The sequence below is a fragment of the Jannaschia seohaensis genome (assembly GCF_900116765.1).
Lineage (GTDB): Bacteria > Pseudomonadota > Alphaproteobacteria > Rhodobacterales > Rhodobacteraceae > Jannaschia > Jannaschia seohaensis.
Window position 1 is genome coordinate 57,015 of sequence record NZ_UETC01000013.1, and the last position, 54,922, is coordinate 111,936.

57 protein-coding genes and 3 pseudogenes (1 of these 60 running past the window's edge) are annotated in these 54,922 nt (G+C 61.6%); 28 read left to right on the forward strand and 32 right to left on the reverse strand.

Annotation, left to right across the window (positions count from 1 at the left end; genetic code table 11):
• Positions 1–26: 26 nt before the first annotated feature.
• The 6 genes from DTQ71_RS18925 to DTQ71_RS18950 are packed head-to-tail and all read right to left on the reverse strand — an operon-like array spanning position 27 to position 5,997.
• On the reverse strand, positions 27–1,517 hold the full coding sequence (locus tag DTQ71_RS18925; RefSeq protein ID WP_109565872.1) for a fumarate hydratase: 1,491 nt from the start codon (positions 1,515–1,517) through the stop codon (positions 27–29).
• A complete protein-coding gene (citF, locus tag DTQ71_RS18930) occupies positions 1,514–3,007 on the reverse strand; it encodes a citrate lyase subunit alpha (protein WP_109565873.1) in 1,494 nt (497 codons plus the stop codon). The genes DTQ71_RS18925 and citF overlap by 4 nt, the downstream gene beginning before the upstream one ends.
• A 9-nt stretch (positions 3,008–3,016) precedes the next feature.
• The gene (locus DTQ71_RS18935; protein ID WP_109565874.1) at positions 3,017–3,820 is read right to left on the reverse strand and encodes an HpcH/HpaI aldolase/citrate lyase family protein; all 804 of its coding nucleotides are present in this window, start codon (positions 3,818–3,820) and stop codon (positions 3,017–3,019) included.
• 10 nt (positions 3,821–3,830) lie between these two features.
• A complete protein-coding gene (locus DTQ71_RS18940; protein WP_109565875.1) occupies positions 3,831–4,580 on the reverse strand; it encodes an SDR family oxidoreductase in 750 nt (249 codons plus the stop codon).
• Positions 4,581–4,590: 10 nt separating this feature from the next.
• Entirely contained in the window at positions 4,591–5,031 is a 441-nt protein-coding gene (locus DTQ71_RS18945) for an ester cyclase (protein ID WP_211317161.1), read from the reverse strand.
• An 18-nt stretch (positions 5,032–5,049) separates the two neighbouring features.
• Positions 5,050–5,997 (reverse strand): glutathione S-transferase family protein, encoded by a 948-nt coding sequence (locus DTQ71_RS18950; protein WP_109565876.1) that lies wholly within the window; start codon positions 5,995–5,997, stop codon positions 5,050–5,052.
• 230 nt (positions 5,998–6,227) lie between these two features.
• On the opposite strand from DTQ71_RS18950, the gene DTQ71_RS18955 reads away from it, so the two are divergent.
• Entirely contained in the window at positions 6,228–7,178 is a 951-nt protein-coding gene (locus DTQ71_RS18955; RefSeq protein WP_109565877.1) for a LysR family transcriptional regulator, read from the forward strand.
• Between the two features lie 6 nt (positions 7,179–7,184).
• Here DTQ71_RS18955 and DTQ71_RS18960 read toward each other — a convergent pair whose 3' ends face one another.
• The 10 genes from DTQ71_RS18960 to DTQ71_RS19005 form a co-directional block, all read right to left on the reverse strand.
• Positions 7,185–7,550, reverse strand: a complete 366-nt coding sequence (locus DTQ71_RS18960; RefSeq protein WP_109565878.1) for a FixH family protein — start codon at positions 7,548–7,550, stop codon at positions 7,185–7,187.
• Positions 7,550–8,263, reverse strand: a complete 714-nt coding sequence (locus tag DTQ71_RS18965; RefSeq protein ID WP_109565879.1) for an ABC transporter ATP-binding protein — start codon at positions 8,261–8,263, stop codon at positions 7,550–7,552. The genes DTQ71_RS18960 and DTQ71_RS18965 overlap by 1 nt, the downstream gene beginning before the upstream one ends.
• Positions 8,257–9,009, reverse strand: coding sequence for an ABC transporter ATP-binding protein (locus tag DTQ71_RS18970; RefSeq protein WP_109565880.1), 753 nt, complete (start codon positions 9,007–9,009; stop codon positions 8,257–8,259). The genes DTQ71_RS18965 and DTQ71_RS18970 overlap by 7 nt, the downstream gene beginning before the upstream one ends.
• On the reverse strand, positions 8,994–9,884 hold the full coding sequence (locus DTQ71_RS18975) for a branched-chain amino acid ABC transporter permease (protein WP_109565881.1): 891 nt from the start codon (positions 9,882–9,884) through the stop codon (positions 8,994–8,996). Before DTQ71_RS18975 ends, DTQ71_RS18970 begins: the two co-directional genes overlap by 16 nt.
• A complete protein-coding gene (locus tag DTQ71_RS18980) occupies positions 9,884–10,783 on the reverse strand; it encodes a branched-chain amino acid ABC transporter permease (protein ID WP_109565882.1) in 900 nt (299 codons plus the stop codon). The genes DTQ71_RS18975 and DTQ71_RS18980 overlap by 1 nt, the downstream gene beginning before the upstream one ends.
• Positions 10,784–10,798: 15 nt before the next feature.
• The gene (locus DTQ71_RS18985; RefSeq protein ID WP_109565883.1) at positions 10,799–11,518 is read right to left on the reverse strand and encodes an ABC transporter ATP-binding protein; all 720 of its coding nucleotides are present in this window, start codon (positions 11,516–11,518) and stop codon (positions 10,799–10,801) included.
• The gene (locus DTQ71_RS18990) at positions 11,511–12,278 is read right to left on the reverse strand and encodes an ABC transporter ATP-binding protein (RefSeq protein ID WP_109565932.1); all 768 of its coding nucleotides are present in this window, start codon (positions 12,276–12,278) and stop codon (positions 11,511–11,513) included. The genes DTQ71_RS18985 and DTQ71_RS18990 overlap by 8 nt, the downstream gene beginning before the upstream one ends.
• Positions 12,278–13,207, reverse strand: coding sequence for a branched-chain amino acid ABC transporter permease (locus tag DTQ71_RS18995; RefSeq protein ID WP_109565884.1), 930 nt, complete (start codon positions 13,205–13,207; stop codon positions 12,278–12,280). The genes DTQ71_RS18990 and DTQ71_RS18995 overlap by 1 nt, the downstream gene beginning before the upstream one ends.
• Positions 13,208–13,219: 12 nt before the next feature.
• On the reverse strand, positions 13,220–14,110 hold the full coding sequence (locus DTQ71_RS19000; RefSeq protein WP_109565885.1) for a branched-chain amino acid ABC transporter permease: 891 nt from the start codon (positions 14,108–14,110) through the stop codon (positions 13,220–13,222).
• A 107-nt stretch (positions 14,111–14,217) separates the two neighbouring features.
• Positions 14,218–15,417 carry an ABC transporter substrate-binding protein gene (locus DTQ71_RS19005; protein ID WP_109565886.1) on the reverse strand — a complete coding sequence of 400 codons (1,200 nt, stop codon included), beginning with the start codon at positions 15,415–15,417 and terminating at the stop codon, positions 14,218–14,220.
• A 361-nt stretch (positions 15,418–15,778) separates the two neighbouring features.
• On the opposite strand from DTQ71_RS19005, the gene DTQ71_RS19010 reads away from it, so the two are divergent.
• Genes DTQ71_RS19010 through DTQ71_RS19025 form a run of 4 tightly spaced genes read left to right on the forward strand, consistent with a single transcriptional unit; the run spans position 15,779 to position 20,183 of the window.
• The gene (locus DTQ71_RS19010) at positions 15,779–16,576 is read left to right on the forward strand and encodes an SDR family NAD(P)-dependent oxidoreductase (RefSeq protein ID WP_109565887.1); all 798 of its coding nucleotides are present in this window, start codon (positions 15,779–15,781) and stop codon (positions 16,574–16,576) included.
• The gene (locus DTQ71_RS19015) at positions 16,573–17,175 is read left to right on the forward strand and encodes a glutathione S-transferase family protein (protein WP_109565888.1); all 603 of its coding nucleotides are present in this window, start codon (positions 16,573–16,575) and stop codon (positions 17,173–17,175) included. The genes DTQ71_RS19010 and DTQ71_RS19015 overlap by 4 nt, the downstream gene beginning before the upstream one ends.
• A 39-nt stretch (positions 17,176–17,214) precedes the next feature.
• Positions 17,215–18,666, forward strand: coding sequence for an aldehyde dehydrogenase family protein (locus DTQ71_RS19020; protein ID WP_109565889.1), 1,452 nt, complete (start codon positions 17,215–17,217; stop codon positions 18,664–18,666).
• 59 nt (positions 18,667–18,725) lie between these two features.
• Entirely contained in the window at positions 18,726–20,183 is a 1,458-nt protein-coding gene (locus DTQ71_RS19025; protein WP_109565933.1) for an aldehyde dehydrogenase family protein, read from the forward strand.
• Between the two features lie 878 nt (positions 20,184–21,061).
• Here DTQ71_RS19025 and DTQ71_RS19030 read toward each other — a convergent pair.
• Positions 21,062–21,946 (reverse strand): LysR family transcriptional regulator, encoded by an 885-nt coding sequence (locus tag DTQ71_RS19030; RefSeq protein ID WP_109565890.1) that lies wholly within the window; start codon positions 21,944–21,946, stop codon positions 21,062–21,064.
• Positions 21,947–22,041: 95 nt separating this feature from the next.
• Here DTQ71_RS19030 and DTQ71_RS19035 point away from each other — a divergent pair, with 95 nt between their 5' ends.
• From DTQ71_RS19035 to DTQ71_RS19050, 4 genes are all read left to right on the forward strand, one after another.
• Positions 22,042–22,800, forward strand: coding sequence for a class I SAM-dependent methyltransferase (locus DTQ71_RS19035; RefSeq protein WP_170125499.1), 759 nt, complete (start codon positions 22,042–22,044; stop codon positions 22,798–22,800).
• Between the two features lie 25 nt (positions 22,801–22,825).
• Complete coding sequence (locus DTQ71_RS19040) at positions 22,826–23,527, forward strand: DUF2306 domain-containing protein (protein WP_109565892.1); 702 nt, start codon at positions 22,826–22,828, stop codon at positions 23,525–23,527.
• 1 nt (position 23,528) lies between these two features.
• Positions 23,529–23,960: a DUF6326 family protein gene (locus DTQ71_RS19045; RefSeq protein WP_109565893.1), complete on the forward strand. Its 432-nt coding sequence runs from the start codon at positions 23,529–23,531 to the stop codon at positions 23,958–23,960.
• Positions 23,961–24,126: 166 nt separating this feature from the next.
• The gene (locus tag DTQ71_RS19050) at positions 24,127–24,864 is read left to right on the forward strand and encodes a dienelactone hydrolase family protein (protein ID WP_109565894.1); all 738 of its coding nucleotides are present in this window, start codon (positions 24,127–24,129) and stop codon (positions 24,862–24,864) included.
• Positions 24,865–24,960: 96 nt separating this feature from the next.
• Here DTQ71_RS19050 and DTQ71_RS19055 read toward each other — a convergent pair whose 3' ends face one another.
• The 6 genes and pseudogenes from DTQ71_RS19055 to DTQ71_RS23645 form a co-directional block, all read right to left on the reverse strand.
• Complete coding sequence (locus tag DTQ71_RS19055) at positions 24,961–25,353, reverse strand: hypothetical protein (RefSeq protein WP_109565895.1); 393 nt, start codon at positions 25,351–25,353, stop codon at positions 24,961–24,963.
• Positions 25,350–25,820: pseudogene (locus DTQ71_RS19060) on the reverse strand (recombinase zinc ribbon domain-containing protein); the annotation flags it as partial. The gene DTQ71_RS19055 and the pseudogene DTQ71_RS19060, both read right to left, overlap by 4 nt.
• Positions 25,821–26,024: 204 nt before the next feature.
• Positions 26,025–26,654, reverse strand: coding sequence for a LysE family translocator (locus tag DTQ71_RS19070; protein WP_109565897.1), 630 nt, complete (start codon positions 26,652–26,654; stop codon positions 26,025–26,027).
• Between the two features lie 127 nt (positions 26,655–26,781).
• Positions 26,782–27,144: a GNAT family N-acetyltransferase gene (locus DTQ71_RS19075; RefSeq protein ID WP_211317162.1), complete on the reverse strand. Its 363-nt coding sequence runs from the start codon at positions 27,142–27,144 to the stop codon at positions 26,782–26,784.
• 198 nt (positions 27,145–27,342) lie between these two features.
• The gene (locus DTQ71_RS19080) at positions 27,343–27,987 is read right to left on the reverse strand and encodes a GNAT family N-acetyltransferase (RefSeq protein WP_342768142.1); all 645 of its coding nucleotides are present in this window, start codon (positions 27,985–27,987) and stop codon (positions 27,343–27,345) included.
• Between the two features lie 142 nt (positions 27,988–28,129).
• Positions 28,130–28,288 carry a hypothetical protein gene (locus tag DTQ71_RS23645; RefSeq protein ID WP_170125501.1) on the reverse strand — a complete coding sequence of 53 codons (159 nt, stop codon included), beginning with the start codon at positions 28,286–28,288 and terminating at the stop codon, positions 28,130–28,132.
• Between the two features lie 350 nt (positions 28,289–28,638).
• Here DTQ71_RS23645 and DTQ71_RS23240 point away from each other — a divergent pair, with 350 nt between their 5' ends.
• Positions 28,639–29,280, forward strand: a complete 642-nt coding sequence (locus tag DTQ71_RS23240) for an MDR/zinc-dependent alcohol dehydrogenase-like family protein (RefSeq protein WP_146204901.1) — start codon at positions 28,639–28,641, stop codon at positions 29,278–29,280.
• A gap of 115 nt (positions 29,281–29,395) precedes the next feature.
• Here the strand turns inward: DTQ71_RS23240 and DTQ71_RS19085 are convergent, their stop codons facing one another.
• From DTQ71_RS19085 to DTQ71_RS19095, 3 genes are all read right to left on the reverse strand, one after another.
• Positions 29,396–29,686: an antibiotic biosynthesis monooxygenase family protein gene (locus DTQ71_RS19085; protein ID WP_170125502.1), complete on the reverse strand. Its 291-nt coding sequence runs from the start codon at positions 29,684–29,686 to the stop codon at positions 29,396–29,398.
• Between the two features lie 103 nt (positions 29,687–29,789).
• Positions 29,790–30,611 carry an AraC family transcriptional regulator gene (locus DTQ71_RS19090; RefSeq protein WP_245947655.1) on the reverse strand — a complete coding sequence of 274 codons (822 nt, stop codon included), beginning with the start codon at positions 30,609–30,611 and terminating at the stop codon, positions 29,790–29,792.
• A gap of 385 nt (positions 30,612–30,996) precedes the next feature.
• Positions 30,997–31,920, reverse strand: a complete 924-nt coding sequence (locus DTQ71_RS19095; protein WP_109565934.1) for a LysR family transcriptional regulator — start codon at positions 31,918–31,920, stop codon at positions 30,997–30,999.
• 92 nt (positions 31,921–32,012) lie between these two features.
• Here DTQ71_RS19095 and DTQ71_RS19100 point away from each other — a divergent pair, with 92 nt between their 5' ends.
• The 6 genes from DTQ71_RS19100 (at position 32,013) to DTQ71_RS19125 (ending at position 37,803) form a co-directional block, all read left to right on the forward strand.
• Positions 32,013–32,888 carry an NAD-dependent epimerase/dehydratase family protein gene (locus tag DTQ71_RS19100; protein ID WP_109565902.1) on the forward strand — a complete coding sequence of 292 codons (876 nt, stop codon included), beginning with the start codon at positions 32,013–32,015 and terminating at the stop codon, positions 32,886–32,888.
• A 248-nt stretch (positions 32,889–33,136) separates the two neighbouring features.
• Entirely contained in the window at positions 33,137–34,789 is a 1,653-nt protein-coding gene (locus tag DTQ71_RS19105; RefSeq protein ID WP_109565903.1) for an electron transfer flavoprotein-ubiquinone oxidoreductase, read from the forward strand.
• A gap of 460 nt (positions 34,790–35,249) precedes the next feature.
• Positions 35,250–35,579, forward strand: a complete 330-nt coding sequence (locus DTQ71_RS19110; RefSeq protein ID WP_109565904.1) for an ArsR/SmtB family transcription factor — start codon at positions 35,250–35,252, stop codon at positions 35,577–35,579.
• Positions 35,576–36,601, forward strand: a complete 1,026-nt coding sequence (locus tag DTQ71_RS19115; protein WP_109565905.1) for a permease — start codon at positions 35,576–35,578, stop codon at positions 36,599–36,601. The genes DTQ71_RS19110 and DTQ71_RS19115 overlap by 4 nt, the downstream gene beginning before the upstream one ends.
• Positions 36,602–36,630: 29 nt before the next feature.
• Positions 36,631–37,089: a universal stress protein gene (locus tag DTQ71_RS19120; RefSeq protein WP_109565906.1), complete on the forward strand. Its 459-nt coding sequence runs from the start codon at positions 36,631–36,633 to the stop codon at positions 37,087–37,089.
• Positions 37,090–37,200: 111 nt separating this feature from the next.
• Positions 37,201–37,803, forward strand: coding sequence for an alpha/beta fold hydrolase (locus DTQ71_RS19125; RefSeq protein WP_109565907.1), 603 nt, complete (start codon positions 37,201–37,203; stop codon positions 37,801–37,803).
• 241 nt (positions 37,804–38,044) lie between these two features.
• Here DTQ71_RS19125 and DTQ71_RS19130 read toward each other — a convergent pair whose 3' ends face one another.
• Together DTQ71_RS19130 and DTQ71_RS19135 are read right to left on the reverse strand one after the other, a co-directional pair.
• A complete protein-coding gene (locus tag DTQ71_RS19130; protein WP_109565908.1) occupies positions 38,045–38,839 on the reverse strand; it encodes a phosphodiesterase in 795 nt (264 codons plus the stop codon).
• A gap of 187 nt (positions 38,840–39,026) precedes the next feature.
• Positions 39,027–39,605, reverse strand: a complete 579-nt coding sequence (locus DTQ71_RS19135) for a TetR/AcrR family transcriptional regulator (protein WP_170125503.1) — start codon at positions 39,603–39,605, stop codon at positions 39,027–39,029.
• A 162-nt stretch (positions 39,606–39,767) separates the two neighbouring features.
• Here DTQ71_RS19135 and DTQ71_RS19140 point away from each other — a divergent pair, with 162 nt between their 5' ends.
• From DTQ71_RS19140 to DTQ71_RS19160, 5 genes are all read left to right on the forward strand, one after another.
• On the forward strand, positions 39,768–40,973 hold the full coding sequence (locus DTQ71_RS19140) for an MFS transporter (RefSeq protein ID WP_109565910.1): 1,206 nt from the start codon (positions 39,768–39,770) through the stop codon (positions 40,971–40,973).
• An 89-nt stretch (positions 40,974–41,062) separates the two neighbouring features.
• Positions 41,063–42,037 (forward strand): N-acetyl-gamma-glutamyl-phosphate reductase, encoded by a 975-nt coding sequence (argC, locus tag DTQ71_RS19145; RefSeq protein ID WP_109565911.1) that lies wholly within the window; start codon positions 41,063–41,065, stop codon positions 42,035–42,037.
• Between the two features lie 123 nt (positions 42,038–42,160).
• Entirely contained in the window at positions 42,161–42,652 is a 492-nt protein-coding gene (locus DTQ71_RS19150; protein WP_109565912.1) for an SRPBCC family protein, read from the forward strand.
• Positions 42,653–42,687: 35 nt separating this feature from the next.
• Positions 42,688–43,425, forward strand: a complete 738-nt coding sequence (locus DTQ71_RS19155) for a haloacid dehalogenase type II (RefSeq protein WP_109565913.1) — start codon at positions 42,688–42,690, stop codon at positions 43,423–43,425.
• A gap of 1,163 nt (positions 43,426–44,588) precedes the next feature.
• Positions 44,589–44,903, forward strand: a complete 315-nt coding sequence (locus DTQ71_RS19160) for an ADP-ribosylglycohydrolase family protein (RefSeq protein ID WP_109565914.1) — start codon at positions 44,589–44,591, stop codon at positions 44,901–44,903.
• Between the two features lie 67 nt (positions 44,904–44,970).
• On the opposite strand, the pseudogene DTQ71_RS24690 reads toward DTQ71_RS19160, so the two are convergent.
• Together DTQ71_RS24690 and DTQ71_RS19175 are read right to left on the reverse strand one after the other, a co-directional pair.
• Positions 44,971–45,318, reverse strand: a pseudogene (locus DTQ71_RS24690) (transposase); the annotation flags it as partial.
• Between the two features lie 71 nt (positions 45,319–45,389).
• Positions 45,390–46,184 (reverse strand): annotated as a pseudogene (locus tag DTQ71_RS19175) (IS3 family transposase); the annotation flags it as partial.
• Between the two features lie 44 nt (positions 46,185–46,228).
• Between DTQ71_RS19175 and DTQ71_RS19180 the strand changes: the two are divergent.
• Both DTQ71_RS19180 and DTQ71_RS19185 read left to right on the forward strand, forming a co-directional pair.
• Positions 46,229–47,890 (forward strand): hypothetical protein, encoded by a 1,662-nt coding sequence (locus DTQ71_RS19180; RefSeq protein WP_109565915.1) that lies wholly within the window; start codon positions 46,229–46,231, stop codon positions 47,888–47,890.
• Positions 47,891–48,097: 207 nt separating this feature from the next.
• A complete protein-coding gene (locus tag DTQ71_RS19185; RefSeq protein ID WP_109565916.1) occupies positions 48,098–48,694 on the forward strand; it encodes an alpha/beta fold hydrolase in 597 nt (198 codons plus the stop codon).
• 361 nt (positions 48,695–49,055) lie between these two features.
• On the opposite strand, the gene DTQ71_RS19190 is transcribed toward DTQ71_RS19185, so the two are convergent.
• Entirely contained in the window at positions 49,056–49,517 is a 462-nt protein-coding gene (locus DTQ71_RS19190; RefSeq protein ID WP_109565917.1) for a thiol-disulfide oxidoreductase DCC family protein, read from the reverse strand.
• Positions 49,518–49,566: 49 nt separating this feature from the next.
• On the opposite strand from DTQ71_RS19190, the gene DTQ71_RS24405 reads away from it, so the two are divergent.
• A complete protein-coding gene (locus tag DTQ71_RS24405) occupies positions 49,567–50,100 on the forward strand; it encodes a hypothetical protein (RefSeq protein ID WP_245947656.1) in 534 nt (177 codons plus the stop codon).
• On the opposite strand, the gene DTQ71_RS19200 is transcribed toward DTQ71_RS24405, so the two are convergent.
• The gene (locus tag DTQ71_RS19200; protein ID WP_109565918.1) at positions 50,042–50,935 is read right to left on the reverse strand and encodes a GntR family transcriptional regulator; all 894 of its coding nucleotides are present in this window, start codon (positions 50,933–50,935) and stop codon (positions 50,042–50,044) included. The genes DTQ71_RS24405 and DTQ71_RS19200 overlap by 59 nt on opposite strands.
• A 133-nt stretch (positions 50,936–51,068) precedes the next feature.
• On the opposite strand from DTQ71_RS19200, the gene DTQ71_RS19205 reads away from it, so the two are divergent.
• The 4 genes from DTQ71_RS19205 to uxuA form a co-directional block, all read left to right on the forward strand.
• The gene (locus tag DTQ71_RS19205) at positions 51,069–52,031 is read left to right on the forward strand and encodes a sialic acid TRAP transporter substrate-binding protein SiaP (protein WP_245947657.1); all 963 of its coding nucleotides are present in this window, start codon (positions 51,069–51,071) and stop codon (positions 52,029–52,031) included.
• Between the two features lie 69 nt (positions 52,032–52,100).
• Positions 52,101–52,631 (forward strand): TRAP transporter small permease, encoded by a 531-nt coding sequence (locus DTQ71_RS19210; RefSeq protein ID WP_109565920.1) that lies wholly within the window; start codon positions 52,101–52,103, stop codon positions 52,629–52,631.
• Positions 52,628–53,908, forward strand: a complete 1,281-nt coding sequence (locus DTQ71_RS19215) for a TRAP transporter large permease (RefSeq protein ID WP_109565921.1) — start codon at positions 52,628–52,630, stop codon at positions 53,906–53,908. Before DTQ71_RS19210 ends, DTQ71_RS19215 begins: the two co-directional genes overlap by 4 nt.
• Positions 53,909–53,938: 30 nt before the next feature.
• Positions 53,939–54,922, forward strand: the 5' portion of a protein-coding gene (gene uxuA, locus DTQ71_RS19220) for a mannonate dehydratase (RefSeq protein WP_109565922.1). Its footprint extends 207 nt past the window's final position; 984 of the gene's 1,191 nt are visible here — the first part of the coding sequence; its start codon is at positions 53,939–53,941; its stop codon lies beyond the right edge, outside the window.

Here is a 54,922-nt window from a genome sequence, read left to right on the forward strand (position 1 = left end):
GAGATGCCACGGCGAGGGGAAGCCCGTTATCGCCTCCACTTTCTCGGTCCGGTTTGATGGATCGAGTTGCCGTCGACATCGACCGCGACGGTGACGGGCATGTGCTCGACCCTGAGCTCGTATATGGCTTCCATGCCGAGATCCGTGAAGACGACCGGACGCGCGGCGCGGATCGCCTTGGACACGAGATAGGCCGCGCCGCCCACCGCGATCAGGTAGGCGGCCCTGTGGCGCCGGATCGCCTCGATGGCGGCGGGCCCGCGTTCGGCCTTGCCGATCATCAGCTTGAGGCCGGTCGCGTCTAGGATCCGGTCGGTAAACTTGTCCATCCGGGTCGACGTGGTCGGCCCCGCCGGGCCGATGACCTCGTCGCCGACGGCATCCACCGGCCCGACATAGTAGATCGCCCGGCCGCGCAGATCGACGGGCAGAGCCTCGCCCGCATCCAGCATCGAAACCATGCGCTTGTGCGCGGCGTCCCGCCCGGTGAAGAGCGTGCCCGACAACAAGAGCGTCTCGCCGGGAACCAGCGAAGCCACGACATCGTCCGTCAGGGTATCGAGATCGATCTGTCGCGCATTCGCGCTGGCCTTGTCGAGAAGGATCTCGGGCCAGTCGGAGAGATCCGGAGGATCGAGGCGAACAGGTCCGTTGCCGTCCAGCGTGAAATGCACATGGCGCGTCGCCGCGCAATTCGGGATCAGACCGACGGGCAGAGACGCGGCATGGGTCGGAAAGGAGCGGATCTTGACGTCGAGCACGGTGGTCACACCGCCGAGGCCCTGCGCCCCGATGCCGAGCGCGTTGACCCGGTCGTGGATCTCCAGCCTGAGGGCCTCGGTCCGGTTGGCGGGACCGCGCCGGCGCAGCTCCGCCATGTCGATGGGATCGTTGAGCGCCTGCTTGGCCAGCGCCATCGCGCGGTCGGAAGACCCGCCTACCCCGATCCCGAGAATGCCCGGCGGGCACCAGCCGGCGCCCAGCGTCTCGACGGTCTCGACCACCCAGTCGGCGATCGAGGCAGAAGGGTTCAACACCGCGAATTTCGCCTTGTTCTCGGAGCCGCCGCCCTTGGCGGAGACGTGCACCGAGACGGTGTCGCCCGCGACGATCTCGGTCGACAGCATCGCGGGCGTATTGTCGCCAGAGTTGCGCCGCTCGCCCAGCGGGTCGACCACGACCGAAGCGCGCAGCGGGTTTGTATCCAGCCGGTAGGCGCGCCGGGTGGCCTCGTCCACCGCCTCCTGCAGCGAACCCGAGAGCGCCAGCCGGGCGTCGTGACCGACCGACAGGAAGACATTCGCCGTCCCCGTGTCCTGACAGATCGGGCGATGCCCCATCGCGGCCATGCGCGAGTTCACGAGGATCTGCGCCATGGCGTCCTTCGCACCGGGGCTTTCCTCGTGCTCCCAGGCGCTCGCCATGGCGCGGATGAAATCGGGAGGATGGTAGTAGGAGACGTATTGCAGCGCGTCGGCGATGCTCTCGATCAGGTCTTCCTCGCGGATCACCGTCATCCGGTCTCCCCCTCTATGGCGCGGACCACGTCCGTCACCGTTCCATCGCGATATTCCGACACCGCAACGACGCGACCCTTGGAGCGCGGCGGCGTCGGCCGCGTGGCGGCGGCGGCGGCCTCGGCGGCGAGTTCCTCGATCCCCTTCACAGGCAGACCCGCTGCGCGCAGCCGCTCTCCCATATCGCCACGGCGCGGGTTCACGGCGATTCCAGCATCGGTCACGACAACGTCGATGGTTTCGCCCGGCGTCGTCAAGGTTCCGACCTCGGGCACGATCTTGGCAAAGCCGCCCGCAGTCAGCCGCGTGGTTATGATCGCAAGGCGCGATCCTGCCGCGGTGTCCGCGTGACCGCCCGAGCCGCCGATGATGAAACCACCGGCCTTGGTCGTGACGTTGACGTTGAAGCCGAGATCGACCTCGGTCGCCCCGAGAACAACGGCGTCGACGCGGTCGACGACGGCCCCGCCAAGATGTGGCGCTGCATAGGTCGCAGCCGACATGGACTGGTGGCGCGGATCGCTTTGATAGGAGCGCACCGCGTCGAGGTCGAAGCACTGCACGTCCATGAGCGTGCGGAACAGCCCGTCGTTCAGCATCTTGACGTGAAAACCGGTGATGCCGCCGGAACAGAAACTGCCCACGATCCCCCGCTCCGCCATGATGCGACCCACGACGGCTGCTGTAGCGAGCGAGATGCCGCCCGCACCGGTCTGGAACGAGAAGCCTTCGCTGAGATAGCCGCTGGCCGCGATGACCGCGGCGGCCCGTTCGCCGATGGCAAGGCTCGACGGGTCGGCGGCGGGTTTCGTCGTGCCCGATGCAATGCCGCCCGGATCGCCGATCCGGTCGACGACGACGACATGGTCGACCTTGCCCTGCGGGATGTCGGTCGGCTGAACCGGATAGGGCAGGAGGCAGTCGGTGACGGCGACCACGTGGCGCGCGACCTCGACATCGGTCAGCGGGTAGCCGAGCGTGCCGCAGGCGGTCTTGCCCGCGCGGCCGGAGACATTGCCCAGATCGTCCGCGGCAGGCGCGGCGACGAAGGCCGCATCGACCTTGAGCTGGCCGTGGTCGAGCGCGCGGGCCCGCCCGCCATGCGTGCGCAGGACGACCGCGTCCGACAGCGCGCCACGGCTGATCGCCTCGCCGACGGGACCGGAGATGAAGCTCGCCGAGATCCGACCGACGGTGCCCGAACGAATATGGTCCATGAGCGGGGCGTGCACCGGGAAGATCGAGGTCGCCGCCACGTGCAGGTCTTTCAACCCGCGCCGGGAAAGCGCGTCCATCACCATGTTCAGCACGCCGTCGCCGTTGCGCAGGTGATGATGGAAGGAGATCGTGGCACCGTCGGTCAACTCGCAGGCCGAGATGGCCGCATCGAGATCCGCGAGCAGCTTGGTGCGGCGGGCGCCCTTGTCACGAGGCGCCGCATGAGCGCGGATCGCGCCATATCCCTCGACTGTCACCGGAAGATCCAACATGCCGTTCTCCTATTCCGTGTTCGCCCGCGCGAGTATCCGCCGGGCGGCGTCCTCGACCGGTTTGTCGATCATGCGACCGTCGAGCGCGACAGCGCCGCGGCTGCCGCCATCGACCGCCGCAATGACGCGCCGCGCCCAGAGCACGTCGTCCTCGCCTGGCGAGAAGACGGCAGCCGTCGGCGCGACTTGCCGGGGGTGGATCAGCAGCTTGCCGCCAAACCCCAGCCGAGCGGCCCGTTTCGCGTCGCTGCGGACCGCGTCCTCGTCGAGCTCGGGCGTGACGCTGTCGACCGGCGCGTCGCGACCCGCGAGGCGGGACCGCCATACCAGCAGCTGCCGCGCGAGCAGAAGCGCTTCCCAATCCGTGGCCGCCCCGAGATCGAGCGCGAAGTCGAGATGCCCGAAAACGAGGCGGTTCACACCCGGCGCGGTGAGCAGCTCGTCCACCGCCTCGAGGCCGCGCGCCGTCTCGACCTGCGGCAGGAGCACGGCCCCGTCCCCTGCCCGCTCGCGCGCCTCGGCAAGGTCAGCGGCGCGTTCGGCCTTGGGCACCATGACGGCCGCCGCGCCGCAGGCCGCGACCGTGTCCAGATCCTCTTCCCAATGCGCGCTGCTGGCCGGGTTCACCCGGACCACCACCCGCGTCCAGTCGAGGTCCGCGGCGCGGATCGCGTCCCGCGCCGCGGCTTTCGCCTCGGGGCGCACCGCGTCCTCGAGATCGAGGATGACCCGGTCCGCACCGGAAGCGAGCGCCTTTGCAAAGCGCTCCGGCCGGTCGGCAGGCACGAAGAGATATGTAACCGGCACTCGCATTGGATTGGTCTCAGACCGTGCGCCCGCCGTCGACCTCGAGCACGACGCCGGTGATGAATCCGGCCTCGTCCGAGGCGAGATAGAGGCACGCGCTGGCGACGTCGCCGGGTTCGGACAGACGGCCCAGCGGCACCGTGGCGATGAATTTCGCCCGGTTTTCCGGCGTGTCCGGCACGCCCATGAACGACTCCAGCAGGCCGGTGGCCCCGATCACAGGCGCGACGCAGTTGACCCGGATACCGTCGGGCGCAAGCTCGACGGCCATCGACCGCGACAGCAGGTTCACCGCGCCCTTGGTCGAGTTGTACCAGGTCAGCCCCGGACGCGGCCGGATCCCGGCCGTGGACCCCACGTTGATGATCACGCCGCCGCCCTGCTCGCGCATCACGGGCACCGCGGCGCCCGACATGTGGAAGATCGACTTGACGTTGATCGCGTAGACTCGGTCGAACTCGTCCTCGGTGACCTCCAGCATGGGCTTGTTGCGATGGGTCCAGCCCGCGTTGTTGACCACGATGTCGAGCCGCCCACCGAAATCTTGTGCCGCCTCCAACGCGCGGGCGATGTCGGCGGCGCTGGTCACGTCGCCCACGACCGCCTGCGCGGCATCTCCGATATCCGACGCGGTCGCCTGCGCCGCGTCGCCGTTGAGGTCCAGGATGGTGACCCGGGCCCCCTCGCGCGCGAAGACCCGGGCGATTTCCGCCCCGAAGCCCGCGCCGCCGCCGGTGACCAGTGCGCTCTTGCCGTTCAGACGCATCGCTTCCGCCTCAGCCCAGCATGCCGATCTGGGTTTGCAGACCGACATTGTCGATGGCCGGCCACTGTTCTGCGATCTTGCCGTCTTCCATGCGGAAGAGGTCGAGCACCGGAACGTCGAAGCGCTTGCCGGTCGCCTGGTAATCGCCGAAGGCGCCGGAATGCACGCCCCGGAACTGCAGCCGGACGAGCACCTTGTCGCCCTCGGCCACGGTGTCCTGGATGTCCAGCTCGATCTCCGAGAAGGCGCCGAGCAGCAGGTCGCCCAGTTCCAGCACGCCTTCCGGTCCGACGACCTCGAAGGGCAGCGTCGTGTCGCGGCGCACGTATGTCGGCGCGACATTGGCGTTGAGCCAGTCGGCGTCCTTGGTGGCGAAGGCCTTGAAATAGTCCTTCGCGCGCTGGCGGTTGGCCTCGATGGTGGCTTGATCGGTCATGACGGCGTCTTTCATGTCTGGGGTCTTTCGGGATCAGGCTGCGGACTGGGCAGCGGTTTCGACGGGCAGGGTCTCGAAGCCGACCCTTGGGAAATGAACGTGGACGGTGCCCGTCTCAGGCGCATCGACCGCGACGACGACCTCCTGCGTATCGGCGGACACGAGCGTTCCGGAGACCGGCACGCGGGCGTTATCGTCCGGGGTGACGGTCACCGCCGTGCCGAGTTCGATCCCACTCGGGTCCGCGGCGGCCGCGAAGGCCGGGTCGGGCGTGGCGGCTTTCGCGGCAGCGACCGCGTCTTCCGGGCTCATGTCGGAGACGGTTCCATGGCCGATGGCCGCGATGCGATCCATCCACGCGATGACCGCCGGGCTCAGCCCGAGCTGCGCGTCGATCGCCTCGGCGCCGGCATTGGCGCGCAGGAGCCAGAGCGAATGGTAGCACGTCAGGTCGGCCGCGCTGAGCGCATCGCCGGTCAGGTAGGCACCGGTCCGGCAGAGCATGGAGTCGAGCCACTCGGCCAGCGCCGTCATCTGCTGGACGTATGCCGGCAGCATCGGGGCCATCGCGTCCTTCGAGATGTCGTAGCCGAGATAGTGATCCTTGCGGTCCTTCAGGAACGCCTCGGGCAGGTGCTCACCGATATGCGCCACGAGGACCCCGATGGCCGGCTTCCACGTCGCCCGGTCCCACCACAGCGACAGCGCCTTCGACACCCCCTCCCCTTCCGGGTAGAGCGACGGTTCGGGGCGGATGCGCTCGATCGCGCGGAAGATCACCTCGGTGTCGCAGTAGACATCTGCCCCGACCTGCAGCACCGGCACGCGGCGATAGCCGCCGGTCAGCGCGTCGAGCAGCGGACGCGGCGGCACGGCCTCGACCTTGACGGATTTCCAGGCCAGTCCCTTGTAGCCGAGCGCCAGCCGGATTTTCTCGGAAAACGGCGAAAGATCATAATGGTGCAAGATGATGTCGGACATCGATTTGGTCTCCTCCCGCGGTGCGCCGCAACGAACGGCTTCTTGGCCCACTGGATAACAGTCCGCCTGCGGCGGCGGTAAGACGGGTTTGATCGGGCCGTCATAGGATTTCGTTTTGACCTTGCTACAGACCGTGAGCCCGCCGAGCGTGAAGGACCCGCTTTCGACCCCAAAATTGAGCTTTTCCCGGAGAGCCATAAGAAAGTAGTATGGAACGGGGGAAGGCGCGAATGGACGTCAGGCAACTGAGATATTTCGTGGCTATTGCCGAGGAGGGCTCGCTGTCGGCCGCAGCCCAGCGGGTCAATGTCGCGCAGCCGTCGCTGTCGCAACACGTCATCGCACTGGAGCGGGAGCTCGACGTCAAGCTGCTCGAGCGCAGCCCGCGCGGCGTCTCGCTGACCCAATCCGGCGCGGTGCTGCTCAGCCATGCGCGCGAGGTCATCGAGGCGCTGGAGCGCACCGCCACCGCCGTCCGGCAGTCGGGCAGCGACCCGCAGGGCGATGTGAGCTTCGGCCTGCCCAGTTCCATCTCGATGGTCCTGTCGGTTCCGCTGGCCGAGACCGTGCGGCTCGAACTGCCGAAGGTGCGGTTGCGCGTGATCGACGCAATGAGCGGCTTCATCAAGACCTGGCTCGAAGACCAGTCGATCGATCTCGGCATGCTCTACGATCTCAGCTCGGTGCGGCATCTGAGCCACGAACAGCTGATGACCGAGGAGCTGCACTTCTTTTCGGCCCCCGATGCCTGGCCCTTCGAGAGCCGCGCAGGCTCGGCGGTGACGCTGGCCGAACTGGCCGAGGCCGAACTGGTGCTGCCCTCGCCGCATCACGGGCTGCGCATCATGATCGACCGGTTTCTCAAGTCGCATGGCGTGGCGCTGAACATCGCGACCGAGATGGACGGACTCGGACAGATCAAGACCCTCGTCGCTCGCGGCAGCAGCTATACGATCCTCGCGCCGGCCGCGGCGATCGATTTCGTCGAGCGCGGCGAATTGATCATGGCGCCCATCGTCGAGCCCCGGCTGATCCGGCCGGTCTATCTCATGCGCAACCCGTCGAAACCGGTCAGCCGCGCCAGCCAGGAGGTCGAGCGGCTTTGTCACGAGGTGATCCGGGATCTTGTCGCCCGGGGCATCTGGCAGGCGCTCGAACCGTCCGACAGCCTCGCCGGGTGAAGCGGCTCACTCCGGCTCGAACGCGTGATCGATCACCACCACGTCGCGCGCCGGCGCACTGATATCGAGCCGGAGCACCCATCTGCCATGCATGTCGAGCGTCAGCGGCACCGCGTATTCGCCGGGCGTCTCCGCCGCGGCAGCCGGGACCGGTGCGATGTTGTGCGCCAGGGGCATCGAGGGCATGTCCGGTTTCACCGTGAAGGCGGCATCCGCGACCGGCACACCGCCGCGGCTCAGCTGAACGATGCAGGTGTAATCGAGCGCCACCTCGGCGGGCACGCAGTCGAGGGCCGCCTCGTAGCGTTCCGCGGCGACGGCGGGCGCCGCCAGAGCGACGGCAAGCGCCGGGATCGCAAAGGCTTTTGTCATCACAGGGCTCCTTCTTCCTGGTCTGTGAACACGAGGTCTTCGAGCGCCTGGGCGTCGCCGGTCTCGCCGGCCGGTCCCCGGTGCAGCGCGCGGCCGCGGCGGAGCACCAGAACCCGGTCGGCCAGCGCGTGGGCGCGGCGCAGGTTCTGTTCGACGAGCACCATGCCCAGACCCTCCCGCCGCAGCCGGGCGAGGATCTCGAAGACGCGCTCGGTCGCGGCCGGCGAGAGGCCGAGCGTGGGTTCGTCGAGCAACAGAAGGCGCGGACCGGCCATGAGCGCGCGGCCCAGCGCCAGCATCGTCGCCTCGCCCCCGCTGAGCGTGCCGGCCCGCTGGCCGAGCCGTCCGGCAAGCTCCGGCAACCGCTCGAGCACCTCGTCCTTCCGCCCGCGAAGAACGGCCCGGCCAGCGGCGCCGCCGCCGAGCTTCAGCGTTTCGCCAACGGTCAGCGACGGCGCGAGCACACGGCCTTCGGGCAGGAGCGCCACCCCGTCCAGCCGATGCAGCGGCAGGCCGGTGATGTCGCGTCCGCCCAGTTCGACCTTGCCCGATGCGATGGGAACGAGACCGGCGACCGCGCGCACGAAACTGGACTTCCCGGCGCCGTTGAGACCTGCAAGCAACAGCACTTCGCCACCCTCGAGCCGCGCCGATACCGACTGCACGGCGTGAATGCGGCCGTAGCGCACCGCGAGATCCGTGACCTTCAGCATGAGCCGCTCCCGAAATAGCTGTCGCGCACGGCGGCGTCGTCGAGCACCGCCGAGGAGGGTCCATCCGCGATCTTCCGGCCCGCGTTCAGCACCGCGAGACGCGGACAGAGCGCGGTCAGGAAGCGGATCTTGTGCTCGATGACGATGGCGCTCCGCCCCGGCAGAAGATGCGTCGCGATGGTCTCTCCGATCCGGTCGGTTTCCGCGGCGGTCATGCCCGCGGCCGGTTCGTCGAGCAGAACGAGCGCGGGGTCGGCGGCCATCACCCGGGCGATCTCGAGTTCGCGCAACTCCATCAGGGTCAGGCTGTCCGATGTATCGTGCGCCCGATCCTCGAGACCGAACAGCGCCAGCAACGCCATCACCGCGTCGCGCTCCGCGCGGCGGGCCGCCCGCGACTGCCAGAGCGACTCCAGCGCCGGTGCCGCGGCGTGCCGGGCCGCGCGCAGGTTCTCGTAGACCGTCAGACGCTTCAGCACGCGCAGGTTCTGGAAGGTGCGCGCGACGCCAAGCCGGACGATCCGCGCGCTCGGCAACCCGGCGATCTCCCGGCCCGACAGGCGGATGCTGCCGGCGTCGGCTGCAAGGTGCCCCGTGAGCAGGTTGAACACGCTCGTCTTGCCCGACCCGTTGGGACCGATCAGGCCCAGGCTCTCGCCCGGCTCGACCGTGAGGTCGATTCCGTCGAGCGCCGTCAGCCCGCCGAAACGGCGGGTCAGCCCGGTGATCTCTAGCGCCGCAGCCATGCCGAAATCCGATGCACGTTTCGTTCGTCGAGCAGCCCGCGCGGGCGCAGGATCAGCACGAGGGCCACCAGCCCGCCGAAGACGATCATCCGGTAGCCGGAGAACACGCGCAGCGACTCCAGCAGGCCGATATCGATCAGCACGCCGAGGATCGGCCCCAGCACCGTTCCCAGCCCGCCGATCAGGCCATAGGCCAATGCGTGCACGCCCGTCATCACCGAGAACTGCGCAGGTTCGATATAGGTGGCGAGATGGGCGTAGAGCGCGCCGCCCATGCCCGCGACACCGCCCGCGAGCCCCGCCGCGGCGATCTTCGTGCGCGCGACCGAGAGCCCCTGCATCGCCGCGAGGATCGGGTCCTCGCCCACGATCCTGAGCCGTGCCATGCCCCGGCCGCGCGCCATGAGGGCGACAAGCGCGATCACCGCCGCGAGGCAGCCCGCCACGATCACCAGGTAGGCGCCGGGCTCGATGCCCGCCTCGTAGACCCAGCGGATGTCGCGGAACCCGTTGGCCCCGTCCGGGCCGGTGGCGTATCCGTCGATGTCTCGCTGGTAGGAAAAGACGTTCAGCGAGGCGCGCACCAGTTCGGCGAAGGCGAGCGTGGCGATGGCGAAGTGCAGACCCGACAGGCGGATCGTCGGCCACGCGACCAGCGCCCCGACCGCCGCACCGAAGCCGGTGCCGAAGGCGATGCCCGCAACGAACGGCCATTGCCAGACCGCCGTGGCGATGCCCGCCGCGTAGGCGCCAATCGCGAAATAGGCCTGCTGGCCGAAGCTGATCTCGCCCGCGATCAGAAGGATCCAGGCGGAAATCGCGAGGAAGGAGAAAAGCGCGATGTTGGTCAGAACCGAGATCGTGAAACCGTCCATCAGAGCCTCCTGAGCGCCTCGTTCCGCGCGGCGGCGTCGGCACGCCCCGCCAGTCCCTGGGGCAACAGGATCAGGGCGACGAACAGCAGGGCGAAGACGGTGATCTCACGCCCCGACGCGCCGAGATACCACTGCGCCTGCGCCTCGACGAGGCCGAGCACGAGCCCGCCGATCAGCGCGCCGCGCAGGCTGCCGAGCCCGCTGATCACCATCGCGATCAGCCCCTTCATCGTGATCCAGAGGCCCAGCTTGGTGCTTATCTGACCGTCGGTCGCTGCGATCAGGAAGCCCGCGACACCACCTATCGCGGCTGCGATGCAAAAGGTCAGGAACGCGACCCGCCCGACGTTGACGCCCGACACGCGCGCCGCCTCTCGGCTCTCGGAGAGGGTGCGCACCTGCAAGCCGAAGACGGTCCGGGTCAGCATCAGATGAAGCGCGACGACGAGAACGGCCGCGGTCAGGAACATGGCAATGAATTCCGGCCGCAAGAGCAGCGGGCCAAGCTCAAGAAGCGGCAGGATATCGAAGCTCGGGAACGCGTAGCTGCGCTGCGGGAATGCGCGTGCGATGCCATCTTCGAGCTGCATCCAGAGCGCGAAGCTCGACGCCATGGACGCCAGCGCCGCGTCTCCCCGGATCCAGGCGAAGGACAGGCGCTCGACATAGGCGGCGGCCAGCACCGCCCCCGCCAGCGTCGCCGCGAAGATCGGGATCATCCCCGCCGCCCACTGTCCATGCAGCCACGCGCCGGCGAAGATACCCACGAGGATCGACGAGCCGAACGCCATGTTCAGCCGCCGCATCACGCCGAAAATCAGCGTGAAGCCGAGCGCCAGCAGGCCATAGGCCGAGCCGATGGCGAGACCGTCGAGCGTGTTCTGAACGACGTCGATCACCGGCCCGGCCCCTTGTCAGCTCGCCTTCCGCGCACCGAGATAGGCGCGGGCGATCAGCTCGTCGTGGTCGACCTCGCCGGGATCGCCGCCGAAGGTCACCTGGCCCTGTTCGAGCAGGTAGAAGTGGTCGGCGTAGTCGAGCGCGAGGTTAGCGTTCTGCTCGACGAGGAAGATCGTGCGGCCCTCGTCGCGCAGCTGGCCGATGATCTCGAAGATCTCCTCGACGATGATCGGCGCGAGGCCCGTCGACGGCTCGTCCATCAGCAGGATCTTCGGCCGCGCCATCAGCGCGCGGCCCACGGCCAGCATCTGCTGCTCGCCGCCCGAGAGCGTTCCGGCTTCCTGGGTCGCCCGCTCGCGCAGGCGCGGGAAGCGTTCCAGCACAGCCTCGAGATCCTCGCTCACGCCGCCCTTTTCCTTGCGGCGGCTGAACGCACCGGCGATCAGGTTGTCGGTCACCGTCATCTCCGGAAAGACCAGCCGGTTCTCCGGCACGGTGACCACGCCCTTCTCGACGATCTGGTGCGCCTTCAGACCGGCGAGTTCGTCGCCGCCCATCTTGATCGAGCCGGATTGCGCTTTCAGGATACCCGCAATCGTCCAGATCAACGTCGTCTTGCCGGCACCGTTGGGGCCGAGAAGGCAGGTCAAGCCACCGTCGCGGATGTCTAGCGACACGCCCTTGAGCGCGGCGATCTTGCCATAGGAAGTCTTGATGTCGCGGATCTCAAGCATGGATCAGGTCCTCGTCCTTGTGCTTGCTGCCAAGATAGGCGGCGCGCACGTCCTGGTTGGCCTGGATCTCGGCGGGCGAGCCCTCGGCGATCTTGCGGCCGAAATTCAGCACCCCGATGCTGTCGGAAATGCCCATGACGAGCTCCATCATGTGCTCGATCAGAAGCACGGTGACGCCGCGGTCGCGCACGTCGCGGATGCGTTCGGCGAGAAGCTGGCCGTCCTCCTGGCTCGCGCCCGCGGCGGGTTCGTCGAGCAGCAGCACGCGCGGGTTGGACGCGAGCGCGCGGGCCATCTCCAGACGGCGCATCTCGCCGAAGGAGAGCGCTGAGGCCTGCACGTCGCGCTTCGAGTGAAGCCGCGAGAACTTCAGCAACTCCTCGATGTCGGGACCATGCTCGCCGCCGGCCTTGAACCAGCGCGGCAGGAAATGGGCGCGGCGCTGTTCATGGCCGTTCTGCGCCACCCAGAGGTTCTGCGCCACCGTCAGGTTGCCGAAGAGCCGGATGTTTTGGAAGGTCCGCGCCACGCCCATCGCGGTGCGCTCGTGCTGGGCCATGGCCGTGAGATCATAGCCGTCGAGCGTGACCGTGCCGGTGGTCGGTGCATAGAGCCCGGTGATCAGGTTGATCGTCGTCGACTTGCCGGACCCGTTAGGGCCGATGAGACCGAAGATCTCGCCTTCCTTGATGGTCAGGCTGATGTCGTCGACGGCGCGCACACCGCCGAAATGCTTGGAGAGGGATTGCAGGGTTAGCATCAGTTGGCGTCCTTCGTCTCGAGAGAATCCGGCGCCGGTTTGCCGAGCCGGAGGATCGACTTCAGCCGCGGCGCATGTTCGCCCAGAAGGCCGTTGGGACGCAGGTTCATCGCCAGCACGATCAGCGCGCCGAAGAGCAGCGAACGCCAGTCGCCCATGAAGCGCAGGCCCTCGATCAGGAAACCCTGGATGAACAGCACCGCAAGCAGCGTGCCGAACACCGAGCCGAGGCCGCCGAGGATCGGGTAGGCGATGGCGAAGGTCGCCAACAGAACGCCGAAGACGCCGTGCTCGATATGCGTCACGGTATGGGCGTAGATGCCACCGCCGAGCCCGGCGATGAAGCCGCCCGCTGTCATCGCGCCGACCTTCACCGCGGTCAGGTTGAGACCGATGGATTGCGCGGCCACCTCGTCATGGCCGACTGCGCGCAGCACGGCGCCCGCACGGGTCCGGTCCATCCACCAGAGCGCGGCCATGACCACGGCAACGACGATCCAGATGAACACGGTCACGTGCCACACTTCCCAGCCGTTTTCCGGGAAGTAGCGGATCGAGCGGAAGCCCTCCGCCCCGTCCGGGCCGAAGAGCTCGCCGCCCCGCTCCACCTGCCAGGACAGGTTGAAGAAGAAGAGCCGCACCATCTCGCCGAAGGCAAGCGTCGCGACTACGAGCATCAGCCCCTTCACGCGCAGCGCCGGAAAGCCGACGATGCAGGCGATGGCGGCGCTGACGAGGCCCGCGATCACGATGGCGGGCAGGATGTGCAGCCCGAACATCGCGGTCATGGCGCCGGCCGTGTAGGCGCCGATGGCGTAGAAACCGGCCTGCGCCATGCTGACCTGTCCGGTCAGCAGAACGACGTAGGCAGAAAGCCCGAGCAGCGTGTGGACGCCGAAGATCTGGGCCAGTCCAAAATAGAAATCCATCGTGACCTCCTGTCAGTCGCGGCCGGCGGTCGAGCCGAAGAGGCCACCGGGGCGCAGGGTGAGGAAGAGGAAGAGCATCAGCATCACGTAGATGTCGCGCTCGGTGACGCCGCGCAGCAGCAGGAAGATGTTTTCAGACGCACCCACGAGCAGCCCGCCGATGATCGCGCCGGGGATCGAGCCGAGCCCGCCGATGACCACGGCGATCAGGCCCTTGACGGTCAGACCGAGCGCGATGATCGGCGAGAGCACGCCAACCGCGGCCGCGGTCATCGCACCGGCGATGCCGCCGAGCACGCCGGAGATGCCGAAGGTGAGCAGGTTCACGCGGGTCGGGTCGATGCCGCAGAGGGCGGCCGCGCGCGGCTGCTGGCTGACGGCACGGGTCGCGAGACCGAGCGGCGTGCGGTAGAGCAGCCAGAACAGCACGCCCATCGCCACCACGCAGATGCCGAAGACGAAGAGCAGGTCTCCGCGCACCCAGATATCGCCGATCTCGATGATCGCGTTGCGGAACACCGACGGATAGGGCACGGGCATGCCGTGGCTTGCGTGGACCACCGCCTCGTCGATGAAGAGCAGCATGCCCACCGAGGCCAGAAGCGAGGCCATGGGAACCTGTGTCGGCGTGAACCGGAAACAGCAGTAATAGACCACGATCCCGATGATGCCGGAGCCCAGCGCCGAGAGCAGGAACACGACCGGCGGCGGCGCATCGAAGGCCAGGAAGGCGGCCACGCCGATATAGGTGCCTGCGAGCGCCGCGGCGCCGTAGGCGAGGTTGAGTTTGCGCATGACGCCGAAGATCAGCGTGAAGCCGATGCCGATCAGCGCGTAGGTCGTTCCGAACAGCAGCCCGTCCACGAGCGACTGCACGAAGTCGATTATAAAGAAGTAGTCCATGGCTGGGGTGCCTTGCTTTGGCCCGCCGTCCGCCCGCCGTGAGGCAACCGGGTTCGCGCGCCTTGAGAGAGTGGGGCGCGCCGCATCGTGGCGCGCCCGTTATCGGCTCAGCTGCCGGGGTTGTGCAGCACGTCCCAGCTGCCGTCCTTGGCATGCACGAAGACATACGGCTTCACGGCCTCGCCATCGGGCAGCCGCTTGTTCGAGCCGAGCAGACCCGGCGCGTTTTCAAGTTCGGCCAGCGCGTCGCGGATCTTGCGACGGTCTTCCTCCAGCGTCTCCGGGGTGCCGCCGATCTCTGCCGCCTCAATGATGTCTTTCAGGATCATCGCGTTTTCCCAGGCCGATGCGCTGTGCAGGTCCATCTGCCCGCCCTTTGCGACGACGGCTTCCGCGGCGGCTTTCGCCTCCTCGTTCACCGGCGCGAAGCTCGTCGGGATTGTCAGGCCCTCGGCCTCGTTGGCGCAGCCCGAAAGCGTCTCGAGCGACGACGACGAGGTGAGACCGACGAGGATCTTGGGCTGGATCCGCTGGCGGGTCATCTCGCGCAGCATGCCGCAGGTGGTGAAGGGGTGCGCGGAAATCGCCACGACATCCGGCTCCGCCCGGCGCATGCCACGCGCCTGGTTGGAGAAGTTGGTGTCCGACAGCAGCCACTGGGCCTCGCCGACGACCTCGAAGCCATGCTTCTCCGCGGCGGTCTTCATCACGGAGTACCAGGTGAAGCGGGAATGCGCGAAATCCTCCTCGACGCCGCCATAGATCGTCTTCAGGTCCGGGTGGTTCGTCCGGAGCCATGCGAAGAGATCGTCATACATCTGCGACTCGGACGGCGTGTTGCGGAACACCCATTCGGAGATCCCGGCAAGCCCGCCCTTGATCGCCACGTCGGTGAAGACCGGGAATTGCAGGCCTGTGTCGCCTTCGTCGTCGACCTTCGCCTGCAGGATGCCGAAGAGCGGCTCGGCGACGTTCGAGCAGGTCGGGCCGATGGCTACGAGCGCGTCGGTCGAGGCGATCCGGCGCAGCACCGAGATGCCTTCCTCGGCGTTGCAGCGGTCGTCGTAATACTCGGTTTCGATCATCGCCTTCGAACCGTCCGCGAGCTCGACACCGCCCTCGGCGTTGATCTTCTCGAACGCAGCCGACATCGCCGCGCTGGAGTTCTGGCCGAAGATGCCGACCACGCCCGAGGCCGCGCCGAAGCCGACGATGCGGATGGTCTTGTCCTGCGCCGCGGCGACCGAGGCCATGGCGAGCGTCGATACGCCCAGCACGCCGGCCTTCAGAAGTGCTTTCAGTTTCATGGATCTCCTCCGTAGATCTGATCGGGACCGGTCCGGCGGAACAAGCGTCATGCGGTGCCCAGCCCACGATCCGGCGCCCGCAGCATGCGGGAACAAGAGGCTTGGGACGAAAGAGGGAATATCCATCGGGGCTATATGTTTCCGATATACCCAAGCAGCGCCCGGCGTGAGAGAACAGTAAGGGAGCGCCATTTTTTATTGAATACGCTTGGGAAAATGCCGCGGCGCATCTGGCCGCACCGAGTTCCGCTCGACAGCTAGACGCTATCGCTATGGCCCTTAGAGCGGCTTCGTATTTGCGCAGAGCCGGCGATTGCGGTCACGTGGCCGCAATAGAACTGCGACTGTGGAGGCGCCTCTTATGGCCGACCGTTTGAAAGACAGGGTTGTTTTCTTTACCGGAGCCGGCTCGATCGGACCGGGCTGGGGCAACGGCAAGGCTGCCGCCGTGGCGATGGCCCGCGAGGGCGCCAAGGTCTTCGCGCTCGACGTGAACCCCGAAGCCGTCGAGGAAACCGCCAAGGTCATTCGCGAGGAAGGCGGCACGGTTGAAACGGCGGTCTGCGACGTCTCCAAGGCCGACCAGGTCGAAGCGGCCGTGAAATCCTGCATGGACGCCTTCGGCCGCATCGACGTGCTCGACAACAACGTCGGCATCATCGATCCCGGCGGCCCGGAAGAGCTCGACGAGGCGCAGTGGGACCGCCTGATGGCGATCAACGTCAAGTCGATCTACCTGACCTGCCGCAACATCCTGCCGATCATGACGAAACAGGGCGGCGGCTCGATCATCAACATCTCTTCCATCGCCTCGACCCACAGCCTCGGCTATTCCTGCATCAGCTATTCGGCGTCCAAGGGCGCGGTGAACGCGTTTACCCGCGACATTGCGCTGAACTACGGCCCCAAGGGCATCCGCTGCAACTCGATCCTGCCGGGCCTGATGAACACCCCGCTCATCCACAAGGGCAACGTCACATCGGTCTACGGTTCCACCGAGGCGATGGTGAAGGCGCGCGACGCGCTGGTCCCGCTGGGCCAGATGGGCGACGGCTGGGACGTCGCCTGGGCGTCGGTATTCCTCGCCTCCGACGAAGCCAAGCACATCACCGGTATCGAACTGGTGGTCGATGGCGGCATCACGCTGAAGGTGAAATGACAATGCATCTCTACATCAACACGACCTCCCCCTTCGTCCGTCTCGTCCGTCTCGCCATCGAGGAGAAGGGCCTCACCAGCAAGGTCGAGCTGGAAATCGTGGACCCGTGGGGCGATCCGGCAGCCTTCCTGAAGGCAAACCCGGCCGGTCGCGTGCCGGTGCTGACCACCGACGACGACCACATCATCGCCGAGGCGCACCTCATCCTGCGCTATCTCGACGAGATCGCTCAGCCGTCGATCTTCCCGTCCGAAGATCTCGCCCGCACGCTGTCCATCGCCGCGCCCGCACTTGGCGCGACCGAGGCCGCGACCGCGATCATCATCGGCCGCAAGTCCAGCGAGGCTTTCGACACGGACATGGTGGGCTCGAAGCGCTACCGCACCATGGCCGACGGCCTTGCGCGTCTCGAAAAGGCGTTGCCGCGCGATTTCGCGGACCGGCCCGACATTGCCAATTTCGCGGCTGTCACGGCCGTCGACTACATCGTCTTCCGCTTCACGGACCGCGACTGGCTCGCCGATCTGCCGAACCTGCGCGCCTGGCGCGACCGGCAGAAGGGCCACCCCTCCGTCGAAGCGACCATGCCCTACATCTGATCGCCGCCCTCGGCGCGATCCCGAATTCCGGAGGCTTCCATGTCCGACCAAGCCACGCTTAACCGTACCGACCTCAAGGCACTCGATCACTGGATCGACGGGGCCACCGTGGCGTCCGCCGGCGGCGCCTATCTCGAGACCGTCAATCCGATGACGGGCCAGCCGCATTTGCGCGTCGCCTCCGGCACCGCGGAGGACGTCGCCAAGGCCGTCGCGGCCGCCGAGCGCGCCCGCGACGGCTGGCGCCGGTTCAACGCCGCCGAGCGCGGCCGTCTGATGCTCGGGCTCGCGCACGCGATCCGCGCCAACCGCGACCGGCTGGCCGAGATGGAACGCGCCGACAGCGGCAAGCCGCTCGCGGGCGCACTCGCCGAGATCGAGGGCAGCGCGCAGTATTTCGAGTTCTACGGCAGCCTCGTCTATCTGCCGACGGGCGACGTGCTCGACGTCGCACCAGATCAGCACGTCTTCACAAAGCGCGAGCCCTACGGCGTGATCGGCGTGATCACACCCTGGAACCTGCCGCTCAACCAGGCCGCGCGCGCCATCGCGCCGGCGCTGGTCGCGGGCAACGTCGTGGTCGCGAAACCGTCCGAGATCACCTCCCAGACGACCATCGAGATGGCCCGGCTGGCCAGCGAGGTTGGCTTCCCGAAAGGGGTCATCAACATCGTGCTCGGCACCGGGCTCGACGTGGGTGAGGCGATCGTGCGGAACGAGTCCGTGCGCAAGGTCGCCTTCACCGGCTCGGTCGGCGTCGGCCGCGCCATCGGTCGCATCGCGGCGGAACGGATCATTCCCCTGACGCTGGAACTCGGCGGCAAGTCGGCCAACATCATCTTCGAAGACGCCGATCTGGATCTCGCCGCAGCGGAGGCCGTGAAGGGCTTTACCCTGAACGCGGGACAGGTCTGTTCGGCAGGAACCCGCATCCTCGTGCAGCGCTCGGTCTACGAGGCCTTCACCGAGAAGATGCGCGCCGAGGTTGCCAAGATCAAGCCGGGCGAAAACCTCGGTCCGATCATAACCCCGGCGCAATTCCAACGCGTGCAGAGCTATTTCAAGGTGGCCGAGGAAGACGGCGCCCGCGTGCTGGCCGGCGGCAAGGTGGCCACCGTGTCCGGACAGGAAGGCGGTTTCTATATCGAGCCCACGGTCTATGCCGATGTGAACAACGCCATGCGCATCGCGCAGGAGGAGATTTTCGGCCCCGTCGGCGTCGCGATCCCCTTCGACACCGAGGAAGACGCGATCCGCATCGCCAACGACAGCGATTACGGACTGATCGGCACGCTCTGGAGCCGCGATATCAGCCGGGCCCTGCGCGTCGCGGACCGGATCGAGGCAGGCCAGATCTTCGTCAACGTCTGGAACACCATGTCGGTCCAGACCCCGTTCGGCGGGCACAAGAACTCTGGCTACGGACGCGAGAAGGGGATCGAGGCGATCCACCACTATTCGCATGTCAAGACGGTGACCGTGAAGATCTGAGCAAGGGCAAGGTTCGGGTCAACAAGGGAGGCGCGGTCATGGATGGCTCGGACCGACCGATGGCTGCGGGTGGCGTGAACCGGGAGAACGGGGTCTTCGTCGACAACGCGTGGCAACCCGCCTCCTCGGGCCGGACGCTCGACCTGATCGAGCCGGCAACCGGCCGCCGCTTCGCCGCGATCGCGGCGGGCGACTCTCGCGATGTGGACCGCGCCGTGACCGCCGCGCGCGGGGCCATTGACGGGCCCTGGGGGCGCCTCGACGCTGCGGACCGGGGACGCTTGCTGTCACGGCTCGCCGGTCTGATCGCCGACCATGCCGAAGACCTCGCGGCGCTCGAGGCCCGCGACACGGGCAAGCCCCTGGGTCAGGCCCGCGCGGATATCGACACCGCTGCGCGCTATTTCGAGTTCTACGGCGGCGCGGCCGACAAGGTGCACGGGCAGACGATTCCGTATCGGTCCGGTTGGCTGGCGCTGACCGAACGCATGGCCCATGGCGTCACCGGTCATATCATTCCATGGAACTATCCGGCACAGATGGTTGGACGGACGCTGGCCCCTGCCCTCGCCATGGGCAATGCCACCGTCCTGAAGCCCGCCGAGGACGCCTGCCTGACAGCGCTGCGGCTCGCCGAACTCGCGCGCGAGGCCGGTTTTCCCGCCGGCGCGATCAACGTGGTGCCCGGACGCGGCGAGGTCGCCGGGGCGGCGCTCTCCCGGCATCCCGGCGTTGATTTCCTGTCCTTCACCGGCAGCCCGGAGGTCGGCACCCAGGTGCAGGTTGCCGCAGCCCGGCGCCATGCCGGTTGCGTGCTGGAACTGGGCGGCAAGTCCCCCCAGATCGTCTTCAGCGATGCCGACCTCGACCTCGCGGTGCCCGCCATCGTCGCGGCGATCGTGCAGAACGCCGGCCAGACCTGTTCCGCAGGCTCACGGGTGCTTGTCGACCGGCACGTCGAGGCAGAGCTGAGCGAACGCCTCGCACAGGCTTTCCGCACGCTTGTATCGGGTCCGCCGGAGGCAGATTGCGACCTCGGCCCGCTTATCAACCTGACCCAGAAGCGCAGGGTGACCCGGTTTTGCGATCTTGCCGAGATGGCGGGCGTGCCACTCATCGCCGAAGGCGCGCTGGATGCGCGCGCGAAGCCCGACGGGTTCTACGTCACACCCCGGCTTTATGGTCCGGTACCACGAGACCACCCGATGGCCCGAGAGGAGATCTTCGGCCCGATCCTCTCGCTCATGCCGTTCAGCGACGAGGATGACGCGGTCGCGCTTGCCAACGGCACCGATTACGGTCTCGTCGCGGGGATCTGGTCAAGAGACGGGACACGGGCGCTCGGTGTTGCACGGCGCATCGCCGCGGGACAGGTCTTCGTTAACGGCTACGGCGCCGGCAGCGGCGTCGAACTCCCTTTCGGTGGCGTCGGCAAGTCTGGACATGGACGAGAAAAGGGGCTGGATGCGCTGTTCGAGTTCAGCGCAAGCCGTACCCTCGTCATCGCGCATGGGTGACGGGTTAGGTCATTCTCGATCGAAAGGACCGCGTTCCTCAAATCGCGAAGGCTGACCCGGTTGCAGCCGGCAACCTGCAAGGCTCGATGAAACCCCTGATGTCGTGCTGCCCTGCTCAAGTCTTCGAAACGTGCCTCCCGATCCGGTTCGAAGGATATTCAATCGGCACAGAGGACGCGGAGGAAACGCTGATCATCACGCAACACGATCTCGCAGATCGACAACGGGGTCAAATAGATGCTCTTCGTAAATGAGCCATCTGAAAGTGATCACCCGGTCCAACGCTCAGAAGTTTCCCTTTGACCACGAAGCAAATTTCCGAGCGACATGATGACGATGGTCTGTCTCCAGGCACTTTACCGAATGCGCCTTCGAACCAGAGAACGTTGGATCCCAGTCCCGCCCCCTCCGCCACTTGCCCTCGCGAAAGCGTTCTCCCGATCCGGCTGCGGCCGGCTTTTTCCGTTGTTTTAGAGGGTTATGCGGGAGAGGCTGAGGACCGGGGTCGGCACAAGGCAGCCAAAACAGTTCTCTCCGGCGCCATATTCTCTGAACCTCATGACTGCGCCGATTTGGTGCAGAGCTTGTAGCTTTCTGAAATTCCTACGTTTTTCTCGCCGACAACCTGAACACTTCGATGCCGGTAGCATTCGCCGAGATGGAACAGAAATCGAACGTTCGCCAATGCGGCCGTTCGCTGCGGCATGTCCAAACGACGGGGTTGCGGACAAAGTGTGAAATCGCTGCACCTGTTCCATTGACCGCAAATGACGATTCATCTGTGCTGGGAACTCTCGTGAGACGGCACATTCGAAAGTTCGTTGACCACACAGAGGTGGTCTCAAAGAGGCCAATCTGAGGAAGGAGCTTTGAAGCTCCTAACCAATACCCTCAGCAAGCAAATCAAAAACCACGCGAATTCGTAGATTTGTTTTTAACTCGCGGTGGGCCACCAGCCATGTCTCGATACTGAGCGGCTCAAACGCTGAGAAAGGGTTTTCCAGCTCGGGATAGGCCGCTCCTACTTCAACTGGAAGAATACCAATCCCAAATCCCTGCCGGACAAGTTCGAGCATGAGCGTCGCACTTGACGTCGAAAAATTGAAATTTGCTGTCGTTAGATTGACGCCACGCGACGCCATCAAACCAAGCCGCAGTTCTGGCTGGTCGAAACCAACAAACGTTAACTCGGACAGGTCAGCGTGCGACTTTGGACGTCCCACTTCATCAAGATACTGCTTTGATGCAAAAAGATGCGCTGTTGTATCCCTGAGCCGCTTTGCAATTAAGGCCTCGTCTGTGGGTCGTCCATGACGGATCGCGATATCAGCTTCACGTCGCCGCAGATCGCTTACTTCATTTGATGCGATAATCTCAATCTGGAGATCTGGCGCGATTTTGCTCAGTTTCTTAAGGATCGGCGGCAGAAAATATGTCGCCATCATGTCTGTCGCAGAGATCAACACATGTCCGGTGACGGCTTCAGATTGGCCTGTTGCTGCAACGGATATGGTGTTCGCGGCATCGCCCATCGTTCGAAAATGCACAAGCAATTCTACGCCTGATTGCGTCAGCAAGAGCGCCCGCGACGTTCGTTCAAAGAGTGTCACGCCCAAGGCCTCTTCAAGACCTGCAACCTGTCGGCTGAGCGTCGGCTGCGTAAGCCCAAGCGCCCGCGCGGCTGCGGACAGAGATCCTTCCTCGGCGGTAACGAGAAATGCCCGTGCTTGATTCCAGTCGAAGGCTGATCGTTTCCACTCCATGATCTACGTATACCAGACCAACAAGGATGTGCAATTTCGTATTGATGGCCAGCGTTCTATGTCTGCCATCGACCAACCCAAGACAGGCGACGAATATGACACAGCTCCAAAACAAGGGCCTCTTGCCAACGCAAACCCCTGTGATGGAGGACGCAGTTCTCATGGCCTCTCGTCGTATCGGCTCCTGGGAAGTCCTCGTGAAGAGGCTGCCGCTCTCTTCTGCGGATCTTGCCAGCCGCTATGATGCTGCTTCAAGCCGTTGGGAGCGCACGGCGGCTCGCTTTCAACTGGAAGCCGCCTATCAAGAACCGCTCTTGACCTCTCATATCGCAACGGTTCTTGGGCAAGCTGGGCCACAGGCGCGGGTCCTTGATTGCGGTGTCGGGACCGGAAGCCTGTCGATTGCTCTTGATCGTATCCTCGTGGATCGGGTCACATTCCATAGCATAGATACCTCTGCCAAGATGCTGGTGCGGGCCCGATCAAAGATGCACGCCGCCGGACTGCGTGCCCACTGTCAACAAGCTGATGTTTTGTCATTGCCTTATGATGATCAGTCTTTTGACGTGGTCATGGCCGCGCATGTCCTAGAACATCTGCCTGATCCGAAACGCGCGCTCAGGGAAATGATCCGCGTTCTGAAACCGGGTGGAATGGTGTTCGTTTGCTTAACACGCCCCTCACTCTTCGGCGCGCTTATCCAACTTAAATGGCGCACATGGGCAGTCACTGAAAAGCAGGGCGTGGCGTGGTTGCATGATTGTCAACTCGCCGATGTCGGATGCGAACCGGTCCACCTTGGCGCGTGTGCTGGGGTCGCAAGCACAGCCTTTTGGGCACGGCGTCCCACATGACTGGAAACCAATTGAGAGATTTCTCATGATACGTTTGCAAAAAACCGAATGGGCCGTTTTGAGCCTTATCCTGGTCTATTCGTTCATTCCTGCCTTTGGCGGTTTGATCCGTGTTCTGGAACTTGTCGGCGGGCCACAAATTGCACCCGTGAACCCGCGGGCCTTGCTTGCCCCAACGCCCATCATTGTTCACATCCTAAGCAGCTTTTTGTTCTGCATTGTCGGGGCGGTTCAGTTCTTGCCAAGCATCCGGCGGCAACATCCGACAACACATCGCATCAACGGGCGGGTGATCGCCGTGGCCGGATGTGTTTCTGCACTGAGCGGTTTGTGGATGGCGCATTTCTATGTCTTTTCCGAAGCGCTGCAAGGTCCGGCGCTGTATTGGGTTCGGATTGTCTTGGGCACGGCAATGATCGGGCTCATCGTCTGCGCTGTGGTCGCCATCAGAGCCCGTGACATCTTTCAACATAGCGCATCAATGCTGCGAGCCTATGCCATTGGCCAAGGCGCATCTACACAGGCCGTCGTCGGTATTGCCTGGATCATCACGGTCGGCTCCGAGGCGATGGGACCGCTGCGCGATGGGCTGATGATCTTTGCTTGGGTTCTTAATCTGCTGGTCGCGGAACTCTTGATCCGTTCCATGCTCAGGCCAGCGATAGGACTGCGAAGTAGTTCGTCATTACCCCCTACGCCGCGCTCAACACTACGAAGGGAAACTTGAAATGAAATACGAAAATCGTAATCCCCGCGTCCTTTTGTCGATCCTTTGGATCTTCGTTATCCTGAATTTCTTTGCCCGTGACATTCATGAGTTTGGCCGCCCCGGCCTGTTGGAGCAAATGATTTCCGGCACGATTGACGGGGTCGTCGTGACTGACATCTTGATGCTGCTGGGGGGGATCATGATAGAGATCCCGATTTTGATGACAGTTCTCGCATTACTGTTGCCAAGTGGCGCAAATCGATGGGCGAACATTGGTGTGGGCCTTTTGACCATGGCCATGATCGTCGCGATGAACCTCAAACCCGACCTCGACAATGTCTTTTTCATGGGTATTCAGTTGATCGCTCTAATTGCCATCGTTGGTATAGCATGGCGGTGGCAGACCCCGGAGCGGACAGATGCGATGACACCTCAAATGCGCGGCGTCTGACCGCTTGGTCCAAGCGCACGTCCAAACGCCAGCCGAGAAATTTGAAGCCTGTGTTGCAGCGATCAGTTGAAACCACAGGACAAATTGGGCATCCGTTGAGGGAATATGGAGGTCCGGTTTCAATGTGTTTAGCCTCAGTCCAAGTTCCATTTTGCAGGGCAATCAAATGATATCCGAAATCGTAACCAAGCCTTTCGTGTATGACGGCCCAGGTGGTCCCTTCGAAGGTATAGTTAGTCGGCCCCTTGAGGATGCAAAGTCGGTACGAAGCGGCGTGATGGTTTGCCATGCGTTTGGCGGTCAGTCCGATGTGGATGCAACCCATGCTGAACGACTAGCCCGACTGGGCTACGTCGGCTTCGCTATTGATGTGTATGGTCAAGGTCGTCGTGCCACGACAGGTGATGAAGCGACAGCATTGATGGGCGAGATGGACGCAGATCGGGTCCTTTTGCTTGAACGGCTGAAGGCTGCACATACCGCCATGCAAGAGATGGAAAACGTTGCAGTGGACCGTACAGCCGCAATAGGTTTCTGTTTTGGCGGAAAATGTGCGCTTGATGCCGCGCGCGCAAACTTGGGGCTCAAGGCGGTGGTATCGTTCCACGGACTATTTGACCGTCCAGCTTGGGCATCAACGCCTCCCGATGTAATTGAGGCCTCTGTTCTCGTGTTGCACGGATGGGATGATCCGCTCGCCAAACCAAACGATGTTATCAGTCTCACAGATGAACTTACGATGGCGTCCGCTGACTGGCAGCTTCTTGCATTGGGCCATACGAGCCACGCATTCACTCATCCCCGGGCAGACGCTCCTGCTGAAGGCATCGTTTACAGCGAAAAAGCCACGCAAAGAGCGTGGAGCATAGCCGAACGTTTCTTAGCAGAACACCTTTCAGAATAATAGCTGTTCGATTGAAGATGCCGTTCATGCGGAGTGCAGCATCGGTCATTGTGGGCTCGGAGCAGTCGATCGCCGCACCTCGCACGAACGACCGCTTCAGCCGATCTGCCCGAAGGGCCCCGATTGCATTGCCCACTCCACCGGGAACGGCTCCAGCACCCGTGCCAGCGTCACCTTCGGCCCCTGCCTGCCATCGAGGATCGCCTCGACGATGTCGGGCGCGAGCAGCGTCAGCCGCAGGACGCGGGTCATGTATGAACGCGCGATCCCCTCGCGCTCGGCCAATTCGCCGATGGTGGCAAACTCCCCCGACGCCAGCATTCGTTTCCACCGGAACGCGCGGGCCAGAGCCTTGACCAGCGTGTTGTCCGTCCGGCGCGGATGCGCGGCGCCCTCGGGCATCTGCATCTCTTTCCGTCCGCCGCGTTTCACAATGCGGAACGGCACGTGGAGCGTCACGGTCTCGGGGATCGGAGCGCCGCGGGTCATGCGGCCGCTCCGATGTCTCCAGCCAACATCTCGCGCGTGAGGTCGTTGAGTCCGTCCAACCGCAGCCGCACGTTCAGGCCGTCGGCCCCGATATCGACCCGCTCGACCAGCAGCGTGACAATGCGGGCCTGCTCGGCAGGGAACAGCTCTTCCCACAACGGGTCGAGTTGCTGCAGGGCCGTGCGGGCGTCTGCTTCGGTGATGTCGTCGGCGTGGGCACGCGCCGCCTTCCAAGTCCCCGCAACAATCTCTGGCTGTCGGAACACCGCAGGGAGTTGGTCTATGACCGCAGCCTCGATCTCGCCTGCCGGCACCCGGCCCACCGGGCAGGATCCGGCGCAATGCTTCAGCACGGTCTGGCTGACGTAGTAGCGGTAGAGCCTGTCGCCCTTGCGGGTGTGGGTCGGCGAGAATGCTGCGCCGTCCGGCTCGAACAGCAGCCCCTTCAGCAGCGCGGGCGTGTCTGCTCAATCCGTGCGAAATCCACCGAACGGATCAGAAGCTCAGGCGATGATAACCCGCCCAGTCGTTCCGCAGTAAGCGCACACAGGATCCGGTAGTACTCCATTGTCGAATGCGCCGACATGCCTCCGAGCCCACCGATTGTTTTCATTCGCCTTTTTCTTTCTGCGGTCGCGTCTGAACTTGACGTGGCCAAAGGCGCATGGCCGTTACTCCGCGACAGCGTCGCTCAGGATTAAGGCACCGGCGCCGCCGATCATAACCGCGGCGCCGCGATTAAGCTTTCTGAGAGCTGTAGGGCTGACCAGGATGGCGCGCAGGCGCGACGCCATGATCGCATAGGGCATCAGAACCGCAACAAGAGTGCATATTGTGAGCATGCTCAGAAAGAGCCAATCGAGCACTCCCACGGCCTCCATGTCGATCACGTTCGGCACGAGCGCGAGGTAAAAGACGACAGTCTTCGGGTTGCCTAGCGTAACGGCGAGACCACTTGCAGCGGCTCGCCACCCGCCCTTCGTCGCGATCTCGGCCGCATCAGGCTGCGTCGCTTCGGCGGTCCAGAAGCCCCATGCTAGGTAAAGCAGATAAAGGCCACCCGCGATCTTGATGACGAAGAATACTCCTGTCGCTGCGGCAGCGACCGCGGAAAGGCCAAGAATCGCAATCGAGAGAAACAGCACGTCACCGAACGCGAGACCCAGAACAAAAGGCAGAGAGGCTCGCGTTCCAGTGCCCATGGCCCGACCAACCACGGCCGCAACGCCGGGACCCGGGATAACGGCCGCAATGCCGAGGGCAATGACGTAGGCGAAGAATGGCGTCATTCCTTCAATCATGATGTATCCGTGTTTTGGTTGCGGGGGCGGCAGAATTGAGCTTGGCTACTGCAACGCCAAAACGTTTGTAACCCGCCGGCATGTCGTTCTTCGAGATAAATGCGGGGCCTCTGCTGGACTTGCGAAGTTAATGATCTCCACCGCCGTATATCCACATAGGAACTACGGCGTTTGTCTTCTTGAAGCCAACGATTTCATAAAAATCAGCCGCTTCTGAAACCGCCAAAAGGGTCTGTTGGTGAAAATCTCGATATTTAGCGAGCATTCGATGCATCAGATCTCGTCCGATCCCTTTGCCTTGATACTCGGGATGAACCAAAAGATGTGGATAATACACTACTAGACTTCCATCCGATATTGCGTTTCCAAGTCCGACCAACCGATCTCTTTCGTACGCGCATTCCAGATGATCGGAGCCTTCAAGCGCCTTCATCAATCGATCAGGCTCTTCTGCCGAACTCCAGCCATTCGCTGAATAGAGCGAAATCACCTGTTGTCTTTCCGGAACAACTCCACTTCTAAATTTTATCACATCGTACCTTTGCCATGACTATGATCCAGATTACTTCTTAGACTGGGCTTCTTTAGAAACTCACCGCATGACGAGCTGCCACGCTTTAGCTCGAAAGTTTTGATTACAATTATTTACGACATCTAGAGGCCTGAATATCCCTCCGCTTCTCTTTCCCTATTTTCGTAATGCCCCCAATGGCGGCGCGCTGGCGATTGGCCGGCCGCCGCGTGGGCGGCTCATCACCAAAACTTCCATTCCTGCTTTTTTTCCAGTAATCTCAACCATGAAACCAACCTTCTTAGCGAGCGTCAAGGATCGATCGTGGCTCGGGTGCAAGATGCAAAACGTTGTACGATCTGATAGATTTTTATCTGACCAGTCCAGAATGCCACGGACAGCTTCAAGCGCATAACCAAGCCCTTGAGCTTGAGTGTGAAATGCCCAGCCAACTTCAGGTACGCAATTCATGTTCATATCGAGGTCGCGTTTGAAATCGGCAAATCCCACCTCGCCGAGAAAATTTCCCGACACTTTGTCGCAAACCGCCCAATAGCCGTAGCCGAAGTGATGCCAGAGACCTGCGTAGGTCAGGATACGGCTCCAGCTTTGTGTCACTGTCGCGGTTTGTCCGGAGATAAGCCTGACAACCTCAGGGTCACCCCACATTGTGGCACTATCTTCAAGGTCGGTCGCCAAGTGACCGCGAAGGATCAAGCGTTCTGTCTCCAATGCTGGAATTTGCGCTCCGGGATGTGCTATATGACCAATCAATGCTCTGGGCCCTGGTTCGAGAGTATCGGTACTGCGCTGTCCTTCCAATGTCTCGATGAAAGGGCATCTAATCGCGCGCCGAAGATTTTCTTGGACCGTATATCAATTCACGACCCTCTGTATTGTAGAAAATCGCCCTCCGTAACCTCTCCAACTCGTGGCCATTGCCGATCAAAGAAGCTCGGGGTTTTCAGAAACACCACTGGATTTCTTCACTGTCCTTAGCTCCAGGGCCGGTGACCTCCGTACCGGCCTGCTTGTCGCTTTCGCGCAGTCGCAAGCTGAACCAGTAGTTCGGATGAATGCTGCCACGGTGCCACGGTTTCGTCACTTTGATCCGGTTCAGCATTTCCCATTGAAAGTATCATAAAACAATGATAAAAAATACAAAAATGAGGAACTACTCGTTTTCAGGAGCTTCGGCACACCGCAATCAGTCATTGAGCTTAAGCAAACGACGGTGCCCGAACTCGCCCCCGGACTGCTATGTGTCGCAGCGTCATATGTCCCGATAAATCCCTCCGATCTGATCCAGGTTACCGGTGCTTACAGCCACAGGATCCAGCTGCCGGGCATCATGAGGTATAAAGGGGTTGGGTGCGTGATTGAGGCAGAAGGTGAATGTTACCATCTACTTGAACGTCATGTTCTGCCCTTGCGGGGCGATGGAACCTGGCAGACACGAGTGGACTGCCCTGCATGGTCCGTGGTGACAGTTCCGGACAGCGTTCCGGATTTGGTTGCCGCGCGGGGATTCATCAACCCGCTTGCGGCTTTTCTGATGCTTCGGCTCTGGCCGGTCAGGGGCAAAACCGTTTACTGAGCGCGGCCGGGTCGAGTTGCGCTGAATACCTGGGACGTTGGGCCATTCATCAGGAAGCGTGCCGCGTGATCGGGAAATACCGATCAGAAGTTAGGGCGGAACGACTCCTCCGCATGGGAATCGAAGCGATCAGGATCTCCGACAGAGACACGATTTCTGATGCGGCTCGTCACTCAAACATCGTTTTCGACGCCGTAGGCGGAGAGGTCGCAAGCGGCGTTCTCCATCGCATGCGGTCGGATGCCGATTTCGTTGCTTTTGGCCTGTTGAGCGGCACACCGGTAACGGTCCACGCCGAAAGCCAGGCAAGATATCACCGGTTCCATCTTCGCGATCATCTTTCTTCCATGGATCAGGAAGAGATGCGCAAAGCCTATGCGGAAATCTGGCCGTGGCTGGCAGTTGCACCGCCGTCAGCCCCAAAAGTCTTCGCCGCAAAGGAATGGCGCGAAGCTCTGTCAGAGGCGGAACGTCCCGGCGGATGCAAGCCGGTTCTTGATATGACCGTCCTTGAATAGCCGGCGGGGCCTGATAATTCCCGGCGGCCGAAAACCGTAAAGAACGGGAAGCCTTGGGTCGTGCGGATCCGTACAGGCGCCGGACAACGCACGCATCCATGAGACAAAGCAGAAGCTAGTCATGGTGGAAGTGGTGAAGCCAGCATGTATCGACGAATTTCTCCATGCCGGGCGGAATGTGAGGGACTGTCCAGTCCGAACCTGCAAAGTTGCACAGGCTGTCCTCGCTTTCCCAGACCGTGATCATGGCATAGTCATCCGGCGCATTGGATGACGGGAAGCCGACCGTGACATGCGAACACCCGGCACAACCGGCCACCGAGGCCCGTGCGACTGTTTTGAATAATGGCTCGAACTCTTCGCGTAGAGCCGGCACGATGCGCACGATGTATACGCGTGTGATCACAAAGGCATCCTCGTCAAGCTTTCGGGCGATAACTCAATGCGACCCGAAGTGTGACGGCCTTGTATGCACATGCTGGGATCTTAAGATTGTAAGAAATTGACCTTCAGAGGTGCCGGATAATCGCACCTGGGGTGACTCCGTAACGGCGCCGGTACTGTCGGATCAGGTGCGCCTGGTCGTAAAATCCCGAAGCCACCGCGGCTTCTGCCGCAGGGACCTTTTGCAGCAAAAGGCGGTGCGCTTTTTCAGTGCGTGCCTTGAGAACGAGACCGTGCGGTGTCTGTCCAGTCGCCCGACGCGTTGCCCGGATCAAATATGATTTGCTCAGCTGCACCGTGTTGGCCAATGTGGAAAGGCTGATTTCATCTTCATTTTCGACTGCTGCAGAAATTTTTTCCTTCAAAAGTTTGATAGCACTCGCTTCACTTCCCGCTTTATGAAATTGCGCTTTGCCATATCGGACAAAGCAGAGCGCGAGGGCATCGTGCACTGCTTCTTCAACTCTTAATTTCCAATTCAGCTCTTGTGGTTGGTTGAGCACACCTGCAAGTCGAGCGAGCGCTTGAGACACGAGCATGCTCCGATCCTCCGGAGCAACAGCCGGAAACCCATGCAGTTTGCGCAACCCCAGAATTTGGTGGACCGCGCCCTCCGAGGCGTAAATCATATTATAGCGAAGGAGGCTGGTTGGGGAAAAACCGTTATGTGGCTCTTCGGGATTCATGAGAGATAGAGTGCCAGGAGGTAGAAGCGTTCTTTCACCTCGGAAATCGTATCCGGCAACCCCCTCGGCGATCGCACCGATTGCAAAGCCTTCGTGCGAATGTCGCCCGAAGGTCTCGTTTGTAAAAGATGCCTCAAGAACTTCGACCCCGTGAAGCCAGGCAAGATGGTGATATCGGCTTTTTGTCATGATGTCCGCCAAACAGAGATTACTCGATACCGGGAGCGCGCGGAATTTGCATTTCTGAATTTCTATCTATTCTGTAGCTGTCTCGGTGACGAATACGTCGAGGTTAAGCAAGCCTTCGTCGACATGGTCGTGCGGATGCCAGACAAACCCCATCGACCTCTACGACCACTCACTCTATTGACGTTGGATACAGTGCGGGATCCCAGTTTTCAGAAGAAATTCCAGGATTACTTGCTGGGTTGCCGGTCTCTCGGTCACTGCACCCCTCCGATCGTAGTTTGTTTACCTCCGAGACCGGCTTACGGCCTCAGCCCGGTGTGCGCCGCCCCGTAAACCCGAGTCGTCTCCGGAGTTCAAACCCTTGTTTTCGGCATTACGCTGGGGAAGCGGTGTTGCCCTATGTTTCAGGGCGACCGAGAGCGCCTTGAGCGTTCGAACCCGCGAGTTCCAAAGCAAGCAGATCCCAGATCCTTTTAATGCGCGCGCTGCGTCGCAGGGCATCCGGCGCCGCGAGCCACATTGGAATCGATGGAAGACCCGGCTGGAAGTCCAACTGAGTCACGCTTGGCTCACGATCACCGATACACTGCTGCATCGCTCCGACACCGCACCCGGCACAGACCAGCTGCCAGTAGACGGCCTGGTCATCACAACGCACGCTGAAGAAGCTTCTACCCACCTGCAGACCCAAGTTTCTCATCGCTCGAATGATCGAGTCGGACTTGTCGAATCCGACGAAAGGCATCGTCTTCAAATCTTCAACGGACCCGGGTTGCCCGTAGTCATCCAACAACGCACGTGATGCATACAGGGCAAGAGGCTGGTCGGCGACATGCTTCGTCACGATGTCGAGCTGTGTCGGGCGATACATGCGGATGGCGATATCTGCCTCTCGAAAGACAAGATTTTCAACAGTATCCGTCGGATAAAGCTCAACATCTATGTTTGGCTCTCGGCGTCGTATTTTGGCGATGACTGGCGGCAACAGGTAATTCGACACAACAACGCTTGCCGTAATCCGCACCGTACCGGACGGAAGACCATCTTCGCCGTTGGCGAGCTGCTCGAGGCGCGCGGCTGCAACCGCCATCTCCCGAGCCGGCTCGAGGAGCGTCATCCCGGCTTCGCTCAGACTGAGGCCGGTCAGATCCCGCACGAACAAATCGACGCCGAGCGCCGCCTCCATAGCTTTGATGTGCCGTCCCACGGTCGGCTGGCTCTGTCCCAGCCGCCGTGCCGCGCCGGTTAGCGAGCCTGCCTCCGCGACTGCAAAGAAGGTTTTCAGGTGCGTCCAGTCCAGGCTTCTGAGTGCTTTGTCCATGCAAAAATGAATATCGAAGAAAGAATTCTGGTCAATCCACATTCAAAGTTGTCGCTCTTAGCTTGGCGTTATCTGAAGCAAGGAGATCAGCGATGAAAGGCACAGTTCTCGTTCTCGGCGCGTCCGGAAAAGTCGGGCGCCACAGCAGCAAGGCGTTCCAAGACAAGGGGTGGACCGTGAAAACCTTCAATCGTCGGAAGGATGACATGGTCGAAGCAGCAAAGGGTGTCGACGTGATCGTGAACGGGCTGAACCCGCCGAACTATCACGACTGGAAGACGATCCTCCCCGCTGTCACGCGCGACGTCATCAAGGCCGCCTCGACGAGCGGAGCAACGGTCATTCTTCCCGGCAACGTCTACCATTTCGGAGATCAGCCGGGCACCTGGTCCGAACATACGCCTGCAAAACCCGTCAGCCAGAAAGGGCGGATCCGGCTGGATTTGGAACGCACCTACAAGGAGAGCGGCGTCCAGACCATCGTGTTGCGCGGCGGCAACTTCATCGACCCCGATGGGCAGGATTGCGTGCTGTCCACGATCTATCTGCGCAGCATCCGGAAAGGAAAGATTACCCTACCGGGCCCCAAGTCCACACGCCAAGCTTTCTGCTACTTGCCCGACTGGGCGCGCGCCGCAGCTGAGCTGGCGGAGATGCGAGGCCGCCTCGGCCGGTTCGAAGACATCCCGTTTCCAGGACACACCCTATCTGCCGAGCAGATAAAAGAGATTCTTGAGCAGGCTCTCAATCGCAAGCTGGGCTTCACGAAATTTCCGTGGCCAGTTCTCACCCTGCTGTCACCGGTCTGGGAGCTTGCACGCGAAGCCAAGGAAATGCGCTATCTCTGGAACACAGATCACGCTCTGAGTGATGAGACGTTCACGTCCCTGTTGCCAAAATTCTCCGGGACTGCCGTCGAAACCGCACTGGTTTCGGCGCTCCCTCCCGGGGTGGCACCGACGCAGTAGCGCACTCCGATATTCGGTGGACAGCGCGAGAGGATGCGCGGGTCTCGTTCAATTTTCTCCAATACGGCGATGCGACTGAGCGGCAATCATCCCGAAGAAACTTAGAACGTGTTTAGGGTCGAACTGTCCATCAACCGAAATCTGCTTGGTCCTATCCAAGGCATTTGACGTCGAGATTACGGGACAAAGATCTAGCGACCGCTGAAATTAGGTGCTGCCGGGATAATCGGTCGGTGAAAGGAAGGCACATGCCAAACATCGACAGGGAAATGGCTGAATTTGATGTTGTGATTGTTGGTGCCGGGCCCGCCGGGCTCTCTGCCGCGATCCGCCTTAAGCAGCTTGATGCGGAGCTTGAGGTCGTCGTTCTTGAGAAAGGCAGCGAGGTCGGCGCGCACATTCTGTCCGGTGCCGTGCTGGATCCTTCGGGGCTAAATGCGTTGATCCCTGACTGGAAGAAAAAAGGGGCGCCGCTGAATGTGCCCGTGAAAGAGGACAACCTCTACATTCTGGGCGAGGCCGGTCGGTTGCGTGTCCCGAACGTCATCATGCCACCGCTGATGAGCAACCACGGCAACTACATCGTGTCGATGGGCAACGTCTGCCGCTGGATGGCCGAACAGGCCGAGGAACTGGGCGTTGAGATATTCCCCGGAATGGCTTGTTCGGAGCTGGTCTATCGCGACGATGGCAGCCTCAAGGGCGTGGTCGCCGGTGAGTTCGGTAAGGATCCCGACGGATCTCATGGGCCCTCATATGAACTGGGGATGGAACTGCATGGCAAATACGTCTTCCTGTCCGAAGGCGTGCGTGGGTCATTGTCCAAACAGGTGATCTCCAGGTACGACCTCGATGCCAGGTCAGACGTGCCGAAATTCGGCATCGGCTTGAAGGAAATCTGGGAAGTCGACCCCGAAAAGCACAACGAAGGCGAAGTGACCCATTCGATGGGCTGGCCGCTGGGGTTCGGGGTCGGCGGTGGGTCCTTCGTTTATCATCTTGATAACAAGCAAGTTTACGTGGGCTACATTATCGACCTGAACTACAAGAACCCCTATCTGTCGCCCTATATGGAATTCCAGCGGTTCAAGCATCACCCGATGATTGCCGACCTGCTGAAAGGCGGACGTCGCGTGGCCTATGGCGCGCGTGCGGTGACCAAGGGCGGGTTCCAATCGATCCCCGAAGTGGCTTTTCCTGGCGGTGCGCTTTTAGGCTGTTCGGCCGGTCTGGTGAACCTGCCGCGGATCAAGGGCAACCACAACGCTATGTACTCTGGCATCGCCGCCGCAGAGGCCGCGCATGCCGCGATTGCCGAAGGCCGGTCAGGTGACACGCTCAGCGACTACACAAGGGAACTGCGCGACGGGCCGGTGGGCGACGACCTGAAAATCGTCCGCAATGTCGCCCCCTTCAACGCGAAATACGGCCCGCTGGGTGGATTGTTGCTGGGCGGCTTTGACATGTGGTTCCAGACGATCTTCAAGACGACGATCTTCGGCACGCTGTCGCATGGCAAAACCGACGCCGAAGCAACCGAGCCGGCCAGCAAGCACAAGCCCATCGACTACCCCAAACCCGATGGCAAGCTCAGCTTTGACCGGCTGACGAACGTCAGCTATTCAATGACCAACCACGCAGAAAATCAGCCCGCGCATCTGGTGTTGACCGATCCTTCCGTTCCGATCGACGTGAACCTACCGGAATACGCGGAACCGGCGCAGCGCTACTGCCCTGCCGGGGTTTACGAGGTGGTCGAGGAAGACGGCGACGATCCACGCTTCGTGATCAACTTTCAGAACTGCGTGCACTGCAAGACCTGCGACATCAAGGACCCAAGCCAGAACATCACCTGGGTGGCGCCACAGGGAGGTGACGGGCCGAATTATCCGAACATGTGAGATCCCGCGACATGCTGCGTTTGCCCGTCTCGGGGCGCGCAAATCCATGCCTGCGGCGCCAAGGTCGCGCGCGGCCCTGAGCGGCGGCACCGCTTTATCGATGGCGCTGACCGGTCCTGTGGGGGCTGGCCGGCGATGCGCGCGGGCTTTCCTGATGCTGGAGCGTTTTCTCGAAGAGAAGATCGGGAAATAGGCCCTCGTTGAACCTGTCCATCTCTACCAACTCATTGTTCGATAAAGCTTGACCGCCTTGAACAGCGTGCTTTTGATGTCCAGTCGGAGCGTATCGATGCCAGGATTGCGCGCCGCCCCTTCGGCACCGGCGCCGTCTTGCCCTCGCCCATCCCGGAACACACGCCGCCCCAAAGATCGCCGGCACAGTCCTGCATGGACGACAAGCTTGACGCCGCCTGCATCCTAGATCATTCTATATTTCTAGTTTAATCGATCGGAGTGAATCATGCTTTCCATCGAAGAGGCCTGCCAAGGCTTTGCTGCGGTCGGCTCGGAACCTCGAATGGGCGTCTTGCTGGCCATCGTGCAAGCGGGCGAAGATGGGCTGCTGTTTCGGGAGGTCGGCGAGCGCACGGGCATCCCGGCTTCTACCCTGTCTCATCACCTGAGATTCCTGACGGCCGCGCGGCTCATTGTGCAGGAGCGGCGCGGGCGTGAGACGATCAACCGGCCGAATTTCGAACAGCTGGAACAGCTTTCGGGCTTTATCCTGAAGACCTGCTGCGCTGCGGTGCCCGGACGCACCGGAAAGGAAAAAAGCGAGGCGGCGAAATGACCGCGATCATTGCCAGCCTCAGCATCCAGAGGCTTCCGCGCATCAACTCGGTCTGGACCGCGTTTGCAGCCATCCTTGTCGTCCTTGCCATTTTGGACACTGCGCAGGCCTGGCCGTCTTTCACGTTTACGCTCGGAGCGATCTGGTCGACTTTGCCGTTCATACTGTTCGCGGTCTTTCTGATCGCGGCGCTCAATGCAACCGGCGCCGCCTCGGTCATCTCTTCAGTGTTTGAAGGACGCGAGCTCCGCATGATCGCCCTCGCCGCTCTCTTCGGCGGGTTGGCGCCGTTCTGCTCGTGCGAAGTCATACCGTTCATTGCCGCCTTGCTGGCTGTCGGAACGCCTCTTTCGGCGGTGATGGCCTTCTGGCTGGCCTCGCCGTTGATCGACCCGCCGAGTCTCATCATCACGGCCGGAGCCCTCGGCTGGCACTTTGCCATCGGCAAAGCCGTTGCTGCCGTCTGCATCGGTCTTCTCGGGGGTCTCGTCACCAAGTGGATCGTGGGCACCGGCGCTCTGGCCAACCCCATGAAAGAAGGCGCTGGCGGCAGCTGTGGGAGTTGCGGTAGTGATCCGTTCTCCGGTCGCGCCGTCTGGACGTTCTGGACCGAGAGCCACCGTATGGAGGCCTTCAAGCAGTCGGCGTTTCACAACCTGTTCTTCCTGCTCAGGTGGCTGGCCTTGGCCTACCTGCTCGAAAGCCTCCTTATCGCCTATGTCCCGGCAGAAGCGATTGTTACGGTCGTCGGCGGCGAAGGCCTTCACCCGATCGTCCTGTCTGCCCTGGTGGGTGCGCCCGCTTACCTGAACGCCTACGCCGCGCCGCCTTTGGTGGCCGGACTGGTCGACCAAGGCATGACCGTTGGTGCCGCAATGGCTTTCATGGTGGCCGGCTCCGTCAGCTCAATCCCGGCAATGACTGCGGTCTTTGCACTCGTACGCGGGCAGGTTTTTGCCCTGTACGTCGCCCTTGGTTTCTTCGGCGCAGTTGTCAGCGGCTTCGTCTACGGTCTGATTTAGTAAGAATATTGCTTAGGAACGAATGTCTCATGGGGAACGCGGATTTCTCTCACATTCTGTGCGGCGTTGATGGCTCTGATGCAGCCTGCCGTGCAGCAAGGGTCGCAGCACGTCTCGCCAAAGCGTTTGACGCACAGCTAACTTTTGTCACCGTCGCAAAGAACGCGGTGAACAGCCCGGAGCTGGACGCCTACAGGCGCACGGAGCAGCTCGATCTAGCCACACCCGTTCCCGTGGTGAAACAGGAGGCTGACGCATGTTTGGAGATCGCCGTTGAACTCGCCCGAGAGGTCGGCATCGAGAATGCCAACCGCGTCGTTCGCACCGGCGCCGTGGCCGATGCCATCCTGTCGCTAGGAAGCGAACTCAGTGCAGATGCTCTCGTGCTCGGGCACCATCAACGATCCAGACTCGGCCGCGCTATTGTTTCTTCGGTCTCTTCTAAAGTCGCTGACCACGGACCGATGAAAGTACTTCTTGTGCCTTAAGTGAATACGATCGCCAGTCACCCTCCAAAAACGCACGCAATTGAGCTGAAGGCCGTACCTTCAACACAGAAAATGCTTGTGCAGCGGCTGGTCTGAACATGGGGTAGAGTTATGAAAACGCCTACTGTCTTTTTACCGGGTGCTGGTGGAAGCGCTGAATTTTGGCGACCACTTGCCACCGAACTAGTGCATGAAGAAAACCAATTGTTCTCGTGGCCCGGTCTTGGGAATGAAGGTCATAGCGACAAAGTCCGGTCCCTGGGTGATCTCGTGGATTTGGTCGCTGAACAAATCAAGGCACCAGTTAATGTTGTGGCCCAGTCAATGGGCGGGGTGGTCGCGGTACTGCTCGCGCGCCGCAAACCTGAGTTGGTCAAGAGAATGGTTCTTGTCGCGACATCCGCTGGGATCGAAATGACAAATTTTGGTGCATCAGATTGGCGCCCAGAATATCGCGCAGCCTTTCCAAACGCCGCCCATTGGATTGAGTGTGTTTCGATGGACTTGACCGAAGACTTGCGGCGCTTGAATGTCCCGATTTTGTTGATTTGGGGAGACCGTGACCCGATCAGCCCAGTTTCAGTTGGGGAACATCTGGAGCGCCTCCTGCCCGCCGCCGTCTTGCACGTCGAGCCAGGGGGTGACCACGATGTTGGTGTTACGCACGCGCATGCAATCGCAGCTCGTGTTCGGTCTTTTCTCGACGGGCAGTAGAAGGGCTGGGTGACCTGATACCACGTCGTTTTTTACGCTAAGTGGACCTGTTCCCCTTTGATGCCGCTCCGGTTTCTTGTTTAGCTCGCCTGAGCTTCAAAGGGTAAGAAGGCAGAAAGACCGCGGAGACGATGGTTGCGGCCACCGCAAGCTTGGGCGAGTGGGCTGATATCCAAACTGCGGCCGAGCAGCCAGTTCACGAGCGCCTGCGGAAAGTAACGATGACGATCTCCTCCGCATTCTAGAAGAAATCAAGGTAGGGACCGAAGTCGCCGATGGGCTTGAGATGACTGATCACGGTGCCGTCGTCGTGCAGGTGATGCAGCAGGAGTCCCGGCGGCTCCATCAGCGACATCGACTTGTCCGCGGCGCCCAAACGGAGCGCGATTTGCGAGGCCGTGCTTGGACAGGCCATCGCGAGGGTGCCGCCGTAGGTGAAAGACATATGGCGGTGCACATGCCCGAAGAGCAGCCGCAGGACCTGCGGATGACGCTCAAGGACGGCGGCAATCTCGGGGCCCGAGCGGTTGATGTAGGCATCCAGCTCAACGATCCCGCTGACGACCGGGTGGTGGTGGGTGATTACGAATGTCGGTGAATTTGGGTGAGAGGAGAGCGTCCGGTCCAACCAGGCCAGACCGTCTTCGTCGATGGCTCCATGGTGGGCACCCGGAACGGTGCTGTCCAAATGCACAATATGCACGCCTTGGCAGACCTGCGCGTAGTGCAGCGGGCCCTCGCCGGGCAAGTATCCCAGGTGATCGAAGGCTCTGCGAAACGGCTCCCTGACGTCGTGATTGCCGGGCAACACAAAACAGGGCGCCTCGATCTCATTGAGGATGTCCCGCGCGAGAGCGTATTCGCTGTCGGTGCCGTGTTCGGTCACGTCCCCCGTGCACAGCACGAGCGCGGGAGCGGGGCTGAGCCCGCGCAGGGCGCGGATCGCGGCCTTGGCCATGTCGTTGGACGCAACGCAGTCCTGATAAAGCGTTCCGGGTGCGGTCACGTGCAAGTCCGAGATATGGGCAATAATCATGAAGATCCTTTTTATTCGAGGCGCATTCCTGCCGTCTTTGGCCGGCGCGCAGATATTGGTCCGATTGCAAAATGTATCAGGGGGTTGTTCAAGCCTTGCAGCGCGCTGTGGCAGGTCGATTTTCCGGCTTTTCGAATTCTGCCCGCAAAGACGATTTTTTGAGATCCATATCCGCGGCGCGGCCCTCTCACGTCTTCGTGGCGGGCGTTTTGCCAAGCGAATCCAAGACATCCGCAATTTCAACGAGCGGACGACGGCTACGGTCGGTTCTGGCGAGCAATTCAGCCCCCTCCAGAAGGGACAGGATCTGGCGAGCCGCCAGATCTGCCGCCGCTCGATCCGAATTATGCTGTTTAAGATGCTTGGCGATTTCGTCTTGCCAGAGATGAAAGGCCCGTTGACCCGCTTGCCGCAAGGGCTCGGAGCGTGAAGACATTTGCAGAGTCGTCGCCGCGACAGGACACCCGATTTTCCAATCCGAAGCTTCTAAATGGTCCGCCCAGAGGTAAGCGATCCTGGACGGTCCACCCTCATCCAAAGCTTCACCAATCCGGCGTCGCCTGCCCTCCGCTGCTGCATCTATCGCCGCGACAGCCAGCTCTTCCTTGCCCTCGGGAAAATGGAAATAAAGCGAGCCAGTCGTCGTCTTGGCAGTTTTTGCGATCAGCGCGAGGCCGACGCCGTCATACCCGCGCTCGGCCAGCAAATGTGCTGTCGCCTTCAACAGGCGCTCTTTGCTCGATAACGCGTCACTTGACTGATTCACAGTTTCTGTTCCTTGTCGAATCCCGTGCAGCGTTCGGATGTGGGATCCTTGCCCACAGACAGTTCCCAAAACGCTCCAGTTTCATCTTCTCACAAGTCTTGACAGCCCTCCAGCCCCCCACATACAACACGCACTATAACGATCATTATAGCGAATTTCAAAATGCTTTCTGCCTCCAAGGCTTCGTCGTGGATCGTCGTTTTCTTCGGTTTTTTTGGTCTTGCAGTGGCCTTTTCCACGCGTGCCACCTTGGGGCTGGTCATGCCTGTCTGGCAGGCTGAACTGGGATGGTCTGCTTCATTTATCTCTGGCGTGGCAGCGGGGGCCCTGATTGTCATGGCCGTTACTGCACCAGTCGCGGGTCTGCTCGTCGATCGGATGGGATCGCGGGCGTTGCTGTTCATTGGCCTCACGCTGGTCGCATGCGGTGCCGCCATCGTTGCAACGACGAGTCATCAGATCGTATTCGCAATCGGCTTTGGCTTCGTCGGAGCTGTCGGATTCGGTATCGTTGCCTTGCACACAGTCTCGACAGCCGTTGCCATGGTGTTCGACAAAAACCGTGGACTTGCCACCGGGCTCGCGACATCCGGCTCCACCGCCGGTCAGCTTCTGGTCGTTCCCCTTGTCGCAGTGCTTCTGACCTCTGTAAGCTGGCGCTGGAGCTTTGGTGGCCTTGCATTGATAGCGGCGATTGGTGCGATTGCCGTGCTGGTTCTCCTCCCGAGAGCGGAACCTTCGAAAAAGGAAAAATTTGCATCCTCCTGGCAGGACGTGAAGATGTTGGCGCGCAGCCCCGTCTACCATCTGCTATTCTGGTCGTTCCTGATTTGCGGGTTCACGACAGGCGGGGTGATCGAAACGCATTTTCTGGCATTCTCATCGTTCTGCGGATTCCCGCCACTGCCAAGCGCAACAGCCTACGGCGTTCTTTCCGCCGTGAACCTGGTCGGCATGATCGTTGCGGGCTATCTTTCTGACCGCGTGAACAATGTGCTGTTGTTGGCATCAATCTACGCATTGCGAGCCGTCACATTTGTCATCCTGATAATTTTGCCGGGCATCAGCATCGAATGGTTGTTCATCTTCGCAGTCGCCTTTGGCGTCGTCGATTATTCGACGGTGCCCGTGACGGCCAGCCTCGTCGCATCTCGCCTCGGTTTGAAAGTGATGGGTTTGGCGATGGGCCTGTTGTCGGGAGGACATGCCTTTGGTGCCGCAGCAGGAGCGTTCGCCGGCGGATACCTATTCGATGGAGCCGGGGATTACGGACCAGTTTGGCTCCTCGCCTCGGCACTGTCACTGCTGGCGGGTCTGTTAGCCATTTGCGTACCACAACGCGTCTCAGTCATGGTCAGAGTGGCATGACGAAGAGATTATGACCGCTCACAGGGTAGCGGCGGCGCGTCCGGAGCCAAACGAGAGGTCCCAAGTGGATCGTTTAGAAGGAACTTGAAATGAATATTCGCGTTGGTATTGTCGGCATCAGCGGTTTTGGCGGCGGAGAGGCGTTGCGTCTGCTCGCGAACCATCCCTCGTTTGAGTTGGTATACGCGGCAGGCGACAGCAGTGCGGGCAAGAGCTTGGCGGACCTCTACCCCGGCATTGCAAGCAGGCTGGCGAATCTGGTCGTCGAAAAGTGGGATCCCGACAACCTTCCAGAGCTCGACTTGCTGTTCGCGTCGATGCCGACGGGCGCATCGGCCAAGGCGCTGGCGGGCGTGCGGGACGATGTGAAGATTCTGGATATCGGCGGCGACCACCGCTATGCAGGCGGTTGGGTCTATGGTCTTGCGGATGTTTGGCCATCGGAGATCGTCGGCCAGTCACGGGTCGCGAACCCCGGATGCTTTCCAGCCGCGACGCAAATTGCGCTAGCCCCGTTGCTGAAAGACGGCCTGATTGACCCGGAAAACATCATCATTGATGCAAAGACCGGTATTTCCGGTGCCGGTCGAGGTGGAGGCACTGGACTTTCGTACGCCACTCACAATGAAAACCTGGTGCCCTATGGCTTGTTGAACCATGTCCATATGCCTGAAATGACGCACACTATTGAAAGACTGAGTGGCGGCAGTGCCCGCGGACTGGTCTTCACGCCCCACCTAGTTCCAATGACGCGCGGCATTCTGGTCACGATATATTGCCGGGGCAGTGCGACAACGCGACAATGCCTCGACGCTGCGCGAGCGTGCTATGCCGAAAGCCATTTCGTCCGTGTCACAGATTTACCCCCTCACACGAAATGGGTGAGCGGGTCAAACCTAGCGATCGTGAACTATGCCGCGGATCCTTCCCGAAACCTGGTAATGGCGATGGGCGTGGTCGACAACCTTGGGAAAGGTGCTGCCGGTCAAGCGATACAAAATGCAAATCTCATGTGTGGGTTGCCTGAGGCGGAGGGGCTCGACGGCATGTCGCTTTGGCCGTGAGCGTTGGTAGGGTCCGAGTCATGCGCTCGCAGAAGGCGCAGGTCTTTCATGGGCTTGCCGAACTGCGATTTATGTTCTCGGCGAACCATAAAGGGCCGAGACTCGATCTGTGGGTGAAGTATTATGAAGTTTCGAAATCAGATTGATATTAAAGTACCTCCTGAAGTGGCTTTTGTCTTCGTCGCCGACCAAAGAAATAATCCAAAGTGGAACTACTATGTCACGCGGGTAACTCAAGAGCGTGGAGATGCTCCTGGCCTCGGCGCACGATATCGAATCCATCGGAAAACGGATAAGCAGACATTCGCAATTACATTCTTCAAATCTGGAGATTCTTTTACAGTCGAGACTGTCGAGGGCAGGCCAATCTTCCATAGAAATATTGAATTCCAAACGGTGCCAATCGGCACGCGCCTTATCGATACCTGGGAATTGAGAACCGGCTTTCCTTACTTTCTCGAAATCTTTGCAGTTGGAAGGGTTCGCCGCGCTGTTGGCGAGAATCTCAAAATGCTGAAAGAGTTGCTCGAGGTCGGGTCCGTACGACTTCAGGACGGTCGCCTCAGTTCAATACTCGCGTCGGATGGCATGTCAGGCCATCAAAACAGTATCTGAAGATCCGCCGCCACGAACCACTCCCGGGATGGAAAATGAAAAATGTAGATGCCCTACTTTTTGATGTGTTCGGAACAATCGTTGACTGGCGCTGCGGTGTTGCAGAGTTTGTGTCGCGCAAGATCGGACTAGTCGATCCTTATGAGTTTGCCGACGCATGGCGACGCGAGTATCAACCTGCCATGGCGATGGTGCGCTCCGGTGCACGTGAATACGTCCCACTCGATGTGCTGCATCGGGAAAACCTCAACAAGGTCCTTGCGACATTCTGGGTCGAAATGGCTGAGGATGAGCGCGACGACCTGAACCGCGCATGGGAACAAATGCCACCTTGGGCGGCCTCATGTGCTGACCTGTCGAGGCTGAAACGGCAATTCATCATAGCGCCTTGCTCTAACGGTTCGATCACGATGATGACGCGGCTTGCACGGTATGCGCAATTACCGTGGGATTGTGTGCTCGGCGCTGGTATCGCCAAGGCGTTTAAACCGGAACCGCGCGCATATCTCGAGTCCGTTGGTGCGCTTGGGCTGCCCGCTCACCGCGTCATGATGGTCCCCGCCCACAACAGTGACCTCGCCGCGGCGCAAGCACAGGGTCTGGCAACAGCCTTTGTGCCCAGAAGGACTGAATATGGCTTCACGCAAGCAACGGATCTAGAGCCGACTGGTGACTGGGACATATGCGCCGAAAGCCTCGGCGAACTGGCGGATCAACTCGAGGCGATGGGCCCCAAACACCCGCTGGGTCAGACGCAACGCGATCTACACTGAAGATCGTGTCGCGGCCGCCTCGTATCCGTATTTGCCGCCGGTCGCGACTGTAGCGGATAATGGTTCAAACTGCCTCTAGAATAAATGATAACAGCGACTTAGCGGCCAGAGAACGTTGGGTTCCGGTCCCATCCCCTCCGCCACTCCCGCACTTTAAGATATTGATTTTGCGCACTAATGCGACTTCCCCTCGTCATCGTCCCGCCACGAATCCCCCCATTGGCGATAAGGCCTTATTTCGGCCTTATATGGAGGCAGGTTGGGCGCGACGCGCGAAGTTTTTGTGCGTACGTCACGAATGAAGTTCCGTGCTGGTGCCGCCGGCGTGGGCGAAGCCGGAGAATACCGTTGTACTTTCAATGCCCCGCTTAGTCAGTTTGACCGGCTTGAACCGCGAATACGACTGATGGAACACAAGAGGAGTCCAGGTGCCGACCAAGACCCAGACGTGCAACGCGACCTAGGCTCCGGACCCATTAACCGCCTAGCGGAGTCAAACTGTTCGTGATTCACGGCGGTCATCCTGGAGGGGGTGGCCATGTCCGAGAACCTGTTCTGGTTGCGCTAAGCGCCGTCCGCGACGGCATCGGGCGGCTCGATCATACCAAGTTCCAGTTTCACGTCAGAGACCTCCCTCGCTTGTCACCTGCGCTTCGTGGCTATGTTGCCATCGGTGAGAGGCTCGCAGGAGATCTGTCCGAAGCAACACTTCTACGCATTCACATCGACAGCAAGAAGCTCTCAGCGCTTTACTGTCCCGATTTTCAGACGTCTCCTTTGCCTCGCATCACACCGCAGGTGACCGGGTGAAACTCCTCTACTTGCGCTCCAGTTACATGGCGCCGGATCATCCCGGCCTCGCAGAACAGAAGAGCTTCGATGAACGTATTGAAGCCGTTGAGACACTGGATTTGTCTGACGAGGGCCCTGATCTAAGGACCTTTTCAATGGAACTGTTGCGCGCAGGAATCCAGGTCCCAAGGACCTAGTGATCCTCTTTCTGCAGAGGTTCAGGCAAAGAGAAATAACACGTAACCGCATCTCAGAATGTATCCGAGTACGCGGGATCAGACTTGATTTTGCACCGCTTATAGGGATTGGTGGCCCTCCATAGGACACTTTACCCCAACACGAACTAGAAACTTTTCTGCTTTTGAAGCAATATGTTCACATCCGATAAGATACGCGCTTGCTTCCTTGGCGGCGCTATTGGCGACGCTCTCGGAGCGGAAGTCGAGTTTTGGTCGTTAGACCGGATCCGACGCGAGTTCCCGGATGGCCTAACCGAACTTATCGAGCACGACGGGATACGAGGAGCGATCACCGACGATACGCAGATGTCGCTCTTCACGGCGGAAGGTTTGATCCGAGCAGTGGTTCGCAAAGCTTGCAAAGGGATCTGCCATCCGCCGGGCGTTATCCACCACGCACTTCTTCGATGTGACCTGCCACGGGATTTTTCCTCCACCATCGATTAGAGTCCGGCCCAACTTTGCTCCGCGCCCCTTCTCTGGACCGCCTAGGCCTGGAGTTTCCGGCCTCTGATCACGACGGCGGGCTGGCTGATCCGTCGGGATTGTGGATGTCCGCCGGGACGTTGTACCCGATGGCGCTGTGGGTCCGGACCTCGTTGTAGTCCCTACGCCAAGCATCCAGCTTTTCGCGGGTATCGGCAAGCGCGCTTCGCTGGAAATGGACGCGGCAGCACTGCCAAGTGGAGGAGAGCACCCGCGCCGTCGCGGCCTTGATGCCTTCATACGGATCCAAGATCACCAGCTTCACGCCGCCGAGACCGCGGCGAACGAGGTCACGGAGGAACTCAGTCCAGAACGGCTCGGCCTAGGATGCGCCGATCGCCATGCCCAGAACCTCGCGCCTTCCATCGGTGTTGACCTGCTCCCCTGAAATGGCCCTGATCTGAGGTTTGAACCGCCCCGAGTTTCCCGGAGGCTGTTTGGTTTGGTTTATACGGCTCGCTGCTGCATGTCGATCTGCGCGTAGTAGCCCGCCTCTGCCTCGGCTGGCGGGATGTGGTCGATTGGCTCGAACAGGCGGCGGTTGTTGAACCAGTCGACCCATTCGAGGGTCGCGAACTCGACGGCCTCGAGCGAGCGCCACGGCCCCCGCGGTCGGATGACCTCGGTCTTGAAGAGGCCTATCACGGTTTCGGCCAGCGCATTGTCGTATGAATCACCGACCGATCCGACCGATGGCTCGATCCCTTCCTCGGCCAGGCGCTCGGTGTAGCGGATCGCCAGGTATTGGGAGCCTCGGTCCGAATGCGCGATGAGCCCCGCCTCCCTGACAGGCTGACGGTCGTGAATGGCCTGCTCCAGGGCGTCGAGAACGAAGCCTGCGGTCGCGCAGCTGCTGACGCGCCAGCCGACGATCCGTCTGGCATAAGTGTCGATGACGAACGCGACGTAGACGAAGCTCCGCCAAGTTGCGACATAGGTGAAGTCGCTCACCCACAGCCGGTTCGGCGCCGGGGCCTGGAACTGGCGGTTCACCTTGTCGCGCGGGCATGGCTGTGCCGGGTCGGGCGTGCAACGCGCGACCTCGAAACCTTCCCGCCTCAGCTGACGCCAGATCTTCCGCGCCCCGTAGACGCCGAAGTTCTCCGTATGAACACGGGCGATCTCGATCCGCAGCGCGGCGTCCTGCTTGGCGCGAGCGGGGAGTCGAGAAGGATCGTCCCGCAGCGCCCGCTGCGCGTGATACGTCGACGGGGCGATCGGCAGCTGGCGGCAGATCGGCTCACTCACTTTCCAAGATTGCCAGGCCATGGCATTCTTCTTCTATCATGCGGCTGACACTTTATTTATTTGGGCCATTTTCGGCCGAGTTGGACGACAAGGAATTGAAAATTGCGTCTCGGCGGTCACGAGCAATTCTCGCAATGCTGGCGCTGGCCCCGAAGGCAGCCGTGGGCCGGGATAGGCTGGCAGCAACGCTATGGCCTGACCGAGCCGAAGAACAGGCTCGCGCCTCACTACGGCAGGAACTCTCCGTCCTGCGGCGTGCTCTAGGTTCAGCCTCTGACATCATCTGCGCCGATGCCACCTCAGTCCGGCTTGATAGCCATGCCTTTTCGCAGCAGTTTGGAAACCCGTCCGACGGTGAATTCCTCGAAGACCTCGACCTCCGGTCTGAGCCCTTCGACGACTGGAAGCGCGAAGAAGCAGCTAGGCTGGCCGAAAGTGCATCCATGCCGGAAACGGGTGGAACAGGGGATGCTCCGGCCCATAGTATTTTCGATAATCCTTCGGTTCTCTTGATTGGCTTTGTCCCGGCAAGTTCCGCTGAAGAGGATGTCGCCTTTGCCACGGGTCTTGTCATCGACTTGCGAACTTCGCTGTCGCTATGGCGGTGGTATCCGGTCATTGGTCCGGAGACACTTGGCTGGAAAACCGAGCGCGACGGCGACCTCAGGCGGATGGCAGAGTCGGTGGGCGCGTCCTACGTGATCTCGGGAGCGATCCTGAGTGCAGGCGAACGGATACGTGTCTCCGCAGCCCTTACAGATGCCACGTCGGGACACCTTGTCTGGACTGAAACCTTCGATGGCGACCTGTCCGACATTTTCGAGATGCAGGAAGTCATCGGTCGCGCGGTTGCGGCGCGCGTAACGCCCGAGATCGGCCGCGCGGAAACCTCCCGCATCCTTCGCCGCCGCCCGTCAGACATGACCGCCTGGCAGTTGGTGGCGCAAACTGACGAATTGGAGCGAACAGGCGGCGAAGGTTACGGATCGCCAGAGTCCAACCGTGCTCAGGTACCCTTGCTGGAGGCCGCGCTGGAGCTTGAGCCTGACTATGCGCGTGCTTGGGTACGCCTCGGGCGTTACTACTTCAGAAGCGGATTGCAGGGCTGGACCGGAGATCGCGCCGGATATTTCAAGAAAGCGCTCGAGTATTGCCAGCGCGCCGTCGATCTCGACCCAGGTGAGTGGGAAGGCCAAGCCTATCATGCACTCACGATGATTTACGGGATGCGCGCTTTCGGCCCTGGAAGGCTTCATGCGGAGGAGGCGGTGCGGCTAAATCCTTCGGCGCCGACCGCACGACACGCCCTCGGGTGTGCTCTGGAGTGGCTTGGAAAACCAGAGAAGGCTCTTCCCCACCTCAAGGTGATCTCTAAACTCAATCCGAATTACCACAATCGCGCGGCCGTTCTCGGCGACGTGACGACTTGTGAACTGTTTCTCGGCAACATGCGGGAAGCCATCGCGGCGGCGCGCGAACTCCGGGACATCGCCCCCGAATATTGCCGTGGTCTGCAACGCGTAGCAGTGACGCTCGGCCATGCCGGTATGACCGCAGAGGCCTACGAGGCACTGCAGCGCGTACTGGAACTGCAACCGGACTTCGACGAAGCCTATGTCCGGGAAACCTATCCCTACGTGAAATCTGAACACATTGATCTGATCCTGGAGGGATTGCGTCGTTCCGGGTGGAACGGCTGAACTCAGCCCCCCCCTCCTCACAGCGGTTCAGGCGATGTTGGCGTACTTCTGTTGGGTTAGGCTGCTGTTTCCACGATGGGCTCTGGGTGCCGGGGGACCACTGCCACCAACCGCTGAGCGCCTTTTCGTCAGCGTCGGATCGGGCGAGCGGCTTGTCGGCGTTCATCTGCCTCGTGAGGGGCAACGGCAGGAGCGGGAAATCTTGTCCTGGGGTTCGGCGGCAACGCCTGGAGTGCAAACGACCTGGCGATCCATTTGCATGAGATCTTCGCTGATCCCGACATCGTTGTGTTTCACTACCGCGGCTACGCGCCCAGCACCGGGACTTGCAGCGCGCGGGCGATCCTGGAGGACGCGCTGGCAATCCATGATGAAGTCGTCGCCCAACTGGCGCCGGACCAGATCCTGGTTGTCGGGCTCAGCGTCGGCGCCGGCCCGGCGGCTCACCTTGCCCGCTCGCGTCCGATCGCCGGTCTGATCCTCGTCACGCCGTTCGATACGCTGGAAGCTCTTGCCCGCGAACACTACCCTCGGCTCCCGGTCGGGCTCCTGCTCAGGCACCACATGGACCTGGCAGGCGACCTGGCTGCGGTGCCGGCGCCCGTTGCGGTGATCTCGGCCGCCGAGGACACGGTCGTCCCGCCACTCCGGACGGACGCGGTCCGCAGGTCAGCGCCGACCCTCGTCGCCGATCGTGTCATCGCCAACGCCGGCCACAACTACATCTACAACCGCATCGAGTACAGACGCGCGATGCAGGACGCGATGTCGCTGGTCGAGGCGGGGGCCCAGACCGATTACTGAGCCAGCGGATGACGCAGCGTCCCGGATCCAAGATTGGCATCAAGAAGCCTGCGCGCACCTTCAGGCAAATCTCATCGAAACGGATGCCCCACAGCCGCATCGCGGGCCGACCCACCGCGGAATTCCGCCAAAGGTCTCTGTCCGCGACACCTCGCATCACCGCATCGACGACCGGCTCCAGCGCCGCGCCGTTGAAGACCGGCGGCGCGTGATGGCGCCAGTCATCGGTCACGAGGACCCGCGACGCCGGCCCGGTCTGGGTGGCGTTCATCTCCGGGAACAAGCCTCGGTCTGGCGCGTCACCGGCCGCCTGCGACCGAGGATCAGCGGCCCGGTTGTCAGCGCCGCCAGCGTCCTTCGATCACTGCAGTAGCCGCGCGCGCAGGGCGGGGTCCGGCAAGGCGCACATGTCGCTGCGCCCCAGGCGATAGCGGTTTCGGGCGATGCGCCGGTAGACCCACTCGCGCGCTGGTCGCGGCAGGACGCGCATCCCACTGGCCAGCCGGCCCACGCCCCCCAGCCGTTGACCGATCCGAATGATGGCGTCCATGCCGGACCAGGCTTGCCCTTCATCTAGCAACAGCCAGGTTTCGGGATCACCGGGGTCCAGGCCGTAATGGCGCGCAAGCGCCGTGCCCGTCGCGGACTGCAGCGGACAGATGCGAAACGCTGCCGTCCTGTCAAGCCGCGCGATCATCCGCGCCCCCCAGGAACAGAGGGTGCATTCCCCATCCATGACGGCAATCGGACCGCCATCTTCGAAGTCCGGGACGCTCGGGTCGTCCCGGTACGAATAGCGATGCTGCGGGCGAAGCTCGGCCATGCGTGCCTCCATGAAAAGCCAGTAACACCATTGCCTGATCAAGCCGTGAATGGAAACACACCCGAGCCACCTGCAAGTCCAAGGTACGTATGGTGCTCGCAGAGATGCCATTCGACCGACCACGATTAAGGACGCCGCGATCGGTCTCGAAGCATCGCTGTCTGGATGTGAAATTGATCGCAGATCGGTATCATGGACACCGATCTGGGTAACCCTGGACGCCTTCGACGCCGCAAACAACCGCTTCGAAGCGCCAGCGGACGGCACCCCCCTCTTCGGCGCGACACTGCTCCAAAAGATCAACTCCAGCGCCACGCCAAGGATTCGCGGGCGGCTCGTGTTGAACGGCACGACTGAAATCCGCGGCTCCTTTGGCGAAATATCCGCCACCCACGTCTCGCTCGCCACCGCTATATGGCTGCACACCATCGTACCATTGAACTCCGGCGATACCGTCGAGTTGCAGGGGGATGGGCTTGCAGGGGCTTTGTCAAAGCATTGGGCGCACCTCGAAGCGCGCTTGCTCACCGAATATCACCGCTTGGGTTTTCTAACGACGCAACCAGCGTATTTTGCGCGGTAGAAAGGTGCGCAATGAGAGCTGAAGTTGCCCTGTCAGAATCTCTCTCGATCAGGGCGTCAATGATTTGAAGATGTTCGACCATGGCCTGTTCGTTACGCGCTTTTTCCTCGCTGCTTCCCCAGCGATAGTGAAAGTGAAAGATAAAAAATACAGCCTCTTGAAGGACTTGCATTATCCGGTTTTCAGACGCGGAATTGAGCAGGCTGTGAAAGCGGTTGTCCAACTCCACGAAAGGCAGCGTCTCGCCGCCGACTGTTTGGAGCAGTTCAACATGCCGGGTTCGGATGCTTTGAAGCGTCGGCCAGAAGGGATCACTGTGCGGCAAGCCAACGAGCGGGGCGACGGAGTTCACTTCCAACATGCGTCGGAGGTTGAGCATCTGACCAATGAAGTCGCGGGTGATAGGTTCGACGCGCCATTCGCGGCCGCGATGTTTCCGGAAGAAGCCGAACTTGCTGAGCCCGATCAGGAACTCGCGGACGTTTGACATCGGGATCTGCAATTGCGTTGCGATCTGGGCTTCATCGACATAGTGCCCTGGCCGAAGTTGCTCGCGGATTATCCAGTTCATGAAGGCAGATCTCAGGATTTCCGTCGTCTCGAGAACTTGGCTCCGCGGGTAGTAGTCGGATTGGTGCACGGGGCGCTGCAATGGTCCCTGATCGCTGTCGAGAAGGCCTCGTTTGCGCAGCTGCTGAATCAGGGAACGTGCCGTCGTGCGGCTGACGGCGAGCTTCCGGGCAAAGCCGGAAATGCTCTCAACACGGCCGCCTGCAGCCAAAAAATCCAGTGCTTCGTTATACTTGAGCCTAAACGTGCGTTGAGACCGCGCCATGGTGCCTGTGGTGGTAATGGTGTTTTTTAATCATTAAAGACATTTGTTCTGACTTCAAGTCTCCCGCACCTTCTTCGGCATCGGGCCGGCATGGCCTACGCAACTATCGGGAGGAACCATGATAGCTTTTTCGATGAAATCCGTCGTGATCGGCGTCGCCGTGGGCATGGCTGGTGCTGGCTCTGCTCTGGCGCAGGACACACTCAAGTGGGGCCACACCTATGAGGTTGGGTCGGTCTATCATCAGGCAGCGCAGCGCACTGCCGAGGCCTTCGAGAAAGCGACCGACGGACGCTACCAGATCGAGGTCTTTCCGGCTTCTCAGCTGGGCAACGAGGCCTCGCTGAACGAGGCTCTGTCGCTGGGCACCGTGGACATCATCTACTCCGGCCCGACCTTCATGTCGCAAAGCTATGGCCCGATTGTCGTTTCGGCTTATCCCTTCGCGCTGCGTGACTACGAGCATTGGAAGGCCTACGGCGAGTCGGACCTCTTCAAGGAGTTGTCCGAAGGATACACTGCCGCCACGGGCAACGTCCCGGTCGCGCTGACCTACTACGGCGCACGCCATGTGACGTCGAACAAGCCGATCCTCGCCCCCGAGGACATGGAGGGGCTGAAGATCCGCACCCCCGGAGCGCCCGCCTTCCAGTGGTTCCCGCAGGCCGCCGGCGCCAACCCGACGCCGATCTCGTTCTCGGAAGTGTACCTGGCGCTTCAGCAGAAGGTCGTCGATGCGCAGGAGAACCCGCTGCCGACGATCCAGTTCAAGAAGTTCTACGAGGTGCAGACCAACATCAACCTGACCGGTCACATCACGAACTCGCTGATCACGCTGGTCTCGCCGGGAACCATCGCGCGTCTGGGCGACGATTACGCCACCCTCGAGGCGCTGATGAAGGAAAACGCGCTCTGGGCGTCGAATGAGATTGTGACCGCCGAAAACGAGCTGGCCGACTGGTTCCGCGCGCAGGGCGTGGCCGTGAACGAGGTCGACCGCGCACCGTTCATCCAGCTGATGGCAGACTACCTCGACACACAGGAGTTCCCATTCTCGAAGGACATCTACGACCGCCTGCAGGAGATTGGTCAATAAGACAACACCGGCGCACCCGGCGGCCCCGTGTCGCCGGATGCACCACTTTCTTCAGGGGGGAGAGGCGCCATGGGCGTGGATGACAAGATCGACGAATTGCTGGAGGCCCAGGAACGCGAAGAGGCGCGGCATCTGGACGAAATGGACCTCGGCTTGCGCGACGCACCATCGCTGCTGCTTTTCGCAATCCTGTTCATCACGGTATTTCTGCAGTTCTTCACCCGCTACGTGCTGAACGACTCGCTGTCGTTCACCGAGGAACTGGCCCGCTATCTGCTGATCATACTGACCTTTGTCGCGGGCATCCGCTGCCAATTGCGCGACAGCCACATTCGGCTGGAATTTCTGGATGATTGGGCTGCAAAGTACCTCGGTGCGCTCAAACTGTTCGCCCTGACACTCGGCCTGATCTTCTTTTCGGTCTCGGCCTGGTCGCTTTGGACGCTGATCAACCGCACTTGGTATCAGCAGATGATCTCACTGCCGTTCCCGAAATATTATCTTTACTTCGTCGTGCTGGCCGCCATCGCGATCACAATCGCAGTGCATGTCTGGCAGCTCTACCGCTTGGTCGCTGACCGCAAGGAGCCCAAAGCATGACCATCCTTCTGCTCTTTGCCATCCTCTTTGGTCTGATGTTCTTGAGGGTGCCGATCGCCATCGCGCTCGGATTGTCCTCACTGACGTATATATTGATCTCGGACCAGCCCGTGGTGCTGCTGTTGCACCGGACGATCGGCGGTATGGACAGCTTTCCGCTGCTGGCCATCCCGTTCTTCATCTTCGCCGGCGGGCTGATGAATACCGGCGGCATCACAAAGCGCATCTTTGCCTTTGCGCGCGCGCTGGTGGGCTGGATGCATGGTGGTCTGGGCCACGTGAATGTCGGCGCCTCGATCATATTCGCCGGCATGTCCGGCGCTGCCGTCGCCGATGCGGGCGGGCTGGGCCAGATCGAGATCGAGGCGATGCGTGAAGCAGGCTATGACGACGACTTCTCCGTCGGTGTAACCGCTGCGTCGTCGACCATCGGGCCGATCATCCCGCCCTCGCTGCCGCTGGTAATCTTCGGCGTCATGGCCTCGGCCTCCATCGGAGAGTTGTTTGTCGCGGGTATCATCCCCGGCCTGATGATGGCCTTGGCGCTGTCGGGCATGGTCTGGTGGATGTCGCGCCGCCGCGGATATCCGCGCGACACGGCTTTGGACATGTGCAACGTGTGGACCAGTTTCCGCGCTGCCTTCCTGCCGCTGATGGCACCGGTCATCATCGTCGGCGGCATCGCCTCGGGGGCCTTCACACCCACCGAAGCTGCCGTGTGCGCCTCGGCCTATGCGCTGATCCTGGGGCTTTTCGTCTACCGCACACTGAACCTGCGGCGGATCCTTGCGGTGTCCATCGAGACCATCGAGACGACCGCCGCGCTGATGCTCATCGTCGGCACTGCCAGCGTCTTCGGCTGGATCCTGACCGCGAACCAGGCCGCCGCACTCTTTGCCGAAACGATGCTCGCCCTGACCGACAACAAGAACGTCATTCTACTGATCATTCTGGTCGTGGTGCTGATCGTGGGGCTGTTCATGGAAACCATCGCAGCGATCTCGATTCTTGTGCCGGTGCTGATGCCAGTGGCCGCGCAGGTGGGGATCGACCCGGTGCATCTGGGCATCATCGTGATCCTGAACCTGATGCTTGGCCTTCTGACGCCGCCCATTGGTATGGTGCTCTATGTTCTCTCCCGCGTCTCGGGGGTGCCCTTCAAGCAATGCGTCACGGCGACAATGCCCTTCTTGGTGCCGCTCCTCGGAGTGCTCCTGCTGCTGACCTTCGTGCCGCAAATCACTCTTTTCCTGCCTGAACTTCTCTACCGGAACTGACGCCGGGCGACCTTTCAAGGAGACCCTTCAATGATCGAAACCATGCGCTGGTTTGGCCCCAATGATCCTGTGCCCTTGACCTATATCCGCCAGGCCGGAGCGTCGGGCATCGTCACGGCGATGCACGACATCCCGCTGGATCGGGCTTGGACGGCCCCAGAAGTGCGCGCCCGTCGGGAGATGATCGAGGAGGCCGGATTGGACTGGACCGTGGTCGAGTCCATTCCCGTGGCCGAAGAGATCAAGGCCACCGGCACCAAGGCCGGGGCCGCGGTCGAGACGTGGCTCAACTCCTTGCGGGCGGTGGCCGAGGCCGGGATCGAAACGGTCTGCTACAACTTCTCCATCGGCGTGGATTGGGTGCGTACCGACACCGAGTTCACGCTCCCGAATGGCGCGCAGGCGCTGCGCTTCGATGCCACGGCCTTCGCCGCCTTCGACCTCTTCATCCTGCAACGTCCCGGGGCCGAGGCCGACTATTTGCCCGAACGGATCGAGGCGGCGGAGCGCGCCCATGTGGCCATGACCGAGGCCGAGCGGCAGCGCCTGACCGAGGCCATCGTCGCGGGTTTGCCCGGCTCGATGATCGGCGCGGTCGGTCTGGATGCGTTCCGTGAAAAGCTGGCTTCTTACGAAGGGCTGACCAATGACGGGATCCGCCAGAACCTCATCGATTTTCAAAGCGTCATCGTGCCCGAGGCCGAGCGGCTGGGTGTCGATCTGTGCATCCATCCCAACGATCCGCCGAAGAACCTGTTTGGATTACCGCTGGCTGTATCCACGCCCGAGGATTTCAAGACAATCTTCGAAGCGAATCCCTCGCCCGCCAACGGCCTTACATGGTGCCTTGGCTCGCTGTCGGTTGGCGCTGCTGAGGATGCCATCAAAATCGGCCGCACCCATTCCGACCGCATCCGTTTTGCCCATCTGCGGGTGGTGCAGAAAGACGAAAGCGACGCCGATTGCTTTGAAGAGGCTGAACATCTGGCCGGAGAAGTCAGCCTGATCGAAGCG

Excerpts from the sequence above, each read along its gene's own strand:
- DTQ71_RS18925 (WP_109565872.1), bottom strand. The coding sequence starts at position 1,517 with ATGACGGTGATCCGCGAGGAAGACCTGATCGAGAGCATCGCCGACGCG.
- citF (WP_109565873.1), bottom strand. The coding sequence starts at position 3,007 with ATGTTGGATCTTCCGGTGACAGTCGAGGGATATGGCGCGATCCGCGCT.
- DTQ71_RS18935 (WP_109565874.1), bottom strand. The coding sequence starts at position 3,820 with ATGCGAGTGCCGGTTACATATCTCTTCGTGCCTGCCGACCGGCCGGAG.
- DTQ71_RS18940 (WP_109565875.1), bottom strand. The coding sequence starts at position 4,580 with ATGCGTCTGAACGGCAAGAGCGCACTGGTCACCGGCGGCGGCGCGGGC.
- DTQ71_RS18945 (WP_211317161.1), bottom strand. The coding sequence starts at position 5,031 with ATGAAAGACGCCGTCATGACCGATCAAGCCACCATCGAGGCCAACCGC.
- DTQ71_RS18950 (WP_109565876.1), bottom strand. The coding sequence starts at position 5,997 with ATGTCCGACATCATCTTGCACCATTATGATCTTTCGCCGTTTTCCGAG.
- DTQ71_RS18955 (WP_109565877.1), top strand. The coding sequence starts at position 6,228 with ATGGACGTCAGGCAACTGAGATATTTCGTGGCTATTGCCGAGGAGGGC.
- DTQ71_RS18960 (WP_109565878.1), bottom strand. The coding sequence starts at position 7,550 with ATGACAAAAGCCTTTGCGATCCCGGCGCTTGCCGTCGCTCTGGCGGCG.
- DTQ71_RS18965 (WP_109565879.1), bottom strand. The coding sequence starts at position 8,263 with ATGCTGAAGGTCACGGATCTCGCGGTGCGCTACGGCCGCATTCACGCC.
- DTQ71_RS18970 (WP_109565880.1), bottom strand. The coding sequence starts at position 9,009 with ATGGCTGCGGCGCTAGAGATCACCGGGCTGACCCGCCGTTTCGGCGGG.
- DTQ71_RS18975 (WP_109565881.1), bottom strand. The coding sequence starts at position 9,884 with ATGGACGGTTTCACGATCTCGGTTCTGACCAACATCGCGCTTTTCTCC.
- DTQ71_RS18985 (WP_109565883.1), bottom strand. The coding sequence starts at position 11,518 with ATGCTTGAGATCCGCGACATCAAGACTTCCTATGGCAAGATCGCCGCG.
- DTQ71_RS18990 (WP_109565932.1), bottom strand. The coding sequence starts at position 12,278 with ATGCTAACCCTGCAATCCCTCTCCAAGCATTTCGGCGGTGTGCGCGCC.
- DTQ71_RS18995 (WP_109565884.1), bottom strand. The coding sequence starts at position 13,207 with ATGGATTTCTATTTTGGACTGGCCCAGATCTTCGGCGTCCACACGCTG.
- DTQ71_RS19000 (WP_109565885.1), bottom strand. The coding sequence starts at position 14,110 with ATGGACTACTTCTTTATAATCGACTTCGTGCAGTCGCTCGTGGACGGG.
- DTQ71_RS19005 (WP_109565886.1), bottom strand. The coding sequence starts at position 15,417 with ATGAAACTGAAAGCACTTCTGAAGGCCGGCGTGCTGGGCGTATCGACG.
- DTQ71_RS19010 (WP_109565887.1), top strand. The coding sequence starts at position 15,779 with ATGGCCGACCGTTTGAAAGACAGGGTTGTTTTCTTTACCGGAGCCGGC.
- DTQ71_RS19015 (WP_109565888.1), top strand. The coding sequence starts at position 16,573 with ATGACAATGCATCTCTACATCAACACGACCTCCCCCTTCGTCCGTCTC.
- DTQ71_RS19020 (WP_109565889.1), top strand. The coding sequence starts at position 17,215 with ATGTCCGACCAAGCCACGCTTAACCGTACCGACCTCAAGGCACTCGAT.
- DTQ71_RS19025 (WP_109565933.1), top strand. The coding sequence starts at position 18,726 with ATGGCTGCGGGTGGCGTGAACCGGGAGAACGGGGTCTTCGTCGACAAC.
- DTQ71_RS19030 (WP_109565890.1), bottom strand. The coding sequence starts at position 21,946 with ATGGAGTGGAAACGATCAGCCTTCGACTGGAATCAAGCACGGGCATTT.
- DTQ71_RS19035 (WP_170125499.1), top strand. The coding sequence starts at position 22,042 with ATGACACAGCTCCAAAACAAGGGCCTCTTGCCAACGCAAACCCCTGTG.
- DTQ71_RS19040 (WP_109565892.1), top strand. The coding sequence starts at position 22,826 with ATGATACGTTTGCAAAAAACCGAATGGGCCGTTTTGAGCCTTATCCTG.
- DTQ71_RS19045 (WP_109565893.1), top strand. The coding sequence starts at position 23,529 with ATGAAATACGAAAATCGTAATCCCCGCGTCCTTTTGTCGATCCTTTGG.
- DTQ71_RS19050 (WP_109565894.1), top strand. The coding sequence starts at position 24,127 with ATGATATCCGAAATCGTAACCAAGCCTTTCGTGTATGACGGCCCAGGT.
- DTQ71_RS19055 (WP_109565895.1), bottom strand. The coding sequence starts at position 25,353 with ATGACCCGCGGCGCTCCGATCCCCGAGACCGTGACGCTCCACGTGCCG.
- DTQ71_RS19070 (WP_109565897.1), bottom strand. The coding sequence starts at position 26,654 with ATGATTGAAGGAATGACGCCATTCTTCGCCTACGTCATTGCCCTCGGC.
- DTQ71_RS23645 (WP_170125501.1), bottom strand. The coding sequence starts at position 28,288 with ATGCTGAACCGGATCAAAGTGACGAAACCGTGGCACCGTGGCAGCATT.
- DTQ71_RS23240 (WP_146204901.1), top strand. The coding sequence starts at position 28,639 with ATGGTCCGTGGTGACAGTTCCGGACAGCGTTCCGGATTTGGTTGCCGC.
- DTQ71_RS19095 (WP_109565934.1), bottom strand. The coding sequence starts at position 31,920 with ATGGACAAAGCACTCAGAAGCCTGGACTGGACGCACCTGAAAACCTTC.
- DTQ71_RS19100 (WP_109565902.1), top strand. The coding sequence starts at position 32,013 with ATGAAAGGCACAGTTCTCGTTCTCGGCGCGTCCGGAAAAGTCGGGCGC.
- DTQ71_RS19105 (WP_109565903.1), top strand. The coding sequence starts at position 33,137 with ATGCCAAACATCGACAGGGAAATGGCTGAATTTGATGTTGTGATTGTT.
- DTQ71_RS19110 (WP_109565904.1), top strand. The coding sequence starts at position 35,250 with ATGCTTTCCATCGAAGAGGCCTGCCAAGGCTTTGCTGCGGTCGGCTCG.
- DTQ71_RS19115 (WP_109565905.1), top strand. The coding sequence starts at position 35,576 with ATGACCGCGATCATTGCCAGCCTCAGCATCCAGAGGCTTCCGCGCATC.
- DTQ71_RS19120 (WP_109565906.1), top strand. The coding sequence starts at position 36,631 with ATGGGGAACGCGGATTTCTCTCACATTCTGTGCGGCGTTGATGGCTCT.
- DTQ71_RS19125 (WP_109565907.1), top strand. The coding sequence starts at position 37,201 with ATGAAAACGCCTACTGTCTTTTTACCGGGTGCTGGTGGAAGCGCTGAA.
- DTQ71_RS19130 (WP_109565908.1), bottom strand. The coding sequence starts at position 38,839 with ATGATTATTGCCCATATCTCGGACTTGCACGTGACCGCACCCGGAACG.
- DTQ71_RS19140 (WP_109565910.1), top strand. The coding sequence starts at position 39,768 with ATGCTTTCTGCCTCCAAGGCTTCGTCGTGGATCGTCGTTTTCTTCGGT.
- argC (WP_109565911.1), top strand. The coding sequence starts at position 41,063 with ATGAATATTCGCGTTGGTATTGTCGGCATCAGCGGTTTTGGCGGCGGA.
- DTQ71_RS19150 (WP_109565912.1), top strand. The coding sequence starts at position 42,161 with ATGAAGTTTCGAAATCAGATTGATATTAAAGTACCTCCTGAAGTGGCT.
- DTQ71_RS19155 (WP_109565913.1), top strand. The coding sequence starts at position 42,688 with ATGAAAAATGTAGATGCCCTACTTTTTGATGTGTTCGGAACAATCGTT.
- DTQ71_RS19160 (WP_109565914.1), top strand. The coding sequence starts at position 44,589 with ATGTTCACATCCGATAAGATACGCGCTTGCTTCCTTGGCGGCGCTATT.
- DTQ71_RS19180 (WP_109565915.1), top strand. The coding sequence starts at position 46,229 with ATGCGGCTGACACTTTATTTATTTGGGCCATTTTCGGCCGAGTTGGAC.
- DTQ71_RS19190 (WP_109565917.1), bottom strand. The coding sequence starts at position 49,517 with ATGGCCGAGCTTCGCCCGCAGCATCGCTATTCGTACCGGGACGACCCG.
- DTQ71_RS24405 (WP_245947656.1), top strand. The coding sequence starts at position 49,567 with ATGGAAACACACCCGAGCCACCTGCAAGTCCAAGGTACGTATGGTGCT.
- DTQ71_RS19200 (WP_109565918.1), bottom strand. The coding sequence starts at position 50,935 with ATGGCGCGGTCTCAACGCACGTTTAGGCTCAAGTATAACGAAGCACTG.
- DTQ71_RS19205 (WP_245947657.1), top strand. The coding sequence starts at position 51,069 with ATGAAATCCGTCGTGATCGGCGTCGCCGTGGGCATGGCTGGTGCTGGC.
- DTQ71_RS19210 (WP_109565920.1), top strand. The coding sequence starts at position 52,101 with ATGGGCGTGGATGACAAGATCGACGAATTGCTGGAGGCCCAGGAACGC.
- DTQ71_RS19215 (WP_109565921.1), top strand. The coding sequence starts at position 52,628 with ATGACCATCCTTCTGCTCTTTGCCATCCTCTTTGGTCTGATGTTCTTG.